This window comes from Mesorhizobium sp. C089B (assembly GCF_030323125.1).
Taxonomy (GTDB): domain Bacteria; phylum Pseudomonadota; class Alphaproteobacteria; order Rhizobiales; family Rhizobiaceae; genus Mesorhizobium.
The window spans coordinates 4236300-4293025 of the sequence record NZ_CP100469.1 but is presented as its reverse complement, the minus strand read 5'-3'; the positions used below and the strand labels follow the sequence as shown (position 1 = coordinate 4293025).

Annotated in this window: 53 protein-coding genes, 1 tRNA gene and 3 pseudogenes (2 of these 57 cut by a window edge); 35 read left to right on the top strand and 22 right to left on the bottom strand. The window is 63.2% G+C overall.

The window, feature by feature from the left end; genetic code table 11:
* Positions 1–58: the beginning of an SDR family NAD(P)-dependent oxidoreductase gene (locus tag NLY44_RS21225; RefSeq protein ID WP_023686096.1), read on the bottom strand. It extends 710 nt beyond the left edge of the window; 58 of the gene's 768 nt are visible here — the first part of the coding sequence; the start codon lies at positions 56–58; its stop codon lies off the left edge, out of view.
* Between the two features lie 232 nt (positions 59–290).
* Here NLY44_RS21225 and NLY44_RS21220 point away from each other — a divergent pair, with 232 nt between their 5' ends.
* Positions 291–446: a hypothetical protein gene (locus tag NLY44_RS21220; RefSeq protein WP_023670454.1), complete on the top strand. Its 156-nt coding sequence runs from the start codon at positions 291–293 to the stop codon at positions 444–446.
* 170 nt (positions 447–616) lie between these two features.
* A complete protein-coding gene (locus NLY44_RS21215; RefSeq protein ID WP_023732922.1) occupies positions 617–1576 on the top strand; it encodes an LLM class flavin-dependent oxidoreductase in 960 nt (319 codons plus the stop codon).
* Positions 1577–1771: 195 nt separating this feature from the next.
* Here NLY44_RS21215 and NLY44_RS21210 read toward each other — a convergent pair whose 3' ends face one another.
* Entirely contained in the window at positions 1772–2440 is a 669-nt protein-coding gene (locus tag NLY44_RS21210; RefSeq protein WP_023686098.1) for a cysteine hydrolase family protein, read from the bottom strand.
* 325 nt (positions 2441–2765) lie between these two features.
* Between NLY44_RS21210 and exbB the strand changes: the two genes are divergently transcribed.
* The 12 genes from exbB (at position 2766) to NLY44_RS21150 (ending at position 15767) form a co-directional block, all read left to right on the top strand.
* Positions 2766–3755 carry a tonB-system energizer ExbB gene (exbB, locus tag NLY44_RS21205; RefSeq protein WP_023806410.1) on the top strand — a complete coding sequence of 330 codons (990 nt, stop codon included), beginning with the start codon at positions 2766–2768 and terminating at the stop codon, positions 3753–3755.
* Positions 3756–3761: 6 nt separating this feature from the next.
* Positions 3762–4220 carry a TonB system transport protein ExbD gene (exbD, locus tag NLY44_RS21200; protein ID WP_023710186.1) on the top strand — a complete coding sequence of 153 codons (459 nt, stop codon included), beginning with the start codon at positions 3762–3764 and terminating at the stop codon, positions 4218–4220.
* Positions 4217–5176: an energy transducer TonB family protein gene (locus NLY44_RS21195; RefSeq protein ID WP_023806409.1), complete on the top strand. Its 960-nt coding sequence runs from the start codon at positions 4217–4219 to the stop codon at positions 5174–5176. Before exbD ends, NLY44_RS21195 begins: the two co-directional genes overlap by 4 nt.
* Before the next feature lie 171 nt (positions 5177–5347).
* Positions 5348–6442, top strand: a complete 1095-nt coding sequence (locus NLY44_RS21190; RefSeq protein ID WP_023693237.1) for a transporter substrate-binding protein — start codon at positions 5348–5350, stop codon at positions 6440–6442.
* Positions 6439–7038 (top strand): ANTAR domain-containing response regulator, encoded by a 600-nt coding sequence (locus NLY44_RS21185; protein WP_023693236.1) that lies wholly within the window; start codon positions 6439–6441, stop codon positions 7036–7038. The genes NLY44_RS21190 and NLY44_RS21185 overlap by 4 nt, the downstream gene beginning before the upstream one ends.
* Positions 7016–7918: an ABC transporter permease gene (locus NLY44_RS21180; protein ID WP_023693235.1), complete on the top strand. Its 903-nt coding sequence runs from the start codon at positions 7016–7018 to the stop codon at positions 7916–7918. The genes NLY44_RS21185 and NLY44_RS21180 overlap by 23 nt, the downstream gene beginning before the upstream one ends.
* 13 nt (positions 7919–7931) lie before the next feature.
* Positions 7932–8852, top strand: a complete 921-nt coding sequence (locus NLY44_RS21175) for an ABC transporter permease (RefSeq protein ID WP_023693234.1) — start codon at positions 7932–7934, stop codon at positions 8850–8852.
* A 76-nt stretch (positions 8853–8928) separates the two neighbouring features.
* The gene (locus NLY44_RS21170) at positions 8929–10524 is read left to right on the top strand and encodes an ABC transporter substrate-binding protein (RefSeq protein WP_460221783.1); all 1596 of its coding nucleotides are present in this window, start codon (positions 8929–8931) and stop codon (positions 10522–10524) included.
* Positions 10514–11458, top strand: a complete 945-nt coding sequence (locus NLY44_RS21165) for an acetamidase/formamidase family protein (RefSeq protein ID WP_023806408.1) — start codon at positions 10514–10516, stop codon at positions 11456–11458. Before NLY44_RS21170 ends, NLY44_RS21165 begins: the two co-directional genes overlap by 11 nt.
* 187 nt (positions 11459–11645) lie before the next feature.
* Positions 11646–13427, top strand: coding sequence for an ABC transporter ATP-binding protein (locus tag NLY44_RS21160; protein WP_023688826.1), 1782 nt, complete (start codon positions 11646–11648; stop codon positions 13425–13427).
* A 128-nt stretch (positions 13428–13555) separates the two neighbouring features.
* On the top strand, positions 13556–14506 hold the full coding sequence (locus NLY44_RS21155) for a hypothetical protein (protein ID WP_031202804.1): 951 nt from the start codon (positions 13556–13558) through the stop codon (positions 14504–14506).
* A 49-nt stretch (positions 14507–14555) separates the two neighbouring features.
* Positions 14556–15767 (top strand): hypothetical protein, encoded by a 1212-nt coding sequence (locus tag NLY44_RS21150; RefSeq protein WP_023688828.1) that lies wholly within the window; start codon positions 14556–14558, stop codon positions 15765–15767.
* 48 nt (positions 15768–15815) lie between these two features.
* Here NLY44_RS21150 and NLY44_RS21145 read toward each other — a convergent pair.
* The 3 genes and pseudogenes from NLY44_RS21145 to NLY44_RS21135 form a co-directional block, all read right to left on the bottom strand.
* Positions 15816–19201: pseudogene (locus NLY44_RS21145) on the bottom strand (acyl-[ACP]--phospholipid O-acyltransferase).
* Between the two features lie 130 nt (positions 19202–19331).
* Positions 19332–19619, bottom strand: a complete 288-nt coding sequence (locus NLY44_RS21140; protein ID WP_023806406.1) for a YiaA/YiaB family inner membrane protein — start codon at positions 19617–19619, stop codon at positions 19332–19334.
* A 65-nt stretch (positions 19620–19684) separates the two neighbouring features.
* Complete coding sequence (locus NLY44_RS21135; RefSeq protein ID WP_023806405.1) at positions 19685–20371, bottom strand: PspA/IM30 family protein; 687 nt, start codon at positions 20369–20371, stop codon at positions 19685–19687.
* A gap of 108 nt (positions 20372–20479) precedes the next feature.
* Between NLY44_RS21135 and NLY44_RS21130 the strand changes: the two genes are divergently transcribed.
* Together NLY44_RS21130 and NLY44_RS21125 are read left to right on the top strand one after the other, a co-directional pair.
* Entirely contained in the window at positions 20480–21088 is a 609-nt protein-coding gene (locus NLY44_RS21130; RefSeq protein ID WP_023806404.1) for a TetR/AcrR family transcriptional regulator, read from the top strand.
* 105 nt (positions 21089–21193) lie between these two features.
* Positions 21194–23158, top strand: coding sequence for an acyltransferase family protein (locus tag NLY44_RS21125; protein WP_032905199.1), 1965 nt, complete (start codon positions 21194–21196; stop codon positions 23156–23158).
* A 101-nt stretch (positions 23159–23259) separates the two neighbouring features.
* Here the strand turns inward: NLY44_RS21125 and NLY44_RS21120 are convergent.
* A tRNA-Ala gene (locus NLY44_RS21120) sits at positions 23260–23335 on the bottom strand.
* Between the two features lie 148 nt (positions 23336–23483).
* On the opposite strand from NLY44_RS21120, the gene NLY44_RS21115 reads away from it, so the two are divergent.
* Both NLY44_RS21115 and NLY44_RS21110 read left to right on the top strand, forming a co-directional pair.
* On the top strand, positions 23484–23774 hold the full coding sequence (locus NLY44_RS21115; RefSeq protein ID WP_023668602.1) for a YggT family protein: 291 nt from the start codon (positions 23484–23486) through the stop codon (positions 23772–23774).
* A 13-nt stretch (positions 23775–23787) separates the two neighbouring features.
* Positions 23788–24099 carry a DUF167 family protein gene (locus NLY44_RS21110; protein ID WP_023715892.1) on the top strand — a complete coding sequence of 104 codons (312 nt, stop codon included), beginning with the start codon at positions 23788–23790 and terminating at the stop codon, positions 24097–24099.
* 110 nt (positions 24100–24209) lie between these two features.
* Here the strand turns inward: NLY44_RS21110 and NLY44_RS21105 are convergent, their stop codons facing one another.
* The 3 genes from NLY44_RS21105 to NLY44_RS21095 are packed head-to-tail and all read right to left on the bottom strand — an operon-like array spanning position 24210 to position 26982.
* Positions 24210–25091: a MurR/RpiR family transcriptional regulator gene (locus NLY44_RS21105; RefSeq protein WP_023668604.1), complete on the bottom strand. Its 882-nt coding sequence runs from the start codon at positions 25089–25091 to the stop codon at positions 24210–24212.
* 50 nt (positions 25092–25141) lie between these two features.
* Positions 25142–26209, bottom strand: a complete 1068-nt coding sequence (locus NLY44_RS21100; RefSeq protein ID WP_023668605.1) for an ABC transporter ATP-binding protein — start codon at positions 26207–26209, stop codon at positions 25142–25144.
* Positions 26210–26211: 2 nt separating this feature from the next.
* A complete protein-coding gene (locus tag NLY44_RS21095; RefSeq protein ID WP_023668606.1) occupies positions 26212–26982 on the bottom strand; it encodes an SDR family oxidoreductase in 771 nt (256 codons plus the stop codon).
* A 176-nt stretch (positions 26983–27158) separates the two neighbouring features.
* On the opposite strand from NLY44_RS21095, the gene NLY44_RS21090 reads away from it, so the two are divergent.
* The 4 genes from NLY44_RS21090 (at position 27159) to NLY44_RS21075 (ending at position 32046) form a co-directional block, all read left to right on the top strand.
* Positions 27159–28391 carry an ABC transporter substrate-binding protein gene (locus NLY44_RS21090; protein ID WP_023668607.1) on the top strand — a complete coding sequence of 411 codons (1233 nt, stop codon included), beginning with the start codon at positions 27159–27161 and terminating at the stop codon, positions 28389–28391.
* Positions 28392–28814: 423 nt separating this feature from the next.
* A complete protein-coding gene (locus NLY44_RS21085; protein ID WP_023726098.1) occupies positions 28815–29684 on the top strand; it encodes a carbohydrate ABC transporter permease in 870 nt (289 codons plus the stop codon).
* Complete coding sequence (locus NLY44_RS21080) at positions 29681–30505, top strand: carbohydrate ABC transporter permease (protein ID WP_023668609.1); 825 nt, start codon at positions 29681–29683, stop codon at positions 30503–30505. Before NLY44_RS21085 ends, NLY44_RS21080 begins: the two co-directional genes overlap by 4 nt.
* Before the next feature lie 65 nt (positions 30506–30570).
* Positions 30571–32046, top strand: coding sequence for a M81 family metallopeptidase (locus NLY44_RS21075; protein ID WP_023688837.1), 1476 nt, complete (start codon positions 30571–30573; stop codon positions 32044–32046).
* A 32-nt stretch (positions 32047–32078) separates the two neighbouring features.
* Here the strand turns inward: NLY44_RS21075 and NLY44_RS21070 are convergent, their stop codons facing one another.
* The 6 genes from NLY44_RS21070 to NLY44_RS21045 form a co-directional block, all read right to left on the bottom strand.
* On the bottom strand, positions 32079–34133 hold the full coding sequence (locus NLY44_RS21070) for a M3 family metallopeptidase (protein WP_023806402.1): 2055 nt from the start codon (positions 34131–34133) through the stop codon (positions 32079–32081).
* Positions 34134–34711: 578 nt separating this feature from the next.
* Entirely contained in the window at positions 34712–35125 is a 414-nt protein-coding gene (locus NLY44_RS21065) for a hypothetical protein (protein ID WP_023732937.1), read from the bottom strand.
* 9 nt (positions 35126–35134) lie between these two features.
* Complete coding sequence (locus NLY44_RS21060; protein ID WP_023732938.1) at positions 35135–35779, bottom strand: carbonic anhydrase; 645 nt, start codon at positions 35777–35779, stop codon at positions 35135–35137.
* A 150-nt stretch (positions 35780–35929) separates the two neighbouring features.
* Positions 35930–36694, bottom strand: a complete 765-nt coding sequence (locus NLY44_RS21055) for a DUF429 domain-containing protein (RefSeq protein WP_023806401.1) — start codon at positions 36692–36694, stop codon at positions 35930–35932.
* Positions 36691–37575, bottom strand: a complete 885-nt coding sequence (gene pdxY, locus NLY44_RS21050; RefSeq protein WP_023688841.1) for a pyridoxal kinase PdxY — start codon at positions 37573–37575, stop codon at positions 36691–36693. Before pdxY ends, NLY44_RS21055 begins: the two co-directional genes overlap by 4 nt.
* Positions 37576–37708: 133 nt before the next feature.
* Entirely contained in the window at positions 37709–37960 is a 252-nt protein-coding gene (locus NLY44_RS21045) for a hypothetical protein (protein WP_023693217.1), read from the bottom strand.
* 163 nt (positions 37961–38123) lie between these two features.
* Here NLY44_RS21045 and NLY44_RS21040 point away from each other — a divergent pair, with 163 nt between their 5' ends.
* The 7 genes and pseudogenes from NLY44_RS21040 to ppa all read left to right on the top strand — a co-directional run bounded on the left by NLY44_RS21040 (position 38124) and on the right by ppa (position 43174).
* Positions 38124–38756 carry a LemA family protein gene (locus NLY44_RS21040; protein ID WP_023681434.1) on the top strand — a complete coding sequence of 211 codons (633 nt, stop codon included), beginning with the start codon at positions 38124–38126 and terminating at the stop codon, positions 38754–38756.
* 239 nt (positions 38757–38995) lie between these two features.
* Positions 38996–39766, top strand: coding sequence for a TPM domain-containing protein (locus NLY44_RS21035; RefSeq protein ID WP_196813610.1), 771 nt, complete (start codon positions 38996–38998; stop codon positions 39764–39766).
* Between the two features lie 49 nt (positions 39767–39815).
* Positions 39816–40271: pseudogene (locus NLY44_RS21030) on the top strand (TPM domain-containing protein); the annotation flags it as partial.
* A 35-nt stretch (positions 40272–40306) separates the two neighbouring features.
* A complete protein-coding gene (locus NLY44_RS21025) occupies positions 40307–41197 on the top strand; it encodes a TPM domain-containing protein (protein ID WP_023806400.1) in 891 nt (296 codons plus the stop codon).
* Positions 41198–41203: 6 nt separating this feature from the next.
* On the top strand, positions 41204–41842 hold the full coding sequence (locus NLY44_RS21020) for a TPM domain-containing protein (protein ID WP_023728709.1): 639 nt from the start codon (positions 41204–41206) through the stop codon (positions 41840–41842).
* 168 nt (positions 41843–42010) lie between these two features.
* Positions 42011–42517, top strand: a complete 507-nt coding sequence (locus tag NLY44_RS21015; RefSeq protein WP_023732945.1) for a GNAT family N-acetyltransferase — start codon at positions 42011–42013, stop codon at positions 42515–42517.
* A 123-nt stretch (positions 42518–42640) separates the two neighbouring features.
* Entirely contained in the window at positions 42641–43174 is a 534-nt protein-coding gene (gene ppa, locus NLY44_RS21010) for an inorganic diphosphatase (RefSeq protein ID WP_023668623.1), read from the top strand.
* A 216-nt stretch (positions 43175–43390) separates the two neighbouring features.
* Here the strand turns inward: ppa and NLY44_RS21005 are convergent, their stop codons facing one another.
* Both NLY44_RS21005 and NLY44_RS21000 read right to left on the bottom strand, forming a co-directional pair.
* The gene (locus NLY44_RS21005) at positions 43391–43987 is read right to left on the bottom strand and encodes a hypothetical protein (RefSeq protein ID WP_023700187.1); all 597 of its coding nucleotides are present in this window, start codon (positions 43985–43987) and stop codon (positions 43391–43393) included.
* 255 nt (positions 43988–44242) lie between these two features.
* Positions 44243–44860: a TetR/AcrR family transcriptional regulator gene (locus NLY44_RS21000; RefSeq protein ID WP_023688845.1), complete on the bottom strand. Its 618-nt coding sequence runs from the start codon at positions 44858–44860 to the stop codon at positions 44243–44245.
* A gap of 73 nt (positions 44861–44933) precedes the next feature.
* Between NLY44_RS21000 and NLY44_RS20995 the strand changes: the two genes are divergently transcribed.
* Positions 44934–46217, top strand: a complete 1284-nt coding sequence (locus NLY44_RS20995; RefSeq protein WP_031202809.1) for an MFS transporter — start codon at positions 44934–44936, stop codon at positions 46215–46217.
* A gap of 100 nt (positions 46218–46317) precedes the next feature.
* Here the strand turns inward: NLY44_RS20995 and NLY44_RS20990 are convergent, their stop codons facing one another.
* Positions 46318–46596, bottom strand: coding sequence for a hypothetical protein (locus NLY44_RS20990; protein ID WP_032905198.1), 279 nt, complete (start codon positions 46594–46596; stop codon positions 46318–46320).
* A gap of 197 nt (positions 46597–46793) precedes the next feature.
* Between NLY44_RS20990 and typA the strand changes: the two genes are divergently transcribed.
* From typA to NLY44_RS20975, 3 genes are all read left to right on the top strand, one after another.
* Positions 46794–48623, top strand: coding sequence for a translational GTPase TypA (gene typA, locus NLY44_RS20985; protein ID WP_023806398.1), 1830 nt, complete (start codon positions 46794–46796; stop codon positions 48621–48623).
* Positions 48624–48866: 243 nt separating this feature from the next.
* Complete coding sequence (locus NLY44_RS20980) at positions 48867–49613, top strand: M48 family metalloprotease (RefSeq protein ID WP_023704967.1); 747 nt, start codon at positions 48867–48869, stop codon at positions 49611–49613.
* A gap of 52 nt (positions 49614–49665) precedes the next feature.
* The gene (locus NLY44_RS20975; RefSeq protein ID WP_023688850.1) at positions 49666–49872 is read left to right on the top strand and encodes a hypothetical protein; all 207 of its coding nucleotides are present in this window, start codon (positions 49666–49668) and stop codon (positions 49870–49872) included.
* A gap of 17 nt (positions 49873–49889) precedes the next feature.
* Here NLY44_RS20975 and NLY44_RS20970 read toward each other — a convergent pair whose 3' ends face one another.
* Positions 49890–50516 (bottom strand): DUF1062 domain-containing protein, encoded by a 627-nt coding sequence (locus tag NLY44_RS20970; protein WP_023806397.1) that lies wholly within the window; start codon positions 50514–50516, stop codon positions 49890–49892.
* A gap of 340 nt (positions 50517–50856) precedes the next feature.
* Positions 50857–51890 (bottom strand): annotated as a pseudogene (locus tag NLY44_RS20965) (L-idonate 5-dehydrogenase).
* Positions 51891–52031: 141 nt separating this feature from the next.
* On the opposite strand from NLY44_RS20965, the gene NLY44_RS20960 reads away from it, so the two are divergent.
* Positions 52032–52646, top strand: coding sequence for a LysE family translocator (locus NLY44_RS20960; protein WP_023712044.1), 615 nt, complete (start codon positions 52032–52034; stop codon positions 52644–52646).
* A gap of 529 nt (positions 52647–53175) precedes the next feature.
* Here NLY44_RS20960 and NLY44_RS20955 read toward each other — a convergent pair.
* Together NLY44_RS20955 and NLY44_RS20950 are read right to left on the bottom strand one after the other, a co-directional pair.
* Positions 53176–54126: a hypothetical protein gene (locus NLY44_RS20955; protein ID WP_156935557.1), complete on the bottom strand. Its 951-nt coding sequence runs from the start codon at positions 54124–54126 to the stop codon at positions 53176–53178.
* A gap of 7 nt (positions 54127–54133) precedes the next feature.
* A complete protein-coding gene (locus NLY44_RS20950) occupies positions 54134–54697 on the bottom strand; it encodes a peroxidase-related enzyme (protein WP_023806396.1) in 564 nt (187 codons plus the stop codon).
* A gap of 130 nt (positions 54698–54827) precedes the next feature.
* On the opposite strand from NLY44_RS20950, the gene NLY44_RS20945 reads away from it, so the two are divergent.
* Positions 54828–56726 carry the start of an NAD-glutamate dehydrogenase gene (locus NLY44_RS20945; protein WP_023806395.1) on the top strand. The gene runs 2892 nt beyond the window's last position, so only the first 1899 of its 4791 coding nucleotides appear in the window; it begins with the start codon at positions 54828–54830; its stop codon lies beyond the right edge, outside the window.

Below are 56726 nucleotides of genomic sequence, written 5' to 3'. Positions count from 1 at the left end.
CCATTCCGGTCGCGCCGCCCGAGATGATTGCAATCTTGCCGGCTAGTCTTGTACCCATGTTCTGTTCCCGTTCCCGATCGAAATGATCCGCATTTATGCCGGAATGGCGATGCTATCGCCTATGCAGACGTCGGCCAAGCTTGTCGCTCGCTTGTCGCCAGCAGGGGTCCCCCAGCAATCCAAAACCAAATAATAAGGCATACTGAGAAAATCGTTCTACATATCGCCAAAAAATAGCACTCGACAAAGTCTACTGATTTTATAGATTAATCCGCAACACGGAGGTCGATATGTCCTATATCCAGAACGCCGAGACGGACCGCACCAGCCAGAGGCTGGCCAATAGCCAGGCTTTCCGCCCGGCCTATGCCGGCGCCTTCGCCTATCTCGTCTTTGCCCTTGCGTTCGTGTTCACCGGGGCAGTCGTGCTCGGCTTGATTCCCTGACCCGTTCAGGCCGAAGGGTGGCGACCTATCGCTTTCAGTGAGTGACCGGAGTTGATGAACCGAATGCGGATGCGCTTTGGCGCTGACCGCTTGTTTTTACGCATGTCGTCGTCTCAAAAACCGGGGCCACTTTTGGGCGACATACATCCAACGTGATGGAGGAGATGGCAATGCCGATCGAGTTCACGCATGTTCCCGGTAAAACGCATGCCGCCGACGCCGGTTCGGCCGTTCCGTTCTTCTATGATTTCGTCGAGACGGCGACAAAGCTGTCGCTGATCGAGGATTCCGGCTTCCAGAACATCGTCGTCGACGACCCGGCCGGGCTGTTGACCAATATGGACATCGCCGCCCAGGCGCTGGACCGCACCTCGTCGCTGGAAGTGGTGCTGACGCACTGGGCCGGCGTGATCGCGCCTGCGGTTGCGGCGCGGCAACTGGCGGCGCTCGACGCCAGGAGCGGCGGCCGGCTGGCGCTGAGGATGCTGAGCGAGCCGCTGGATGACGACGATGCCGAGACGCGTCCGGTCGGCCACACCGTGGTCTGGCAGCGCATCGACGAATATCTGGTGCTGCTGAAGCGGCTGTGGTCGAACGACCGGCCCTTCGACCATGAAGGTGCGTTCTACAGCATCAAGGGTGGCTATGTGCCGCGCAAGGGGCCGCATGGCGTCGATATCACCATCCGCATGGGTGGCCAGTCCGGCACGGCGCTGAAGGTCGCCGGCCGCCATGCCGACGTCTTCGAGCTGGCGCCTGGTTCGCCCGACGAGATCCGCCAGCTGATGGAACGGGCGCGCAGCGCCGCCGCCGAGCATGGCCGCGCCGGCAAGCTGCGTTTTGCGCTTCCGGTCCGGGTCCGCTCGGAGGGTGGCGCCTCTACCGTCGGACACAAGGCGGTCGAACTTTCCGGACCACCGGCGCAGATCGCCCTGTCGCTGCTGTCCTATGCGGCGCTGGGCATCAGCGAGTTCATGATCGTTGGCGTCGACAGGCCGCGCGAGATCGCCGGCGTCGGCCGCGAGACGATCGCGCTCTTGCGTAATTCGCTGGCACGCCGTGAGGCGGAGGTGCCGCAGCCCGGCGCGTTTGCCTCGCGGGGCGGGTCGGATATTCACGCAGCTGGGTAGCGAGATCGCGATCGGGAACGCCGGCGGGGACAGCACCCCCCTCTGTCCTGCCGGACATCTCCCCCTCAAAGGGGAAGATTGGCAGCTTGAGCGCCGGCTCTCAACGTTGGTAATTGGCGAAAGCCGACGTGATGTCTGATCGCCCTCCTTGCGGGGGATGCCCGGCAGGGCAGAGGGGTGCTGTCCCGCCAGCGTCTAATCACCACTCAGCACTGCCAGCGCCTCCAACACCGCGTCAGATTCCGTCAGCGTACCAAATACCCCGTCCTCCACCGTCACCATATGCAGCGCCGCGTCATGCGCGTATTGGTCGCCGCTGGCGCAGGCATCGGCGATGGTCAGGCACTGGAAATTGCGGTCGCAGGCCTCGCGCAGCGTCGTGTGCACGCAGACATCGGTCGTGCAGCCGGAAAAGATCAGATGGGTGATGCCGCGTGCGCGCAGCACAAGTTCCAGGTCGGTGTAGGTGAAGGCGCTGTTGCAGGTCTTGTCGACGATGATGTCGTGCGGCGCGACGTCGATGTCGGCGACGATCTGAAAGCCGGGGCCGGAGCGCAGCAGCACGTCGGTGCCTTCGAGACCCGCCCGCTTGCGGCGCCATCTCTCGTACGGCGTCATGTCGGCCATGTCGCCGCGATATCCCTGCCTGGTGTGAATGATGGTGAGGCCGGCCGCGCGTGCCGCTGATATCAGTCGGTTGACTGTCGGCAGGATGGCGCGCAGCGGCGCGGGGTCATAACCCTTCCTGGCGAAATAGCCGGTCGGCGAGAGGAAATCCTCCTGCAGGTCGATGACCAGCAACGCGGTGTTTGCCGGCACCAGCCGGCCGTCATAGGGGAAATCGAACGGTATCGCCTTGATCATCGCAGCCTGCCTCAATTGCTGCCCGGTATCGTGGCCCAGCAACCCTGCGGCCGTCCATCCCTCAGTGCGACGACACCAGGTAGACCGACGCCAGGACGATGTGCCGCTGAGACATCGCGCCGATAATCGTTGGCCAAAAAAGCCATCTTGTTTGTTGACTAGTAAACTCATGTTTTATAGTCAAGCAGGGCACTCGGCCGCCTGAATTGTTTCCAGCGGCTGTGCCGCGTTTGAGAGAAGCCAGAACCAGTGGCTGGATTTCCGGGGTCGACATTCCGTCACCGACCAGCCGATCGTACGTGCAATGACGAAGCGAGGAAGAAGCGTGTCCAGAAATGGTTTGTTGGCGGCGCTGGCCGCGGTCATGCTGTCGGCCGGCAGCGCTGCTGCGCAAGAGCAGCCAAACACGCAGCCCAGGGTGACGACGGAACCCGCTGCAGCTGCCCGGTCGGCGGCCCAGCCTTCCCCGGTCGCAGTCGAACGGCCCGCACCGGCTGCGCCTGTCGCGCCGGCTTCGCCAACTGCCGGGCAGGCGGCGCCGACCGCGCCACAGCCGGCAACCCAGCCCGGTGCATCCGCGCAGGCCGAGCCTTCGGCAATATCGCTGACGCTGCCGCACGATCTGTCGCCCTGGGGCATGTTCATGGCCGCCGACATCATCGTCAAGGCGGTGATGATCGGGTTGGCCTTCGCCTCGCTGGTCACCTGGACGGTGTGGCTGGCCAAATCGCTGGAGATTCTCTTCGGCAAGCTCGGCGCCCGTCGCGCTGCGCGCGCCATCGGCAATGCCGCCACGCTGCGCCAGGCCGGGCGCGCGCTTGGCAACAGTGGCGGCCCCGGTGCGCTTTTGGTGCGGGCGGCCGAGGAAGAGACTGCCCTTTCGGCCGGTGCGCTCGGCCATGTCACCGGCGACGGGCTGAAGGAACGCGTGACGTCGCGCCTGTCGCGCATCGAAGCGGCGGCGGCGCGGCGCATGTCGCGCGGCACCGGCGTGCTGGCGACGATCGGCTCGACGGCGCCCTTCGTGGGCTTGTTCGGCACCGTCTGGGGCATCATGAAAGCGTTCATCGGCATCTCGCAGGCGCAGACCACCAACCTCGCGGTCGTCGCGCCCGGCATCGCCGAGGCGCTGCTCGCCACGGCGATGGGCCTGGTCGCGGCCATTCCCGCGGTGGTCATCTACAACGTCTTTGCGCGGTCGATAGCCGGCTACCGGCAGCTCCTTGCCGATGCCTCGGCCGGGGTCGAGCGGCTGGTCAGCCGCGATCTCGATTTCCGCACGGTGCCGCAGGCGCCCGCGCTGGCGGCGGAGTGATGGGCTATGGCGGCTAGAATTCGCGAGGCTATCGATGGCGATCTCGAGGAAAACCACGAGATCAATGTCACCCCGTTCATCGATGTCATCCTGGTGCTGCTGATCATCTTCATGGTCGCTGCACCCTTGGCGACAGTCGACGTCAATGTCGATCTGCCGGGTTCGACGGCGACGCCAGCACCCCGGCCGGAAACGCCGCTGTTCCTGACCCTGAAGGACGATCTGACGCTCGCGATCGGCAATGACAGCGTGCCGCGCCAGGCTTTCGCCGCGGTGCTCGACGGCAGAACCAAGGGCGACAAGCAGACCCGCATCTTCCTGCGTGCCGACAAGGCGGTCGGTTATGGCGAGCTGATGGAGGTGATGAACCTGCTGCGCGGCGCTGGTTATCTGAAGATCGCGCTGGTGGGGCTGGAGACGGTGCCGGCGGACGCATCCGCGGCGCACCGGGGCGCCGCCCCGTGACGCAACTGGCCGCCGCCGCACCCGCGGCCGACCCGCCACGCGCCGGCCTGCGCGAAATTGGCTTGTGGGCGGCTGCGGCCATTGTCATTGTCGGCGCGCATGTCGCGATCGCCTATGCCGTCCAGAGCTTCAGCCTGGCCAACATGGCCGATGGCGGCCCGCCGCCGGCTGTGGCTATCGAGCTGTCGCCGCTGATGGTGGCGCCGGCGGTGCAGGAGGACTCGATGGCCGACGTGGTGACGCCTGAGCCGCCGAACCAGATCGAGGAGGCGGTTGCCGAACTGAAGCCCGTCGTGGAGCCCGAGCCCGGTCAGCCGGGGCCGGTCGCCGAGAAGACGGAAGCGGTTCAACCCGCCGCTCCGATCGAGACGGCAGCGGCCGAGCAGCCCGATCAATCGCCGCCGCTGGATGAGGTGGTGCCCGACATCGTCCCGACCATAGCGCCGGATGTGGTCATTCCGCCGCCCCAGACCAAGCCGGCGGAGACCAAGCCGGCGGAGACCAAGCCGATCGAGAAGGCGAAGAAGGCTGCCGAAAAACCCAAGCCGAAAGCAAAGAAAGAGAAGAAGGAAAAGGCCGCGCCGGCGAAAGCGGTCGTGACCGCCAGTGTCGATCAAAAGGCAGCGGCGAAGGCGTCGGCGCCGAAGGCTTCGCAATCGAGTGGATCATCAGTCAGTGCAAGCAAATGGAACTCCCAGCTGATCGGATGGATCAATCGGCACAAGCGCTACCCGAGCGCGGCAAGGTCGCGGCGCGCCGTGGGTACCGCAAATGTGACCTTCGTCGTCAGCGCTTCGGGCAAGGTGACCTCCGTCCGGCTGACCCGATCTTCGGGGGACGCCGATCTCGATCGCGCCGCGCTCGGCATTCTGCAGGGTGCGACGGTGCCCGCGCCACCGCCTGAGAAGGCCGGTACGGCTGTCGTGGCGCCTTTGATGTTCACGCTGCGGAACTAGAAGCAGCCGGACAAGGCCGATCCCATGACCACGTACTTTCCCGCTTGACTGACCCGCCGGACCGAATACGCTAGCGCAAAATACCGGCCTTGGTCGCCGGGCGGCAAATATGCCTCGTATGCCTCGCCCTCCGGCGCTGGCTGCGGGGCATTGTCATTTCTGAGGATCGGTTTGAAACGGCGTATCGAGATCGGCATCCTGTATTCCCGCTCGGGCAGCTACCAGTTGGTCTCCGATGCGTGCCGGATGGGCGCCACGCGCGCCATCGCCGACATCAATGCCGATCGGAGCTATGGCATCGAACTGGTTCCGGTCGAGCGCGATCCGCAAAGTAATGCCGATCGCTACGCGACTTTGTGCGAGGACATTTTCAGGACCAGCAGCGCGCGCCATGTCGTCGGTTGCGTCACCTCGTGGAGCCGCAAGGAAACCATCCCGGTGCTGGAGAAGGCCGGCGGCATGCTCTGGTATGCCTGCCCCTATGAAGGGTTCGAGGCCAACGAGCATGTCGTCTACATGCACGCCTGCCCCAACCAGCATCTGGTTCCGCTGATGGCGCATGTCGTGCCGCGTTTCGGCGCCAACGGCTTCCTGCTCGGCTCGAACTACATTTGGGGCTGGGAGATGAACCGCGTGGCGCGCGACCTGATCGCGGATGCCGGCGGCAAAGTGCTGGGCGAGCGCTATCTGCGCATCGGCGAGACCGACGTGTCGCGGTTGATCGCGGAAATCCGGGCGACGAGGCCGAGCTTCATCCTCAACAATCTGATCGGCACCTCGTCGTATGCCTTCCTGGCGGCTTACCGCGAGTTGGGCGATGAGGATGCGGCATTCAGGCCGGAAAACTGCCCCGTCATCTCCTGCAACCTCACGGAAGGCGAGTTGCCGGCGATCGGCGAGACAGGGAAAGGGCATCTGTCGGTCGGGCCCTATTTCGCGCCCCGGCCGGCTGCCTTCGCTTCGTCCTTCGAGGCCTCCGCCTATGCCTCGGTGCAGGTGATGGCCGACGTGCTGTCGCGCAACACTGATGCCGGCCCGGCGGAATTTTCCAAGGCCTTCGCCGAGCGGCGCTTCTCCACCCGGCTCGGGCCGATCGCCATCGACGCCCACTCCCAGCACGCGACGCTGCCAGTGATCATCGGCCGGATCGCCGATGGCTTCTTCGAGGTCGTCAGCCAGGAGGATGAGGTCGCGCCGGATCCCTATCTGTCGCGCTACGACCCCGCCAAGACATTCGGCCGTCCGCGTCTGAGGGTGGTGTCATGACGCGGACGCGCATCCCCAATCTCGGCGGCGCGCGGGCTTTCATCCTGCATCGCCCGCATCCGACGGTGCAGGCCATCACCAGGCAATTGTCGGCCATCGGCCTGGCTACGATCGACTGCTGGCCGGAATTGCCGCCGGAAGCTCTCGCCGCCGATTTCGTCTTCTTCGATGCCGATCTCGGTTTCGACGAGCAGTTCCCGTGGGAAGCCGGTGAGGCGCCGATGCCGCTGGTGGCGCTGATCGGTTCCGAGGCGCCGGGGCGTATCGAATGGGCGCTGTCGCACAAGGCCGATGCGCAGCTGCTGAAGCCGGTCGGCAATGCCGGTGTGTACAGCGCATTGCTGATCGCAAGGCAGAGCTTCGAGGCACGCAAGCATTTAGCCGGCGAGATAGCGTCGCTGCGCCAGCGCGTCGCCGAGCGCCAGACCATTGTGCGCGCGGTGACGGCGCTGTCGAAAGGCAGCGATGACGAGCGTGCCTATGCACAACTGCGATCGCTGGCGATGAGCTGGCAGATCAGCGTCGAGGATGCCGCGCGCAGGATCGTGGCAATGACGGATGAGGAAGGCGGCGATGACCAGTCCCATCGCGCCTGATCTCCCGGTACGCATGCCGGCAAAACCGCGCGCCGGCGTCTGGCGTCGGCTGGTCAAACGCCGCCTGGCGCTGCTCGGGCTGGTCATCGTCGCCATTGTTGTCGCCGGCGCCGTGCTGGCGCCCCGGCTGACCGGCTACGATCCCAACGAGCAGATGTTCGACGGCCTGACCATCGAGGGCTCGCCGCTGCCGCCCAGCGCCCAGTATTGGCTCGGCACCGACCTGCTCGGACGTGACCTCTTGACCCGCATCCTCTACGGCGCCCGCACCTCGCTGATCATCGGCATCGTCGCCAATGGCGTGGCGCTTTTGATCGGCACTTTGGTGGGCGTCACCGCAGGCTATTTCCGCGGCTGGATCGGCAGTGCGCTGATGCGCTTCACCGATCTGATGATGGCGTTCCCGGCGCTGCTGCTCGCCATCTGCCTGGCGGCAGTGTTTCAGCCGAGTCTGTGGATCGTCGCCATGGTCATCGCGCTGGTCAACTGGGTGCAGACGGCGCGTGTCATCTACACCGAGACCTCATCGCTGGCCGAGCGCGAGTTCATCGATGCCGAGCGCAGCATCGGGGCGAGTGCGCCGCGCATCCTATTTCGCCACATCCTGCCGCATCTGCTGCCGACCATCATCGTCTGGGGCACGCTCGGCATCTCGACCACGGTTCTGCTCGAGGCGACGCTTTCCTTCCTCGGCATCGGTGTGCAGCCGCCGACCGCGTCGTGGGGCAACATCATTTTCGAGAACCAGACCTATTTCCAGGCCGCGCCCTGGCTGGTGTTCTTCCCCGGCGCCGCAATCCTCGCGTTGGCGCTGGCCTTCAATCTGATCGGCGACGCGTTGCGCGACATCCTCGATCCGACGCAAAGGGGCCGGGAATAATGGGGGGCCGGTCATGATCGCCTATCTCGGCCGCCGGCTGATCCAGTCGCTGCTCATCCTGCTTGGCGTCTCGCTGATCACTTTTGCGCTGCTCTACCTCTTGCCGGCCGACCCGGTGCGGCAGATCGCCGGCCGCAGTGCCACGCCGCAGACGGTGGAAAACATCCGCCAGCAACTCGGCCTCGACCAGCCTTTCGTGGTCCAGTACTGGCACTATCTGACGAAGCTACTCAGCGGCGATCTCGGCCGCTCCTACATCCAGCGCTCGGAGGTCACCGAACTCATCGTCTCGCGGCTGCCGGCCAGCCTGCTTTTGATGGTCGGCGCCATCCTTTGCGAATTGCTGATCGGGCTCTCGATGGGGCTGATCGCCGCCGTCAAGCGCGGCTCCGCCACCGACCAGACCCTGATGGTGGCCTCCTTCGTCGGCGTCTCGGCGCCGCAATTCGTCGTCGGCTTGTTGCTGCTCTACGTCTTTGCCGTGCGGCTAAGCTGGTTTCCGATCGGCGGCTACGGCACATGGCGCCATCTGGTGCTGCCGTCGCTGACCATGGGCATACTCGGCGCCGGCTGGTACGCGCGCATGATGCGCTCGTCGATGATTGACGTCCTGCGCCAGGATTATGTCCGCACGGCGCGGGCCAAGGGCCTGGCGCGCAGCGCCATCATATTCCGCCACGCACTGCCGAATGCCATCCTGCCGGTCATCGCCATGATCGGCATCGACATCGGCATCTTCATGGGCGGCATCGTCGTCGTCGAAAGCGTGTTCGGCTGGCCGGGTATCGGTCAGCTGGCGTGGCAGGCGATCCAGCGCGTCGACATTCCGATCATCATGGGCGTCACGCTGGTCTCGGCCTTCGCCATCGTGCTCGGCAATCTGCTCGCCGACATCATCGCGCCGTTCATCGATCCCCGCATCAAGCTCAGATGAAAATGAAACAGAGAAAGGGAACACAACAATGAAAAAGTTTCTCGCATCCACAGTCGCGGCATCGGCCTTGGCCCTCATGCTCGGCATGACAAGCGTCCGCGCCGAAGACACGGTCGATCCCAACGCCAAGCAAGGCGGCGCCATCACCATCACCTACAAGGACGATGTTGCGACCCTCGATCCGGCGATCGGCTATGACTGGCAGAACTGGTCGATGATCAAGAGCCTGTTCGATGGGCTGATGGATTACGAGCCGGGCACCACCAATTTGAAGCCCGATCTGGCAGAAAGCTACGAGATTTCGCCCGACGGCCAGACCTTCACCTTCAAGCTGCGCCATGGCGTGAAATTCCACAATGGCCGCGAGATGACGGCCGACGACGTGAAATATTCGCTCGACCGCGTCACCAATCCGAAGACGCAGAGCCCCGGCGCCGGCTTCTTCGGCTCGATCAAGGGCTATGACGATGTCGCCGCCGGCAAGGCCGAAGGCCTGTCCGGTGTCACCGTCGTCGACCCCTACACGGTCAAGTTCGAACTGACCCGGCCCGACGCCACCTTCCTGCATGTCATGGCCATCAATTTCGCCCATGTCGTGCCGAAGGAAGAGGTCGAGAAATATGGCGCCGATTTCGGCAAGCATCCGGTCGGCACCGGCGCCTTCAAGCTCGCCGAGTGGACGCTGGGACAGCGCATCGTCTTCGAGCGCAATGCGGACTATTGGCACAAGGGCCTGCCGCATCTCGACAAGATCACCTTCGAGATCGGCCAGGAGCCGATCGTGGCGCTGCTGCGCTTGCAGAAGGGCGAGATCGATGTTCCCGGCGACGGCATTCCGCCGGCCAAGTTCCAGGAGGTGATGGCCGATCCCGAGCAGAAGGCGCGTGTCGTCGAAGGCGGTCAGCTGCACACCGGCTACGTCACCATGAACACCACCATGGCGCCGTTCGACAATGTTAAGGTGCGTCAGGCCGTCAACATGGCGCTCAACAAGGCGCGCATCATCCAGATCATCAACGGCCGCGCCGTGCCGGCCAACCAGCCGCTGCCGCCGTCGATGCCGGGCTACGACAAGGACTACAAGGGTTATCCCTATGACGTAGCCAAAGCCAAGGCGCTGCTGGCCGAGGCCGGTCATGCCGATGGTTTCGACACGCAGCTGTTCGCCATGAACACCGATCCCAACCCGCGCATTGCCCAAGCGATCCAGCAGGACCTGGCGGCGATCGGCATCAAGGCCAGCATCCAGTCGCTGGCGCAGGCCAATGTCATCGCCGCCGGCGGTGACAAGGCCGGCGCGCCGATGATCTGGTCGGGCGGCATGGCCTGGATCGCCGACTTCCCCGATCCGTCGAATTTCTACGGCCCGATCCTCGGCTGCGCCGGCGCGGTGCCCGGCGGCTGGAACTGGTCGTGGTATTGCAACAAGGATCTCGACGCCAAGGCGGCCGAGGCGGATTCGGTGGTCGACCCGGCAAAGGCCGGCGAACGCGACAAGATGTGGAGCGCCATCTACGACAAGGTGATGGAAGACGCGCCCTGGGCGCCGGTCTTCAACGAACAGCGCTTCACCATGAAATCCGCGCGCATGGGCGGCGCCGACAACCTCTATGTCGACCCGGTCCATATCCCGATCAACTACGACAATGTGTACGTAAAAGATGTGCAATAACTGCGACTACACCATCCATGGGCGCCACCACCATTTCGGCTGGGACAATTCCTTTGTCCCGGCCGAGCGGGTGGCGCCCGGCGCGACCATCGAGTTCCAGTGCCTCGATGCCGCTGGCGGCCAGCTGAACGCCGACAGCACGGTCGCCGAAATCGTCAAGCTCGACTTCGCCGGGGTCAACCCGGTGACCGGGCCGATCTTCGTCGAGGGCGCCGAGCCGGGTGACGCGCTCAAGGTGACGATCGAGATGTTCAAACCGTCCGGCTTCGGTTGGACGGCGAACATTCCCGGTTTCGGCCTGCTCGCCGATGACTTCACGGAACCGGCGCTGAACATCTGGAAATACGATGCAGCCGCGCTCGAACCGGCGCTGTTCGGGAAAAACGCGCGCGTGCCACTGAAGCCGTTCGCCGGCACCATCGGCAATGCGCCGGCTGAGATGGGGCTTCACTCGGTGGTGCCGCCACGGCGGGTCGGCGGCAATCTCGACATCCGCGATCTCGCTGCCGGCACGACGCTCTATCTGCCGGTTGAGGTGGCCGGCGCGCTGTTCTCGGTCGGCGATACGCACGCCGCACAAGGCGATGGCGAGGTCTGCGGCACGGCGATCGAGAGCCCGATGGACGTCGTGCTCAAGCTCGACCTTGTCAAGGACGCCAGGCTGAAGACGCCGCGCTTCACCACGCCGGGCCCGGTGACGCGCCATCTCGATGCCAAGGGTTACGAGGTGACGACGGGGATTGGGCCGGATCTGATGGCGGGCGCGAAGGAGGCGGTGGCGCAGATGGTCGATCTGCTCGCTGGGCGTTACCAGATCGATCCGGTCGAGGCCTATATGCTGGCCTCGGTGTGTGGTGATCTGCGCATCAGCGAGATCGTCGACATGCCGAACTGGGTGGTGTCGTTCTATTTTCCGCGTTGCGTGTTTGAATGATGTCAGGTCGGCGCTGCACCCCCACCCCGCTGCTTCGCAGCGACCCTCCCCATAAGGGGGAGGGTAAAGCGCTGCCGCCCTACCTCCCCCTTGTGGGGAGGTCGGACCGGACGTCCGGGTGGGGGTCAGCGCCAAGGTTTGTGCGAATGGTGCGACGGAACCAATCCGTCGCAGGGCTCCACCCACAATGACCCTCGCCGACACCCCCGTCCTCTCCATCGCCAACCTCTCCGTCAGCGTGCGCGGCGAGGACGGCGAGCGCGATGTCGTCTCCAACCTGTCGCTGACGCTGGCGCGCGGCGAGACGCTCTGCATTGCCGGCGAATCCGGCTCCGGCAAGTCGATGACCGCGCTGGCGATCATGCAGCTTTTGCCGCAGCCGGCGGCGCGCATATCGTCAGGCATGATCCGTCTTCGGGATGGGAATCGGGGCGACACCGACCTAGCAACCCTCGACGAACGCCAGATGCGGCGCATTCGCGGCGACCGCATCGCCATGATCTTCCAGGAGCCGATGACCTCGCTCAATCCGGTGCTGTCGATCGGCCGGCAACTGACCGAATCCATCGAAGCGCATACCAGCCTGTCGTCGGCGCAAGCCCGCCAGCGCGCGATCGAGGCGTTGAAGGCGGTGCGCATTTCGGAGGCGGAAAGCCGGCTAAAGCAGTTTCCGCACGAACTCTCCGGCGGCATGCGCCAGCGGGTGATGATCGCCATGGCGCTGGCGCTCGAGCCCGACGTGCTGATCGCCGATGAGCCGACGACGGCGCTCGACGTCACCGTGCAAGGCGAAGTGCTGGAGCTGTTGCGCGACCTGCAGCGCCAGCATGGCACCAGCGTCATCCTGATCACCCACGATATGGGCGTGGTTGCCGAAATGGCCGACCGGGTCATCGTCATGCGCGACGGCCGCATGGTCGAAGAAGGCACGACATCGGATATTTTTGCCCGCCCGCAGGCCGACTATACGCGCGAACTGCTGGCTGCCGTGCCGCGCATCGGCAGTGGTGTCGGTCGACAGAAATCCAGGGATGCGATTGACGTCTTGGAGCCGGCCAATGTCGCCGAGGTCAACGACCTGCATGTCCGCTTCGATCTGCGTGGCGGCATCTTTGGCCAGGTCACCCGCCGCGTCCACGCCGTCGAGGGCGTCAGCTTCTCGATCGCGCCCAACGAAACGCTCGCTCTGGTCGGCGAATCCGGCTGCGGCAAGTCGACCACCGCCAAGGCGCTGGCCGGACTGGCGCCGTATAGCGGCGACATCGTCATTGGCGGGCGCAATCTCTCCGGTCTTGGCCGCGACGAACGCAAGGCGGTGCGCCGTGACGTCCAGATGATTTTCCAGGATCCCTTCGCCTCGCTCGATCCGCGCATGCGCGTCGGCGACCTCGTTGCCGAGCCGCTGGTGATCCATGGCATCGCTTCGAAGGACGAGCGCCGGGAACGGGTGGCGGCGCTGTTCGAGCGTGTCGGCCTGTCGGCCGAACAGATGGAGCTTTACCCGCACGAATTCTCCGGTGGCCAGCGCCAGCGCGTCTGCATCGCCCGAGCGCTGGCGCTACGACCAAAACTGATCATCGCTGACGAAAGCGTCTCCGCGCTCGACGTCTCGGTGCAGGCGCGTGTGCTCGATTTGCTGAAGGAATTGCAGCGCGAATTCGGCGTCGCCTATCTCTTCATCTCGCACGACATGGCGGTGGTCGAGAACATTTCCGACCGCGTTGCCGTCATGTATCTCGGCCAGATCGTCGAGATGGGCACGCGCGACCAGGTGTTTTCCAACCCGCGCCATCCCTACACCAGGCGGCTGATCGACGCCGTGCCGGTGCCCGATCCGGCGCAGCGCAGAACGCGCTTCGCGCGCCTCGACCAGGAAATCCCGAGCGCCACCCGCAGGATCGGGGAGGCGCCGCTGAAGCTGGCGCTGAACGATGTCGGCGGCGGCCATCTGGTTGCTGCGGAAAGCTGAGCCCGCACTGGCTGGCAGCTGTTCTTTTACTTTGTTGAGTACAACCAAGAACTGCCGTCTCGGGTTTACCGCGTCTTAGGTGGACGGCGGCCACTATACGGTCGGAGTTCTTGCCAAGGGGAAAAATAGTGCTCAAGGCGGTTCTGCAGCTGCTGCCGGGTCGGTTCATGGATGTGCGCATGCGCGTATCCGCCGACTACGAGACGCGCGTCGTGGAGCGGCCCGGGCGCTGGATGAAGGCTGCCGAACTGGAGCAGCTGAGCAGCGATCTGCGGCTGGTAGCGTCCAAGACACTGAAGTTCGGCAGCCTGACCTATGGCGTGTTTTCCGGCGACCGCAGCCGGCTGGAACATTCCATCATCACCATTGTCTACCGGCGCAGCGACCGGCAGCCGATCGCCTTCAACGCGCTGGCGCTGATGGAGATATCGCTCGCCGGCAAGCCCTATGAAGTCTTGCACCTCGGTCTGGTCATGATCGATCCCGACGAGCGCAGCCGCGGGCTGAGCTGGATCCTTTACGGCCTGACCTGCTTCCTGATGTTTTTGCGCAATCAACTGCGGCCGATCTGGATTTCCAATGTCACCCAGGTACCCGCTGTCGTCGGCATGGTCGCGGAGGCGTTCAGCAATGTGTTCCCAGGACCGCATGCCGGCGCGCGCCGCTCGCTTACCCATGTGCTTCTGGCGCGGCAGATCATGGCGCGCCATCGCCATGTCTTCGGTGTCGGCCCCGAAGCTGGTTTCGACGAAGAGCGCTTCGTCATCACCAACGCCTATACGGGCGGCTCGGACGATCTGAAGAAGACCTTCGACGGGGCGGCCAAGCACCGCGTCGAGACCTTTAACGAGTTCTGCCGCAAGGAACTCGACTACACGCGCGGCGATGATGTGCTGCAGATCGGCCAGATGAGCTTTCAGTCGGCGCGCACCTATCTCGCCGACGCGGTTCCGCGCGGCTCGCTTGCCGCCCTTGCGGTAGCAGGTGCGGCGGCCACGCTGCAGCGGCTGGTTTTGCCGGTGGTACACTGGGCGGATAGCAGCCGCCAATGGAATGTGCTGAGACCATGGACACGCTGATGGCTTCATCCGTGATGATGCCTGGGTGTGAGCTGATGGGCGCTGACCGATGAACCTCGACGACACGCTCGTGGCCGACACCATCACCTCGCTGGCGGCGCTGTTCGGGCTGCTGATCGTGATATCGGTCGTCGGCGGGCGCGACACCGGCGATCCGCTGTCGCGGCGTTTTCTGTTCGGTTTGCGGGTGCTGACGGTTCTGCTCGCCTGCCGCATCCTCGACTGGACTACCGGCCTCGCACTCTTCCGCTTCGTCACCATCGCGGCGGCGGGCCTGCTGCCGCTGGCCGCACTGCTGCTGACCGAAGGCCTGCTACGCCGGCACGCGCCGTTTGCGCTAAAGTTCTTTGCCGCCGGCGGCGCCCTGCTGTTTCTACTGCTGGCGCCGATCCCGGAACGCTTTGCCGAGCCATGGCGGATGGCGGTACTACTTGCCTTCCAGTTCGGAGGTTTTCTCGCCATCGGCTGGCTGGTGATGACGCGCGATCGCGACAGCCTGTCGGCGGCCGAAAACCGCACGGTCGAGCGCATGGCGCTGTCGCTGCTGTTGATCATTCCGTTCATGGTCACCGACTACCGGCCCGGCCTGTTCGAAGTGCCGGTTCGGCTTGGCGGCATCGCCATCCTGTTCCTGTGCTGGCTGACGATCGGCCTTGGACGCGCCAGCCTCGGCCATCGCGACACGATCGGCGCCTTTACCGTGATTACGCTGAGCTCGGTTTTCGCCGGGCTGGCGCTGGGCGGCATCGACGATCTCGGCTGGCGCGGCAGTGTGCAGGGCGTGGTGATCGTGCTGTCGGCGACGCTGCTGGCAGTCATCTACAATGACAGCGTCAGCCTCACCGCGGAGAAGCGCCGCGACTCGTTGCTGAAGCATATGGCCGAGGGCGACCTCACCGATTCGGCGCGCTTCCTGCGCGGCCTGCAGAGCCATATTCTTGTCGACGGTGCGCTGATCCTGCCGGCAGCCGACCTCGGTGATTTCGACCTGAAGGTGCTGGCCCGTGCACTGGAGCAGGAGCCCGTGCGCTCGCTCGCCGATACGCAGCCGGGGGCGCCAGTCGACCAGGATACACGCGAGCAGCTGGCATGGCTGTTCGAGAAATTTGAGGCGACCCATGTGCTGCTGGCGACGCTCGAGCCGTTGACCGTGGTGGCGCTCAACATGCCGGCGCTGGCATCGTCGCCGGGCGTGGAAATGGAGCTGCGGGCAGTCCAGCGCATGGCGATGCTGATCTCGCAGCGGCATGCGAAGGGTTGATCATACTGAACGGGCCGGCTCTTGCGTCGGCCCGTTGCCGTAGCCGGGTCAGGCGGCCTTGGTCTTCAAGGCCTCTTCGTCGCGCACCATTTTTGTCACGGCGGCGAAGTCGAGCTTGCCGGAGCCAAGGACCGGTACCTTTGAGACCACCCGCACTTCGGCCGGGACCATCAGGTCCATGGCGCCGTTGGCCTTGGCGTAGGCGAGGAATTCCGCTCGTGTGGCGCCAGATGCCTCGGTGATGAGGATCAGCTTTTCGCCCTTGCGCGCGTCGGGCACTGTGGCGACCGCCGACAGCGAGCCCTTCCACAATTCGCCGGCCAGCGCTTCGACAGCGGCGAGCGAGATCATCTCGCCGCCGATCTTGGCGAAGCGCTTGGCGCGGCCGCGAATGGTGATGAAGCCGCCTTCGTCGATAGCGACGACGTCGCCCGTATCATGCCAGCCGTCCTCGAGCGGTTCGAGCACGCCGGGCTTCTCGGCCCGGAGATAACCGGCCATGACATTGGGGCCGCGCACGAACAGCCGGCCGCCTTCGTCGACGCCGGGGACCGGATCGAGGCGGTATTCCATGCCGGGCATGATCTTGCCGACGGTTCCAGAGCGATTGTACATCGGCGTGTTGATGGAGATCACCGGCGCCGTCTCGGTGACGCCGTAGCCCTCGAGGATGCGTAGGCCGAACTTCTCCATATACGTCATGCGCGTCGCTGTCTTGACCGGTTCCGCGCCGGCAAAACAGTAGCGTATCGAGCGGAAGTCGTAGGGGTGCGCGGTGCGCGCGTAGCCGGAGAGGAAGGTGTCGGTGCCGAAGATGATCGTCGCGTTCGAGCCGTAGATCAGTTCCGGCACGAGGCGGTAGTGCAGCGGCGAGGGGTAGAAATAGACCGGCACGCCGGAGATCAACGGCAGCACCGTGCCCGCGGTCATGCCGAAGGAGTGGAAGATCGGCAGCACGTTGAACACCTTGTCGCCCGAATGGAAGTCGATACGCGACGCCGCCTGGGCGGCGTTGGCCAGGATGTTGCGGTGCGTCAGAACGACGCCCTTCGGCGTACCTTCCGAACCCGAGGTGAACAGGATCACCGCCGCATCGCCGGGCTTGCGTTTCGCGCGCGGCGTCGACTTGCGCAGCAAGCCGAGCAGCTTATCCTTGAGACTGATGGTCTTTCTGAGATCGTCGAGCCACACGATGTCGACCGAGCGACCGAGTTCCTCGACTACAGCGCCGAGCTTTGCCTGTTCGACGAACGCGCGGGACGTCAGCACGGTGCGGACTTCGGCGGCCTTGCAAGCGGACAGAATATTGGCAGCACCTGCGGTGAAGTTCATCATCGCCGGAACCTTGCCGGCGGACATGACGCCGAGCAGTGTCGCGCAAGAGCCGTTGGCGTTGGGCAGCATGATGCCCAGCGTCTGCTGGTCGGCATAAAGGTTCTGGAACTTCTCACCAAGCACGGCGGCAGCCGTGAGCAGCTTGCTGTAGCTGAGAGAACCGGTGGCCGGATCCTGAACTGCGAGCTGTTTCATGCCGCGTTCGTTCGCCGTCTCGATGATCTTTTCAAGTACGGTCTTGTCGATGTCCTGGGTGCGGAAAACGAGATCCGACATCACCTGGTAGAGCGCGGAACCCGCCGCGGCGCGGCGCTTGCGGCCCTTCAGCTCTTGCGGCACCTCGAGCTTGACCGGTTCCAGAATGGTCACCTTGACCTTCGGGAACAGGCGGCGGCGCACATGCTGCGAGCTCAGCCGCGAGAAGTAGGTCTTCTCCAGCCCGTTGATGCGCACCGGCACAACCATCGAGCCGGTCTTGTCGGCAACCATGGCGGCGCCGTCATAGACCTTCATCAGGCCGCCGGTCACGGTGATGCGTCCCTCCGGGAAGATCACCAGCGGGTCGCCGCCCTGCACGATCTTGATCAGCGTGCGGGTCGACATCGGCTTGGCCGGGTTGAGCGGCAAAGCGCGGGCAAGTTTCATGAACGGCTTCATCCACCAGGCCTGGGCAATGGTGTAGTCGATGGCGAAGACCGGTTCCTCATCGGTCAGCGTCAAGGCGAGCGGACCGTCGAGGAAGCTGACATGGTTGAGCGCCAGGATCGGCGCCTTGCCGGCCGCCTTGAGGTTTTCCATGCCCTCGACTTCGAGGCGCAGGAAAGCGCGGAACAGGATGGAGACGAAGTCACGGAAGGGGTTCGTCGGCAAATATTTCAGCATCAGCCAGGCGGCAATCGCATTGGCCGCGACGAGGCCGAACAGGATGCCGCCGGTCGAGACCTTCGTCTGGATCAGGGCCATGATGATGCCGCCGCCAGTCATGAAGCCGGCATTGACGATACTGACGGCGGCGACGACCCGGGCGCGCCGCGCTTCGGGCGACCAGGCCTGCACGGCGGCGAAGGTCGGCACCACCAGGAAAGCGGCTGCAATGGCCATGCCGGCGAGGTCGATGGCGACGCGGATCGTGTTTGGGCCGGCGAAGAATGCGCCAAGGGTTTCCGCCTGGGGCGACGGCGTCATGCCGGAGATGGTCCAGGCGAGATGCAGGCCGAACAGGGCGAGCAGCGCCGTGCCGACCGGTGCCGGCAACAGCACGATGCGGCCCTGCGACATCCAGGCGGCGATGGCCGAACCGATGGCGATCGAGACGGCGAACACGGCGAGGTAGACGGTGACGGCCATTTCGTTGCCGCCGAGCGAATCCTTGATCAGGACCGGCAGGAGCGAGAGCACGATGGCGCCGATCAGCCAGAACCACGACGTCATCAGGCCGGCGCGCCAGATGCGCGTGTCGGTGCGCAATTCGGCGACCTGGCGCCAGGTCGAGCGGAAGATGTTCTTGTCGATGACAAGGTCGGGCGCCGCCGAACCGGTGGACGGGATGTAGCGGCTGACGAGCCAGCAACCGACGGCGAGCGCCATCATGATCGGTCCGAACACCGCGACGCCGATGCCATCGGCGGAAACGACGCCGCCGGCTATGGTGCCGCCGAGAATCGCGGCAAACGTGGCTGACTCGATCCAGGCGTTGGCCTTGGGCAGTTCCTTGCGTTCGAGGTGATCGGGCAGGATTCCGTATTTGATCGGTCCGAACAGCGCCGAGATAACGCCGAACATCAACAGCGCCGTCATCAGCACGGGAATGGACGACAGGGCGATGCCGACGACGGAGACACCCGCCGCGGCGATCTCGGCGAATTTTAGACGCTTGGCTATGAGAGCCTTGTCGAAGCGGTCGGCGAGCTCGCCGCCGAGCGCCGACAGGAGCAGGAAGGGGCCATGAAGACGGCGCCCGCCAAGGTGACCAGTGATGCCGCCTGGTCCGCCGCCAGCGTGAACAGAATAAGGAACACCAGCGTGTTCTTGAGGAAATTATCGTTGAAGGCGGACAGGAACTGCGTCCAGAACAAGGGCGCAAAGCGCCTGGACGTCATCAGATGAGCTGTCGGTCGGTTGATCGGGGCGATTTCCATAGCGGCGACTTCCATTGGGCATGACCGATTAAAATCCTGGCTGGATTGATCAGCGGTCTTGCGCGTTGAGCCTTGTTTAGCGGGAACCCGGTTACACTTCGTTAGTGCGGCTGACATCCATCAGCAACTTCTCGGTCTTGGCGTCTTCCAGCCGGTTGATGAAGCGGCTTGCCTCTTCCGAGTCGCGCAGCGTCTTGGTGATGGTGATCGAGGTGTGCACGAGCATGATGGCGGCCATCGCATAAAACCCCTTGGCGGCGAAGCTCGCCTCCATGAAGTAGATGCCGCCGGCCATCATTGTGGTGGCAACGGCGAAACTGGCCATGGTGAAGGTCTTCCAGGCGCTTGAGTCCTTGGGGGAATAGGTGTTCGGGGTCATCGATATGGTCCTTTCGTTTCAAGGTTAGGTTGGTTGGGCGTGGGTCTGTTTCAGGCTGGATACAATCAGGCCGGCTTGGTCATGGTCTTCGTGAGCCGTTCGAGCACGGCGTCGGCGCTGCTTCTCAGCGGCGCGCCGCAGCCGGCGGCCGCAAGCTTCTCTGAGACCGCGGCAGGATCGCCCGACTGTTCCATCTCGGCCATGGCGGCCGCGGTGGCGTCGATCTGCTTTTGCCTGGTGCGCAGGCGCAGCAGCGTCTCCTCGGCGTCCCTGAGCGCCGACAGGCTGGAGCCGGGCGCGCTTTCTCGCAGGCGCTGGGTCGAGTCGACCGCGGCAACGATGCGCTGGCCGCGCTGCAATTCGCGCAGGCGCATTTCGGAGACGCGAATGATCCGCTTGAGACGCTCGATCTCGGTGCCGAAGCTCTTCTGCGCCTCGCTGGAGGCGTCGCGTTCGGCTTCCAGCATGGCGATGGTTTCGGCGGCTTCGCGGGCCAGTTCATTCTGTCCCTGCTCGATCGCGGCGATCGTGCGCTTCTCCAAATCGTCGATGCGGACGACCAGTTTCTTGAACTGCACGACTTCCTGTTCGTTCTGGGCGGTGGCAATGGCGACCGCCCGGCGGGCGGCGGCGATAGCGTCGGCGCAATCGCGGATCTGCTGGCGCAGGATCACCAGCGCGTTGCGGTCGACAACCGTCTCGGCGGCTTCATAGCTTCGGCCGCGGACGAGAGCAAAAAACTGTTTCAACATTCTCGTTTCTCCTCTATGAACGTTGTTCACGAATGCAACGTAACACATCGTGAACGGCGTTCAAGACAAAAATGAACGACGTTCATAAATTTCGTATAGGGAAGGTTAATGACCGCAAAACGGGACGCCAAACGCGAGGATCTCAAAGGCAGGCTGATCGAGGCCGCGCACGCGCGCATTCAAGCCTCGGGGCTCGCCGGCCTGCGCGCACGCGACATCACGGCCGATGCCGGCTGCGCGCTCGGCGCGCTCTACACCGCCTTCGCAGACCTCGACGAGCTCATCCTGCACGTCAACTCGATCACGCTGGCAAGACTTGGGGCGGCGTTGGAACAGGAGGCGACCGGCGCGGCCGAGCCAAGGGCCAAGCTGAGGGCTCTGGCCAAAGCCTATCTCTCTTTCGCGCGCGACAATCGCATGGCGTGGAAAGCGCTGTTCGAGCATCGCATGGCGCCAGGCGTGGCGGTGCCCGGATGGCATCTGGCCGAACATGCCGTGCTGATCCAGCATCTGGTCGAGCCGCTGGCCCAGCTGCTCCCGGCGCTGGACACGCCAGAGCTGCTGGCGCGGACCCGCACGCTGTTCTCCGCCGTGCATGGGATCGTCGCCATCTCGCTCGAAGACCGTTTCATTGGCCTGGCGTCCACCGATCTCGAAAGTGAGCTGCTGGGTTTCGTTGGCACGCTGGTGAGCGGACTGGAGACGGAAAGGGAATGAACTGCTGCGATCGGCTCTTGCCTCACGGCACTCTGCCCTTATGAAGATCGTGGCGCGGACTGGCCGGTTGATCCCAGGCCGGCTGAGACTGTTGGGGGATACCCGGTGACAATCGATCAGAACCGTCGGTTTCGACCCGAAATACAAGGGTTGCGCGGACTGGCCGTCGCTCTGGTGGTCGTCTTTCACCTGTGGCCCCATGCTCTTCCCGGCGGATATATCGGCGTCGACGTCTTTTTCGTCATCTCTGGCTATCTGATCACCGGGCTGCTGGCGCAGATGGCGCTGCGCGACGGTCGCGTCTCGCTGATCGAATTCTATTCGCGACGAATCCGCCGGCTCCTGCCAGCAGCGATCCTGGTGCTATTGGTGACGCTGCTCGGTACGCTGCTGTTCATTTCCAAGGCGCGCTGGGAGGAAACGGCCAACCAGATCCTGGCCAGCGCGCTCTATGTCGAGAACTGGCGTCTGGCCCACGAGGCAGTCAGCTATCTCGACGCCGACAATCTGCCGACGCCGGTGCAGCATTACTGGTCGCTTTCCATAGAAGAGCAGTTCTACATCGTCTGGCCGGTGCTCATGATCGGCGTGATCTGGCTGGCGCGGCGATGGCATCTCTCCTTGCGACGATGCTTGGCGACGACATTGTCGCTCGTTTTCCTGGCATCGCTGGCCGCCTCGGTCATCCTGACGAAAACGGATTCGGCACAGGCCTATTTCGTCAGCCATACACGCCTGTGGGAATTGGCGTTGGGCGGCCTGCTGGTGCTTGGCGAGCACCGGTTCCGCCTGGGCGCGGGTGCAAGCCGGGTGATGGCGCTTGCCGGCACCGCCGGCATCCTTGCCTCCGCTCTTCTGTTTTCAGCGGCGACACCGTTCCCTGGCCTCAGTGCGTTGCTGCCAACCTTGGCCACCGTGCTCATCATCCTGGCTGGCGAAGTCCAAGCCGGTCGGTTTCGTGGGCTCGATTTGTGGCCGCTTCGGTTCATCGGCGATAGGTCCTATTCGATCTATCTCTGGCATTGGCCGTTGATCACATTCTTCCTAGGACAGGGCTTTTCGCTGACCTTTGCCAGTGGTGCCGGCCTGATTGCGGTGACCCTGGTCCTGTCGGACCTGTCTTATCGCTATGTCGAACAACCCTACCGACAGGCCCAGGGCGGAGCGTGGTGGAAGCCGCTGGGATATGGCACCATCGCGGTGCTGGCATGCGTGGCGGCATCGGAGGGGCTGCTGCATTTCGTGACGACGCAACGCACCGACATTACGCTGATCGGCACGCCGGCCTATCCCGGGCCTGCCGCCTTGCTGACCGGCGCCGCGGTTCCGGACGATGTTGACCTCCTGCCGCCGCTGGCCAGGCTAAGGCGGGATGTGTCGAGGTTGTTCTCGGCGGGATGTCAGCAGAACCTCAAAGGCGCAAAACCGGTGGGATGCGTGCTGGGCGACCCCGCCGGCCCGAAAACCATCGTCCTCGTTGGCGATTCCCACGCTGCCCAATGGGGTCCAGCCTTGAACAAGATCGCCAGGGACCGCAAATTCAAACTGGTTTCTTTCTCGAAATCCGCCTGCGCATTCGCGCGTGCGCCTACCAAGTCGGACGGCAAACCGTATCCATCTTGCTACGAGTGGAGGGAGAAAGTGCTGGCTGAGGTTTTAAAGCTCAGGCCGCTCGCCGTCATCACCAGCCAGTCCAACGCCGGATCGGTTCCGGATGACCTGATGATCGAGGGGCTGCGCAATGTCTGGAGCGAACTGACCGAGGCAGGTTCGCAGATCATCGTCATCCGCAACACGCCCTTGATGCGATTCGAACCCGGCGATTGCCTGAGCGCCACGCCCGCAAAATGCTTCACCAAAAGAAGCGACGCCGAGCTCAACAACCTGTTGGCGCTTGCCGCGGAGGGTCAGAAAAACGTGCGCGTCGTCGATATGACTGACGCTTTGTGCGGACCGGAACTATGCCCGGCGGTCGTCGGCAATATGATCGTCTGGCGCGACACCGGTCATTTGACGGCCACCTATTCGCTTGCGCTCGCGCCTTATCTCGCCCCCAGGCTCGGCCTGTGACGCGATTCCCAAAGCGAAAGGGCCACGCGCTTTCCCAAGTTGCTCCAGCAGGCACAGAGTCAAGATATTTTTCGGGACGAGCAAGGAAATGGAAATTCCGCTGGTGGAGCTGAGGAGGATCGAACTCCTGACCTCGTCATTGCGAACGACGCGCTCTCCCAGCTGAGCTACAGCCCCGTCCAGCGGATGGCGCATTTATCGAAGGCTGCGGTTTCCTGTCAAGGCGGGGTTTTGCCGAATTCCCTTGTGCCCGGTGCTTGTAGGCGACCGGCCCTTGCCGGTTTCGCGCGCAATGGCTACATGTCGGCAACAATCGGAGACCGGCATGCTCGCCCTCATTCAAACAATCGTCATGGCGCTGGACCTATACTGGTGGGTCATCATCGCCTCGGCGATCTTTTCCTGGCTCTATGCGTTCAACGTCGTCAACTCGCGCAATCAATTTGTCGGCAGCATCGGCAACATGCTCTACCGGCTGACCGAGCCGGCGCTGCGGCCGATCCGTCGGTTCATGCCCGACCTCGGCGGCGTCGACATTTCGCCGATCATCCTGCTTCTGCTCCTGTTCTTTCTCAGGCAGCTCATTCTCACCACGATAGCGCCGCTGGTCCTGTGAGCCTGACGATGGCATGAGCGCGCCATTCCGCTTGCGCGTCGACGGCATCGACCTGTTTATCCGGCTGACACCGAAGTGTTCGGTGGACAGGCTCGAAGGCGTCGAGGTATCGGCCGACGGGCGCAGCCGTTTGAAGGCGCGCGTGCGCGCCGTGCCGGAGAATGGCGCGGCCAATGCGGCGCTGGAACGGCTGGCGGCCAAGGCGCTGGGCGTTCCGGCATCGGCCGTGTCGGTCATTGCAGGCGGCACGGCGCGGCTGAAGACGGTGCGTGTCGCGGGTGATCCGGCGGTGCTGGCGCAGCGTATCGGGGCGCTCAGCCGCTGATCGAAGATCCAGCGTTGCGGCATGCAGCCCCTTGATCTGTCGGCGGAACAGCGCCCCCCTCTGTCCTGCCGGACATCTCCCCCACGAGATTGGCAGCTTCCGCCCCGCTCTCAATCCCCCAGCGGCAATTTCGGATCGTCAACCTTCAGCGTGTTCACGCTCTGCTTGATGCGGCGCAGGTTTTCGAGAACCCTGGGTCCGCGCGTCTCGGCCACGGAGGTGACGATCATGTCGACGATCGAAAGCAGCGCGTAGCGCGACGAGGTCGGCTTGTAGATGTTGCCGTCTTCCAGCGACTGGAACTGGATAACGGTATCGGCGGCCTTGGCGAGCGCTGATTCCGGCGGGGTTACGGCGATGGTGCTGGCGCCATATTGCTGGGCCACCTGCACGGCGTCGATCACCGAGCGCGCATAGCCGGACACCGAGAACGCGATCAGCGTCGTCTCCGATGTGGCGACCGCGGCATACATGCGCTGCAATTGCCCGTCGATCTGCGCCAGCACCGGCACGCCCAGCCGAAACAGCCGGTTCTGCATCTCGGTCGCCATCATCGAGGAAATGCCGCCGGAGCCGATGCACAGCACATTGCCCGAACTGACGATGCGCGCGGCCACGCCCACCAGCGTCTTCATGTCGAGGTTTTCGCTGGCGCGCTGGATGGCGGCGATTGCCGCTTCGGTGATGGCCGACGCAATGCGCTGCTCGCGCGCGTCGCGGTTCAGCGGTTCGGGCGACAGATACTGGCCGCCAATGGCGATCGCCTGCGCCAGGTAGAATTTGAAATCGCGCAGACCCTCGCAGCCGAGATTGCGGCAGAAACGGGTGACCGTCGGCTCGCTGACGCCGACGCGCGCGGCAATTTCCGAGATTGCCGCCTTGGAGGCGAAGTCGAGATCGGTCAGCACGAGGCCGGCCAGGCGGCGGTCCGATTTGGTGCCGTCCTGCGACATCAGCTGCAGGCGCGTGATGATGTCGGCCGGCGTTTTCATTTCTGGGTTGTCGTCTTCATCGTGGTGTTTTCGTTTTCATGCCGGCGCTCTCATAGCGGCAGGCCTGTCGCCGTGTCGAACAGATGGATGTTTGCAGGCGCGACCGAGACCGGCAGCATCTCACCCGGCTTGACCTGTATCCGATCGCGGAACACGGCGCGCACCGTGTCAGCGCCGATGGCGCCATAGACATGGGTTTCCGAGCCGGTCGGCTCGACGACATCGACCTTGATCGCCATCGCGTCGACAGCCTCGCCGATGACGAAGTGTTCGGGCCGTATGCCGGCCTCGACCGTGCTGCCAGCCGGCACCGTCTTGCTGCCGAGCGCCAGTCGCCCTCCGCCGGCCGATTCGAACCAGCTTTTCTCGGGCGTCGTCTTCAGGGCGCCGGAGACAAAACTCATCGACGGCGAGCCGATGAAGGAGGCGACGAATTTGTTGGCGGGACGGTCGTAGAGCTCCAGCGGTGCGCCGACCTGCTGGATCTTGCCGCGGTCCATCACCACGATGCGGTCGGCCATGGTCATGGCCTCGATCTGGTCGTGGGTGACATAGACGATGGTCGATTTCAGCCGCTGGTGCAGCGCCTTGATCTCGGTGCGCATCTGCACGCGCAGTTGCGCGTCGAGATTGCTGAGCGGCTCGTCGAACAGGAACACCGAGGGTTCGCGCACGATGGCGCGGCCCATGGCGACGCGCTGGCGCTGGCCGCCCGACAGCTCCCGGGGATAGCGGTCGAGATAGGAGAACAGGTTGAGGACGCCGGAGGCCTTTTTCACCTTGTCGTCGATTGCCGTGCGGCTTTCGCCGCGGATCTTTGGGCCGAAGCCGATGTTGTCGGCCGCTTTCAGATGCGGAAACAGCGCATAGGACTGAAAGACCATCGCAACATTGCGCTGCTGTGGCGGCAAAGCGTTGGCGCGCACGCCGCCGATCAAGAGGTCGCCTGAGGTGATCGGCTCCAGCCCGGCCAGCATGCGCAGCAAGGTCGACTTGCCGCAGCCGGAAGGGCCGACCAGCACGACGAATTCGCCGCTCTTGATGTCGAGGCTGATGTTTTCGAGAATCTTATGGCGTCCGAAGGATTTCGACAGGTCGCGGAACTCAACGTCGGTCATGGCTACGCTCCCAGTATGTCGTCGATGAAGGGCAGGAAGCCGGCGGTCAGTCCGGCGTCGACCGGCACCACCGCGCCGGTTATCCCCGATGCGCGATCCGAAACAAGGAAGGCCACCGCTTCGGCCACTTCCGTGGCGTCGACGATGCGGCCGAGCGGATAGAGCCGCTTGAGCTTGCCGAGAACATCCGGGTTCTTGGCCAGGCGATGGTCCCAGGCGGCAGTGCGGATCGAGCCGGGGCAGACGACATTCGCGCGCAGCCCGCTGCGGCCGAGTTCCACAGCGATCGCTTTGGCATAGGCATTGATGCCGGCCTTGGCCGCGGCATAGGCCGGGTTGCCGAAATGGGCGATGGCGTTGACGGAAGAGATGAAGACGACGCTGCCCGAACCGCGCGCGGCCATTGCCTTGATCAGCGGATCGGCGAACAGCATCACCCCGGTCAGATTGAGGTCGAGCTCATGCGTGATCTTGTCGGGGGTCAGCGCTGCAAGAGTCTCGGCGCGCGTCCAGCCGGCATTGTTGATCAGGATGTCGGGCACGCCGTCTTTCCCGAGGATCGCCGTGATCGCGGCATCGGTGGAGATCCGGTCGAGAAGGTCGAAGACGTGGCCCGACGCCAGATGCGGACTGCCGAGCTGGTCTTGCGACTGGTCGCAGCCGACGACGCGCGCGCCTCGTTCGGCCAGCAGCGCCACAATAGCCGAGCCGAGCCCGCCGCCGGCGCCGGTCACCAGCACGGTCTTGCCTGCGAATTCGGCCTTTGAAACCACGCTGCGCGCCTCCCTGGGATACGATAATCGGAAAACGCTATTTTAAGAAATGTAATTAAGCAACAGGATAATCCGCTTGCACGAGGTCAAATGATGGATAATGTAGGAAAGTCACATTAAGCCTTGGTCGCCTGGAAGCCGCAAGAGCGCAGGCGCAGTCAAATGGGAGAGATCGAATGAAGCTTGCAAAATGGACTGTCGGCCTGATGGCCGGAATGAGCCTGCTCGCCCTGGCCGCGCAGGCAGATGCCGGCGAGGTGCGCGTAACCGTCGCCGAATACAGCGCCAAGACCGGCCCGTATTTCGAAGCGGTGAAAAAGGAATTCGAGGCAGCCAACCCGGGTATCACCGTCAAGTTCGAAGTTGTGCCGTGGGACGTGCTGCTGCAGAAGCTGACCACCGACATCACGGCCGGTACCAATGCCGACCTGTCGATCATCGGCACCCGCTGGCTGATCGATTTCGTCCAGCAGGATGTCGCCGAGCCGCTCGACGCCTACATCAAGCCAGACTTCAAGGACCGCTTCATCGACACCTTCCTGTCGCCGTCGATCATGGAGGGCAAGACCTATGGCCTGCCGATCGCGGCTTCGGCGCGCGCCATGTACTACAACAAGGAATTGTTCGAGAAGGCCGGAATCGCCAACCCGCCGGCAACCTGGACCGAGTTGCAGGAGGATGCGCGCAAGATCAAGGCGCTGGGCACCGGCACGTTCGGCTTCGGCCTGCAGGGCAAGGAGATCGAGACCGACGTCTATTACTACTATGCGATGTGGTCGCAAGGCACCGAGATTCTCAACAAGGATGGCACGTCGGGCCTCGGCACGCCGGGCGCGCTCGAAGCCGCCAAGCTCTACAAGTCGATGATCGACGAAGGCCTGACGGAACCCGGCGTCACCTCCAACAACCGCGAGGACGTCCAGAACCTGTTCAAGCAGGGCAAGGTCGGCATGATGATCACCGCACCCTTCCTGTCCAACCAGATCAAGGACGAGGCGCCGAACCTGAAATATGGCGTGGCCGCTATCCCCGCCGGACCGACCGGCGCGCGCGGCACGTACGGCGTCACCGATTCCATCATCATGTTCAAGAATTCCAAGAACAAGGATGAGGCCTGGAAGCTGCTCGACTTCCTGTTCACCACCGAACAGCGCGCCAAGTTCACGCAAGGGGAAGGCTTCCTGCCGGTGAACAAGGAAGAGGCCAAGATGGACTATTACGTCAACAATGCCGACCTCGCCGCGTTCACCGCACTGCTGCCCGACGCTCGCTTTGCACCGGTCATCCCCGGCTGGGAAGAAGTCGCCCAGATCACCTCGGATGCCATGCAGAAAATCTATCTCGGCGGCGACCCCGAGGCAGGCTTGAAGGAAGCGGCTGCCAAGGCCAACGCCGTGATTAAGAAATAGGGCGTATCTCCCTGCGCCCGGCGCGGCCCAGAGATCGGGGCGCGCCACACTTTCCTCTCCCTCCGGAGGGGGGAGAGGTGGCTCGGCGAAGCCGAGACGGAGTGGGGGAACCACCTGGCAACCGCCGCGACGGACATAGGAAGGGCAATAGGGGCAAACATCACCTCGCCTTGCGCCCCAAGGGTCGACATCCACTCCGTCGACCCCACTCCGTCGAGCTCCGCTCGACACCTCTCCCCCGATCGACGGGGGAGAGGAAAGGCCCCTTCCGCAACCGTTGCGGAGGATGGGCAGGCAGGTGAGGGGCAGCGCAAACGTCGCAGGAAATTCAAACCCTGAAGCGCTGCCTTAGACCGATATGCGAGATTGATCCGAGCTGGCGCGCCAGCGCCACTTATGTCCAACACGGTACGAATCCGGCCGATGCAAAATCGTTACCTGCCCTATTTATTGACCTTGCCCAGCCTGTTTCTGGCCGCAGTCGTCATCTTCTGGCCGGTCTGGGACCTGATCCAGATATCAACGCATGATGTCAGCCGTTTTGGGCAGCTGCGGGACTTCAACGATTTCGCCAATTATTCCGCCTTCCTCGCCGATCCCGATTTTCTGGCGGCACTCTGGCGCACCGGCCTGTGGACCGTGCTGGTGGTCGGCGGCGCGCTGCTGTTGTCCGTCCCCGTGGCGATGATCCTCAACACCGATTTCTACGGCCGCGGCATTGCCCGCGTCATCATCATGCTGCCCTGGGCGGTGTCGCTGACGATGACGGCAGTGGTCTGGCGCTGGGCGCTCAACGGCGAAAGCGGGATGCTGAACTCGGCGCTGATCGGGCTTGGCCTGATCCATGAAAACATCCAGTGGCTGGCGCGCGCCGAGACGGCATTCCCGATGCAGGTGCTGATCGGCATATTGGTGACGGTACCGTTCACCACGACCATCTTCCTCGGCGGCCTGTCGTCGATCCCCGACGACCTCTACGAGGCGGCGGCCCTGGAGGGGGCGACGCCGCTGCAGCAGTTCCGCGAGATCACCTTTCCGCTGCTGAAGCCGTTCATCAACATCGCCATCGTGCTCAACACCATCTACGTCTTCAATTCCTTCCCGATCATCTGGGTGATGACGCAGGGCGGGCCGGCCAACTCGACCGACATATTGGTCACCCATCTCTACAAGCTGGCCTTCCGCATCGGCAAACTGGGGGAAGCATCGGCAGTGTCGCTGCTGATGTTCGCCATCCTTTTGATCTTCACCATGATCTATGTGCGCCTCGCCATGCGGGAGCAACGCGCATGACGCCCAAGCTGAAGCGCACGATCATTGCCTGGCTGCTGCTTTCGCCGCTGCTCGTGGTGACCATCTTCCCCTTCGCGGTAATGTTTTTGACCGCGGTCAAACCGCGGCAGGAGGTGCTGTCGCCGACCTGGTGGCCAAGCGAATTCCACTGGTCGAATTTTGCCGACATGTGGGTGGCGACCGGCTTTGGCCAGGCGCTAGCCAATTCGCTCTATGTCTCTGTTATCGCCACCGTCGGCGCCATCCTGATCTCGGTGCCGGCCGCCTATGCCATGTCGCGGTTTCGCTTTGCCGGCTATGGCGCCTTCCGCCAGTTCCTGCTGATCTCGCAGATGATCTCGCCGATCGTGCTGGTGCTCGGCCTGTTCCGGCTGATGGCGGCCTGGGGTCTGATCGAATCCACGACGGCGCTCGGCGTCATCTACATGGCTTTCAACGTCGCCTTCACCGTGTGGATGCTGCAAAGCTATTTCGACACCATCCCGCGCGATCTCGAGGAAGCAGCGTGGATGGAGGGCGCCGGCCGCTGGCTGACCTTGCGAAAAGTGTTTCTGCCGCTTTGCCTGCCGGCAATCGCGGTGACCGCCATCTTCACCTTCATCAACGCATGGAATGAGTTCGTCGTTGCGCTCACAATGCTGCGCAGCCAGGAAAGTTACACGCTGCCGATCCAGGTGTTCTCGCTGGTCGCCGGCCGCTACACGATCGAATGGCACCATGTAATGGCGGCGACGCTGCTGGCGACGCTGCCGGTGGCGATCCTGTTCATCTGGCTGCAGCGCTATCTCGTCCGCGGGCTGGCGCTCGGGGCCGTAAAATAGCAATTCCAGTGTGGAGCGGTTTTCCGTCCGGGATTGCGAAAAACAAATAGCCGTACGGAGTTTTCATGCGCATCTTCACCGCCTCGCTGGCGACCGAAACCAACACCTTCTCGCCGGTGCCGACCGACCGGGCGTCGTTCGAGATGGCGTTCTATGCCGGGCCGGGCAAGCATCCAGACACGCCGACCTTGTGCTCCTCGCCGATGGTCGCGCTGCGCCGGCGTGCGGCTGCCGAAGGGCTGACCGTCATCGAAGGCACCGCCACCTGGGCGGAGCCGGGCGGGCTGGTGCAGCGGCAGACCTATGAGTCGTTGCGCGACGAGATTCTCGGCCAGTTGAAGGCAGCCTTGCCGGTCGACGCCGTCATCCTCGGCCTGCACGGCGCCATGGTGGCGCAAGGCTATGACGATTGCGAAGGCGATCTGCTGGAACGGGTTCGCGCAATCGTCGGGCCCGACGTGGTGATCGCGGTCGAGCTCGACCCGCACAGTCATCTGACCCCAAAGCGCGTCGCGGCATGCAATGTCATGGCCTATTTCCTCGAATTCCCGCACACCGACTTCTATGAGCGCGGCGAACATGTCGTCGAGCTTGGATTGGCGGCGGCGCGCGACGAGATCAAGCCGGTGATCTCGACGTTCGACTGCCGCATGATCCAGGTGCTGCCGACCAGCCGCGAGCCGATGCGCTCCTTCGTCGACCGCATCAAGGCGCTGCACGGCAAGGACGGCGTGCTGTCGGTCTCGGTCATCCATGGCTTCATGGCCGCGGACGTGCCGGAAATGGGCACGCGCATCCTGGTCGTCACTGACAATGACAAGGCCAAGGGCGATGCGCTGGCGGAGAGGCTAGGGCACGAGCTTTACGCCATCCGCGAAAGGACGGCGATGACGATGCTGAACACCGAGGACGGCATCGCGCGGGCACTGGCCGTGCGCAAGGAAAATCCCGGCAAGCCGGTTGTGATTGCCGACATCTGGGACAATCCCGGCGGTGGCGTCGCCGGCGACGGTACGGTCGTGCTGCGCGCCATGCTGGAACAGGGCGTGGACAATTTTGGCGTGGCGACGATCTGGGACCCGATCGCTGTCACCTTTTGCCAGGCGGCAGGCGAAGGCGCCGTCATCGACCTGCGCTTCGGCGGCAAGGCCGGGCCGCTGGCCGGCGAACCGATCGATGCGCGCGTCAAGGTGTTGAAAGCCGTCCCCGAGGGCTGGCAGAGCTTCGGGCCGAGCCGGGTGACGCTCGGACCGACGGCGCTGGTGCGGCTCGAAGGCACCGAAATCGACATCATCCTCAACACCAACCGCACGCAGACCTTCGAGCCGGATGTCTTCTCCAACATCGGTGTCGATCCGTTGTCGAAGGACATATTGCTGATCAAGTCAACCAACCATTTCTACGCCGGCTTTGAACCGATCGCGGCGGAGATCATCTATGTCTCGGCGCCGAGCTCGTATCCGAGCAATCCGGCGGTGACGGATTACAGGAAGCTGACGCGGCCGGTGTGGCCACGGGTGGCGGATCCTTGGCGCTGGTGATCTCCCCCTCGAGGGGGGGAGATAAGGCGGCGCTATAGCAATCCCCGCTTCACCATCATCGCTTCCGGCGAAGGCATCTTGCCGCGGAACGCCGTGTACAGCTCCTCCGGATCCTTCGACCCGCCAGCGGCATAGATATTCTTCCGAAGCCGTTCCGCCAGCGCCGGGTTGAAGGGATCGCCGGTCTCCTCGAAGGCGGCGAAGGCGTCGGCGTCGAGCACTTCCGACCACATGTAGGAATAGTAGCCGGCTGAATAACCGTCGCCGGAGAAGATATGGCCGAAATGCGGGGTGCGATGACGCATGGCGATGGTGTCGGGCATATCAAGCTTTTCCAGCGTTTCGGCTTCGAAACGCAGCGGTTCCGCCGGCGCATCCGGCCGCGCGTGATACGCCATGTCGATCAGCGCCGACGCTGTGAACTCGACCGTGGCGAAACCGGCGCCGAACGTGCGGGCGGCCAGCATCTTGTCGAGCAGCGACTTCGGCATCGGCTTGCCGGTCTTGACATGCAGCGCATGCTTTTCCAGCACTGCGGGCACCGTCAGCCAGTGCTCGTAGAGCTGCGAAGGCAGTTCGACGAAATCGCGGGAAACCGAGGTGCCCGCCACCGACGGCCAGGTGACGTCGGTCAGCATGCCGTGCAAAGCATGGCCGAACTCGTGGAACAGGGTCTTGGCCTCATCGACCGACAACAGCGCCGCTTCCCCCGCCGGCGGCTTGGCGAAGTTCATGATGTTGTAGATCACCGGCTTGGAGCCATCCCCAAGCTTGTAGCCAGACTTCAGCGCGCTCATCCAGGCGCCAGAACGCTTCGAGGATCGGGCGAAATAGTCGGCGAGGAACAGGCCGCGCTCGCTGCCATCGGCGTTCTTCACCACGAAGACGCGCGCGTCGGGATGCCAGGCGGCGATGCCCTTCTTCTCCTCGAAAGTGATGCCGAACAGTTTTGTGGCGACGTCGAAGCAGGCGTCGATGACCCGGTCGAGTTGCAGATAGGGTTTCAGTTCCGCCTCGTCGAAGTCGAATTTTTCGGCGCGCAATTTCTCCTGGTAGAAGCGCCAGTCCCAGGCGGCGAATTTTTCGTTGCTGCCTGCCTTGGTCGCAAGCCGCTCCAGCTCCTTCTGGTCGGCGGCGGCCTTCTCCAGCGCTTTCTCCCAGACCGGGTCGAGGAGGTCGTGCACAGCCTTCGGCGTCTTGGCCATGGTGTCGTCGAGTTTCAGCGCGGCGAACGAGGCATAGCCGAGCAGCCTGGCCTTTTCGGCGCGCAGTTTCAGCATGTCGCGCACCACTGCGGTGTTGTCGCTGGCGCCGCCATTCTGGCCGCGCATGGTGAAGGCGCGGAAAGCGGTCTCGCGCAGATCGCGGCGTTCAGAAAAGGTCGTGAACGGCTCATAGATTGAGCGCGACAAAGTGACGGCGTAGCGGCCCTTCTGGCCGCGCGTCTCGGCGGCTTCGGCCATCGAACTCTTCACGAAGTCCGGAAGGCCGGCAAGATCAGCCTCGTCGAGGAACAGCGCCCAGTCGCGCTCGTCGGCCAGCACGTTCTGGCCGAAAGTGGTGCCGAGCGAGGACAGCTCCTCGCTGATGTTGGCCAGCCGCTTCTTGCCGTCGGCGTCGAGTTTTGCGCCCGATCGCACAAAGCCTTTCCAGGTCTTCTCCAGCACCCGCAGCGTCTCGGCGTCGAGTTTTAGCGTCTCCCGGCGCTGGTAGAGGTCGTCGATGCGGGCAAACAGTTTCTCGTTCATCGAGATCGCCGAGAAATGCCGCGACATCTTCGGCGAGATATCGCGTTCCAGCGCCTGGATCGCATCGTTGGTGTGGGCGCCGGCCCGGCACCAGAAGATCGACGAGACATGGTCGAGCGGCTCACCGGCGAGCTCGAGGGCTGCCAGCGTATTCTCGACGGTCGGCGCATCCTTGTTGCCGGCGATCGCATCGATTTCGGCCTCATGTGCCTTCAGCGCCGCGTCGAACACCGAGGAGAAATCGTCGTCGCCGATGCTGGCAAAATCCGGCAGGCCGAGCGGCCCTTGCCATTTGGTCAGCGGATGGGCGGCGAGATCGACGGTCTTCGTGGACGGCATGGAGGATCTTTCGATGGTCGGACTGAGCGATAGGTACTCTTGGATGTAAGGTGATGCAGCCGGCTAGGCAACCTTGCTTGCGGTGAGGAGATCCCACTCGCTTGCATCTCGTTCCTACCCTCCTTATGTATTTGTAAGTGTATTTCTTAGGAGGTATTTATGGCGGCGCTTTTTATAACCACCGAAGCTCAGAAGCTTCTCAATAATTTCGACGCAAGAATCGCGCAAAAAGAGCAAAAAGGAAGATAGCTACTTGGGAAAAGAGTGACGATGGAAAGTTTTACACTCACAAATCGCAAGGATGGGCAAAGAAAGCATGGTTTAAGCCTGTGATTTCGAGTGATCGCCTGACGTTTAACATAAGAAAACCCCAAAATGCTAATGTTGAATTAGAAACCTATGCCTATTATCACGGCCACTTAATTGAGACTTTTTTGAACCATTTTAATAAAGACTTCAGCAGCGCACAAGCGACTCCCAAACCCACAGCAGCTGATCTTTGTAATTCTTGAATAGCGATCGAAGCCAGATAGCTGTCATTGGTCGTTCACCGACATTGGTACTAGTCCGGCGCTGCGTCAGAAGCCGTCGCAATTTTCGGCGATCGCGGCTTGCGAACTTGCGGTGATGCGGTTGCCGGCGACGGCAAAGGTCTCCTGGATCAGCATGTCATTGTTGGGGAAATCGTAGCAGGCGATGACGGTGGTGACGCCGGCCTCGCTCTTTTCGATGCGATGGCGGATCGCGGCGCCGGCGACAGCACCCTCCCACTCGTCGATCGACGCGATGAATTCCTGCTTCGACTGCACGATGCCGAGATCGTCGAGCTTTATGCGGACATCGTCGGCCAGCAGGTCCGACAATTCGGTGCGGTCGGCGACCAGCAGCGCCGAATACCAGCGGTCGATGATGGCGCCGTCATCGGCGCGGGCAGGGGTGAGCGAGAAGAGCAGCGCCGCCACGGCGAAAACAATCGAATGGCGATCTTGCACTGCTCCCTCCTACGTCAAATCCGGCCGCTCGAAATCGCCGGTGTCCTTGTTCATCACCCAAAGCTCGCCGGTCGAGATGTCGAACCAGACGCCATGCAGCGACAGCCGCCCCTTGCCTTCGAGGATCGAGACGCAAGGGAAGGTCCGGAGATTGGCGATCGAATAGCGGATGGAGATGCGCTCCAGCGCCGTCTGCCGTTCCGTCGCCGTCATGAAAGTGCTGGACGATACGGTTTCGGCCGCCGGCGCGATCAGGCTCATCCATTTGCCGATGAAGTCGCCGGGCGACAGCGGCGCCGAATTGGTGTCGAGGGCGGCGCGGATGCCGCCGCAGCGGCCATGGCCCATCACAACGATGTTTTTCACCTTCAGGCTCTGCACGGCGAATTCAAGCGCGGCCGAGGTCGAGTGGAATTCGCCGTCCGGCGCGTAGGGCGGCACCAGATTGCCGACATTGCGCAGCACGAACAGTTCGCCCGGGCCGGCGTCGAAGATCGCTTCGGGGGCAGAGCGCGAATCGCAGCAGGCAACGATCATGGTCTCGGGCGCCTGCCCCTCGCGGGCGAGCTCACGATAGCGTCCGCTTTCGGTGAGATAGCGGCCGTTCATGAAGTTGCGGTAGCCGGTCCAAAGATGTTCGGGGAGATGGGGCATGGGCTAGGGATGAAGCCTTTCCGGGTTGGTGGCGGCAACTCGTTCTCAGGTCAGGAAGGCTCTAACGGCAAAAGGCCATCCCGGGCAATGCCGAATTGCGGATGGCTCCGTCGCAAATCGCCATGCGGCATGCATGGCTCGAGGCATGCTTCACGCCCAGATGGCGACGGGAATGCCGAAACGGTCGGCAAGCGGCGGGTCGGGAAACGGCTTTGCTTCGCCGCCGGCGATGCGCCCGGCAATCAGCATCATCACGGCGGCGTCGAGGAAATCGTCGGCGGCAGCACCGCGTTGCGGCGGCTGGTCAAGGAAAGCTCTGGTATAGCCGTGCCGGCAGAGCAGTGCCTTGCGCTCTTCCATCCCGGCAGGATTGACTGCGCCCTTGATCTTCTTCGGCAGCGTCATCGGTTTTTCGCCGTTCAGCCGGCAGAAGGCCACTTCGGGGTGCGATTCGAAGACGCGGCGGCGCAGTTGCGGACGTGCGATCAGCAGCGCGTCGATCTCGCGTATCTTGGCAAAGATGCCGAAGGCCTGGTTCGAGACGCCGCGTGGCGGATCGGAGGTCGCCCTGGCCACCTCGCTGGCGCGCCGATGCGCCTCATACCAGGCCTCGACCGTGGTGAAGTCGCTGATGTCGGCGTAGAGGGCCGCGCGGGACGAGATAGAGAAGACGCTGGATTGCCGTGCTCCGAGCATTGGCCGTACCAAGGTCTCCGGCCCGCGCCCGCCTCTTTGCGAGACGTCCGGCAGGCCGATCGGCATGTCGACGGCCACTGTCGCATCGGCGGGCAAGGCGTCGAGCAGGGTCGCAAAGCTGGGAAAGACGCGGACTGACGGCGCGACATCCAGATCGCGGCGGACGGCGATCCAGCCGGCCTTGCAGCCGTCGACCCCGACGACCACGGTCGAGGTCACGCCCGGCGGTCCCGCCCCGGATGCGTGAGGTGGCGCAGTTGCACCATCGCCATCGGATGCGACAGGCTCTGGGCATCGGTTTCAAGCTGCAACTCGTCGCCGCCACGCTTGGCGGTTCGCGCCAGGATTTCGTAGACGGCGGCGGTGGTCGATTGCAGCGCCTTGATCGGCGGCTGCCCCGACAGGATGCGGGCGAGGTAGACGGCCGCAGTCAGGTCACCGAGGCCATTCGGCGGCTTGTCGATGAGGCGGTGTTCGGCCAGCAGCGCCTGGGTGCCGTCAAGCAGCAGATTGCCGGTGCCGCCGGTCATCATCGACTGTGCCGACGTCACCAGCATTGTTGACGGTCCGGCATGGAGGGCGGCCGAGATCACCGATTTCAGATCGGGCAAAGGCGCGCCGGCCATCCACTCCAGCTCATAACGGTTGGGGGTGGCGATGTCGGCGATCGGCATCAGCCGGTCGCGCATCGCGGCGGCCGTCGGCTCGGGCACATAGAGCCCGCCGGAATCGCCCATCACCGGATCGCATATATAAATCGCGTCCGGCGTCTTGGCCTTGACCGCCGCAACCAGCGAGGCGACGGCCTCGGCCTGGCCGGCCTCGCCAAGATAGCCCGACAGCACCGCGCCGACCTCACCCAGCCAGGGCGCGCGCTCGAGATCGGCCATCAGCGCCTTGAACTGGTCGAGCGGCGGCACGATGCGCGTGGCGCGGCCATGGCCCGGATGCCAGGGCAAGATGACCGTCGGTACCGCCCACACGGGAAAGCCCAGCGTCTCCAGCGCAAACACGGCGGCGCGGTTGCCGACCGAGCCGCGGGCGACATGGCTGGAAATGACGATGACCGCGCGCGGCGCGTCGGCTTTTTCGCGGTTCATGGAAAATCCTAGATACGGATAATTTTTCGTTGAATCGTCATCCTGATCTATCTCTTTGGTTGGAGGATGATCTCCGGACAAAACGGTTCCCGTTTGTCCGAGAAAACCGGTTCCCACTTTTCAGGATCATGCTCTAGCTGCCCCGGGAGACGTAGTACACGAGCCAGATCAAAAGGCCGAGGGCGACGATGAGCCCAAGTGCGCGACCGATGCGGGTGCCCCAGACCTCGATCGGATCGGATCGGTCGGCCTCCGCTGCGGTAACATGATCGCGCGCGCCTTTCGCTGCCCGTGACACCAGCGATGCGCCGCCAAGGCCGCCCTCGTTCGCCACGCGCTCGATAATGCGGCGCGATTCGCTGTCATCGTCGTGGCGTTCCGCCATGATCCTGTCCTGTTTGCCGGCAACCATACCGTGTTCGCGCGATCAATCACAGGGCCTCGCCGGCGCATGAATGCGCGCCAGGAATGCGCGCCAGCGGCAGACATTTTCTTGAGCGCGGATTGTGCTAATGCTTCACATGCAACTTCTGTCGAGGGACCTCACCATGTTTGCCCAGCGCCTTGCCTTCCCTTTCCGCAGTCTGCCGGCCGTGCTGATGATGGCCGTCGTGCTGCCTCTGCTCGCCGGCTGCGGCTTCAACACCATCCCGACGGCGGAGGAAAACGCCAAGGCGGCATGGAGCGAGGTGCTGAACCAGTATCAGCGTCGGTCCGACCTCATTCCCAATTTGGTCGAGACGGTGAAGGGCTATGCCTCGCATGAAAAGGACACGCTCGATGCGGTGGTCGAAGCGCGCGCCAAGGCGACGCAGATCACGGTGACGCCGGAAACGCTGAAGGACCCCGAAGCGCTCAAGAAGTTCCAGGATGCGCAATCAGGGCTGACCAGCGCGCTGTCGCGGCTGATCGCGGTGTCGGAGGCCTATCCCGACCTCAAGGCCAACCAGAATTTCCTGGCGCTGCAGGCGCAACTCGAAGGCACCGAGAACCGTATCGCCGTGGCGCGGCGCGACTACATCCTGGCGGTCAAGGATTACAATCTGACGCTGAGGACCTTTCCGTCGGTGCTATGGGCAACCTTCTGGTTCCGCAGCAACGAGCCCTTCGCCAACTTCACCGTCGAAGAAGACAAGATGCAGCCGCCGAAGGTCGATTTCGGCACGAAGCAGGGCGGGTGATGACGTCTGGGTGAGCTTGGCCTTTGCCAGCCTTGCGTTCCTTCACACCCCCCTCTGTCCTGCCGGACATCTCCCCCTCAAGGGGGGAGATCAGCTGTCTTCTGTCCTTGCGCCAAATATCAGCGTTGCCGGCTGAGCGTCGGCAGCGAGATTGCCAATCTCCCCCCTCGAGGGGGAGATGTCCGGCAGGACAGAGGGGGACGCGAAGGAACGCCAACCTTGGTGTTCTTCTCGCCTTTCTGGCCGTCTTCCTGCCCCTCACCGCCTTCGCCGCCGACCTCCCCGCGCTGACCGGCCGCGTCGTCGATAACGCCGGCATTATCGACGCGGGAACCAAAGCCGCGCTCACCCAGAAACTCGCCGACTTCGAGACAAAAGGCTCCGACCAGATCGTCGTCGCCACCATCCCCAGCCTCGACGGCGAGGAGATCGAGCCTTACGCCAACCGGCTGTTTCGCTTCTGGAAGCTCGGCCAGGCCAAGGAAAATAACGGCGTGCTGCTGCTGGTGGCGCCGAACGACCGCAAGATGCGCATCGAGGTCGGCTATGGGCTGGAAGGCACGCTGACCGATTTGCACACCAAGCTGATCATCGAAAACGACATGGTGCCGGCGTTCCGCGCCGGCGATTTCTCCGGGGGCATTTCCAAGGCCGTCGACGACATGGTGATGGTGCTGGAAGGCAATCCGGAGGAATTGGAGGCGCGCGGCGAGCGCAACCAGAAGCCGCCCATCAATACCGACAATCTGTTCTTCGGCGTCTTCATCAGCATCTGGGCAATCATCTTCTTCGGCAGCATGGCCGCCTCCATCCTGCCGCCGATCTTCGGCCAAAAACTCGGTCCCGGCCGCTATCGCTGGCTCGGCATGACATTCGAGCCGGGCCGGCGGTCGTCCAGCGGCGGCTGGTCTTCGGGCGGGGGCGGCTGGTCGTCGGGTTCAAGCGGTGGTGGCGGCTTTTCCGGCGGCGGCGGTTCGTCCGGCGGCGGCGGCTCCTCGGGAAGCTGGTGACGAGATGACAACACGCATCGCCAATCCCTGGCATGGCCGCTTCGCCACGATGACCGGCGCTGCCTTGCTGGTCTTGCTCGTCAGCTTCGCGGCGCTGGCGGCGGAACTGCCCGCCCTCACCGGTCGTGTCGTCGACAATGCAGGCATCATCGATGCCGCGACCGAGGCGGCGCTCACCCAAAGACTGGCCGATTTCGAGACCAAAGGCTCCGACCAGATCGTCGTCGCGACGGTTCCCAGCCTCGACGGCGAGGAGATCGAGCCTTACGCCACCCGGCTGTTCAACGCTTGGAAGCTCGGCCAGAAGGCCAAGAACAATGGCGTGCTTCTGCTGGTGGCCGTGAACGACCGCAAGATGCGCATCGAGGTCGGCTACGGGCTGGAAGCCACGCTCACCAACCAGCACGCCACACGGATCATTGAAGGCATGGTGCCGGCCTTCCGCGCCGGGGATTTCTCCGGCGGTATTTCCAAAGCGGTCGACGACATGATCATGGTGATTGAGGACAGTCATGGTGGTTGAGGGGAACTGGTGACGGCATGACAGTACGCGTCTTCAATCCGCCAAGACCTGGCCGCGCAGCCGCGACGATCGGCATCGCGCTGTTGACGATGCTCACCATGCTGTTTGTAGCTTTGGCGGCAGACCTGCCGGCACTCACCGGGCGGGTGGTCGACAATGCCGGTATTATCGACGCCGCGACCAAGGCGGCACTGACGCAGAAGCTCGCGGATTTCGAGACCAAAGGCTCCGACCAGATCGTCGTCGCCACGATCAACAGCCTCGACGGCGAGGAGATCGAACCCTACGCCAACCGGCTGTTCCGCTTTTGGAAACTCGGCCAGGCCGGCGAAAACAACGGCGTGCTTCTGCTAGTGGCCAAGAACGACCACAAGATGCGCATCGAGGTCGGCTACGGGCTGGAAGGCACGCTGACCGATTTGCACACCAAACTGGTCATCGAAAACGACATGGTGCCGGCGTTCCGCGCCGGTGATTTCTCCGGCGGCATTTCCAAGGCCGTCGACGACATGGTCATGGTGCTGGAAGGCAACCCGGAAGAGCTGGAGGCGCGCGGCAAGCGCAACCCGGCCGACCGCAGCACGCCCATCGATCCCGTCGTCGCGGTCTTCCTGATCCTGTGGGCGGCGATGTTCTTCGGCGGCCTGGCGATGGCCTTCCTGCCGCCGATCTTCGGCACCAAGCTGTCGCCGGGCGTGTATAAATGGCTGGGCATGACCTTTCGCTACGGCCAGGGGCCGAGCGGATCGTCCTCGGGCTCCAGCAGCTGGACAACAAGTTCGTCGTCGGGCAGCGGATGGTCATCGGGAAGTTCGGGCAGCAGCTGGTCTTCGGGCTCAAGCAGCGGCGGCGGGTTTTCAGGCGGCGGCGGTTCGTCTGGCGGTGGCGGGTCTTCAGGGAGCTGGTGAGAGAAGATGGCAACACGACCGATCAGCCCACAGGACCATGAGCGCATCGCCACCGCGATCCGCGCGGCCGAGGCCAAAACCGACGGCGAGATCTACTGCGTCGTTGCGCATGCCAGCGACGGCTATTTCTTTCCCGCCGCCTTCATGGCGACATCAGGCATGCTGATTGCCAGCCTCGCCGTCGCTTATGGGCTGGAAGCCTGGTGGCTGTCGATCCGGCTGCCGCATTTCGTCATTGTCCAACTGCTGGCACTGGCCTCGGTGTTGGTGCTTTTGTGGGCGCTGCCGGGCTTGCGCATCCATCTGGTGCCGCGCCGGCAGCGTTATCAGGCGGCACATCACAATGCGCTCAGGCAGTTCCTCGCCCGCAATGTCCACCGCACCACGGCGCGCACCGGCGTGTTGGTCTTCGTGTCGATCGCCGAGCGTTATGCCGAAGTGGTCGCCGATTCGGGCATCGACAGCAAGGTCGGCCAGCATGTCTGGGACGGCGTGGTGCGCGATCTCCTGCAGCATGCCGGTCACGACCGGCTCGCCGACGGCTTCGTCAAGGCGATCGGGCAGGTCGGCGCGGTGCTGGCCGAGCATTTCCCGGTGACGTCGGGCGATGCCAATGAACTGGACGATCATCTCGTCGAGATCTGAAAAGCCAGCACGCGCTACCCGGACGGACGCCTGACCGCGCCGGCTGGGTGCGTTTTCCAGGCAGGCTTTGCCCATTGTCAGCAGTGTCGCGATCGGCTGTGAGAAAGCGGTCGGCGGGCTGACCTCGACTCTTGCAAATGGCCGATGCGGGTTTATGGTTAACAAATCATGAATACGCTGAGCATCGACATCAGGAAAGCCGAACCGCGCGACGCCGGCGCCATTGCCGACGTGCACCAGCTGGCCTGGGAGGGCGCCTATTCCGGCATCATCCCGCATCGCTCGCTGACCTCGATGATCAACCGCCGCGGCGCCGACTGGTGGGCCAACGCCATCCGCCGCGCTGCCACCGTTCTGGTGGTCGAGATCGGCGGCACCATCGCCGGCTATGCCACGATCGGCAAGAACCGCGCCCGCGAGCTGAAGCAGCAGGGTGAAATCTACGAACTTTATTTGCGTCCGGAATATCAGGGCATCGGGCTCGGCAGCCGGCTGTTCAAGGCGGCGCGGGCGCGGCTTGCCGACCACGGGCTGAAGGGAATGGTGGTGTGGGCGCTGGAAGACAACCAGAATGCGCTTTCCTTCTATGCCGGCGCGGGTGGCCGCGATGTTGCCGAAGGCGTCGAGGTTTTCGAGCAGAGGGCGCTGAAGAAGGTCGCCTTCGTCTGGGAATGACCGGTCTCGGTTACAAATCATCACAAACCGTGCGCTTCCATTAGCGCTCCGTACCAATCGCCGCATTGCACCATGCCGCGCCGCCCGCTATCGATCGTGGACATCGAGAGAGGGATTTAAGCCATGCGTATCGAAGCCATTGCCATCGGAAAGAACCCGCCCGAGGACATCAACGTCATCATCGAGGTGCCGATCGGCGGCGAGCCGATCAAGTACGAGATGGACAAGGAGGCCGGCACGCTGTTCGTCGACCGTTTCCTGCATACGTCGATGCGCTACCCCGGCAATTACGGTTTCGTGCCGCACACGCTCTCGGGCGACGGCGACCCGATTGACGTTCTGGTCTGCAACACCCGCGCGCTGGTGCCGGGCTGCGTCATCAATGTGCGGCCGATCGGCGTGCTGGTGATGGAAGACAATGCCGGCCAGGACGAGAAGGTCATTGCCGTGCCGTCGCCGAAGCTGACGCTGCGCTACGAAAACGTCACCGAATACACGCAGCTGCCCGAGATCACCCGCGACCAGGTCCAGCACTTCTTCGAGCACTACAAGGATCTCGAGCCCGGCAAATGGGTCAAGATCGAAGGCTGGCACGATTCCAAATACGCCAAGAAGATGATTGTCGACGCGATCGCACGGGCGAAGGCGGCAAAGTAGCGCCGAGAGAGGCCTGCGTCTCGTTCAAGTAAGCGGCAAACGCCAGCGCGAGGCACCCCCTCTGGCCTGCCGGCCATCTCCCCCTCAAGGGGGGAGTCGCAACGGCTTTCGTCAATTTTCAGCGCCGAAAGAAAAGCGCCGCCAGCGAAGCTGCCAATCTCCCCCTTGAGGGGGAGATGCCCGGCAGGGCAGAGGGGGTGCCTTGCACCCACGTGACTAGTTATCCACCCGACCAAACGCCGGCACGTTGCCGATGACGGTGTGCTTGTCCTTGCCACAGGCGAAACTCTTCGCCTTTTCGTCGGCCAGCTTGCGCGCCTGGTCATTGGCCTGCGGGTTGCCGGTGGCCAGCACGAGGCCGATGGTGCAGCCGTCGCGGGCTTCCATCTGGGCGACCTTGGCGACGAGCAGCACTTCGGTCGGCTTGTTCTCGTCCTCGGGATTGCTGATCGAGCGGCGGTGGATGACGGCAAAGGGAACGGCAACGTCGCCCTTGGTCTCGATGCGCCACTCGACCTTGGCGCCGGACGAGTTGAAGCCGGAAAAGCTCTCCCAGACCGAGGTCATGTCGCCGCCGGGCGGAAATCCGTAGAACAGCGATTCACGGGCGTCGTCATAGGCGATCAGCACGGGATAGCCACGATAGCCGGAGCAGGCGAGTTCGGCCCATTCGCCGTCGCCTTCCTGCGCCTGCGCATAGGTGACGCAGTCCTTTTGCGAGTCGAGGTCGGTGTAGACGCTTGATATGCCGTCGGCATGGGCGGTTTGGGATAGGGCGGCGAGGGCGAATGGAACAAGCAGCAGGGTTCGCATGCGGACGTCTCCCGTGAAGTTCGCCCCAGCCTATCGCCAAATCTGCGGCCGGCCTAGCGTGCCAATCTCAACGTTGGCGCCGCCCAAATCGCCCTGCCGGGCAATTCTCCCCCTGAACGGGAGAAAGTGGCCGGCTGCGCCGCTGGCGACAACCTTGCAACGCTGGCAATTGGCGAAATCGTGATGAGAGCGTTCCTCGCCCCATTTCCGGGAAAGGATGCCGGCAGGTGAGGGGCGGCGCCAACGTTCGAAATGTTATTTCTTCAAGCTCGCCTCGATCAGCAGGTCGGCGTTGTGGGCGACCGCCGCCGCCGGGCCTCCGAGGCCGAAGAGCTGGCCACTGATATAGGCGCCTTCGATCAACAGCAGCAGGCCGTCGCCGAGCGTGTCAGGGTCTTTAGCGCCCATCGCTGCGGCCATGGCGCGCAGGCGGTGGCGCAACTCCTGCTTGTTGGCCTCGCTGACGACACGCGCCGGATGGCCATGTTCGGGATATTCCACCGCCGCGTTGGTCATGCCGCAGCCGCGATAGTCCGGCCTTTGCGTGCGCTTGCCGACGCGAGTCAGAAAAGCCCTGAGCTGTGCCCGCGGGTCGCCGGGATGGGCAGCCACGGCTTCGTCGAAACGCTCCCAATACTCACGGTCATATTGCCTGAGATAGGAAGCGGCGAGCTCGTCCTTGGAGGGAAAGCTGCGGTAGAGGCTGGGCTTGGTGACGCCGGCGCGCTTGACGATTTCGTCGACGCCGATCGCCCGGATGCCGCGGCGGTAGAACAGGTCGTAGGCCACGTCGAGGATTTTCTTGGCAGCCTTGGGCGGTGCGGCTGCATGACCGTCCTTGATGGTCAGTTCATTATTTTTGTCCGTTGGCATGGTATGACTCGATTGACGTGTTACCGATCGGTACGTATACATGTCCTCACCCTGCAACGTACCGGTCAGTAACATGATAGCTCAATCCCGTCCCTTTGGCCAGCGCTACGCTTTCGTCGTGGTTGGCGTCATCTTCCTTTGCCTGTTGATCGCGGCCGGGCTTCGTTCCGCACCCTCGGTGATGATGCTGCCGTTGGATAAAAGCTTCGGCTGGGGGCGCGATACGGTTTCGATTGCCGCTGCGATCGGCATCTTCCTTTACGGCCTGACCGGGCCGTTTGCCGCCGCATTGATGGAGCGTATCGGCTTGCGCCGCACGCTGCTTGCCTCGCTTGTGATCATGTCGGGCTCGACCGCGCTCAGCCTGCTGATGACCGAGCCCTGGCACCTGTTCCTCACCTGGGGCGTGTTTTCCGGCATCGGCTCCGGCGCGGTCGCCACCGTGCTCGGCGCCACCATCGTCAACCGCTGGTTCAAGACCAATCGCGGCTTGGTGATGGGGCTGATGTCGGCCTCCAGCGCCACCGGCCTGTTGGTGTTCCTGCCGCTGCTGGCATCGCTCGCCCAGTCGGGCGGCTGGCAGCCCGTCGCTACCGCCGTCTCGATCGCCACCGCCTGTCTTCTGCCGCTGGTCTGGCTGTTGGTTCCGGAGCGTCCCGCTTCGATCGGCATGGTGCGCTATGGCGCCGGGGCGGATGACGTGCCGCCGGTGTCGCCGGCATCGCAAGGCAATTTCCTGGCGCATACGCTGAACACGCTACGCCGCGCCGCCGGCACCCGCGTCTTCTGGTATCTGTTCGCCACCTTCTTCATCTGCGGCTTCACCACCAACGGGCTGGTCGGCACGCATCTGATCTCCTTCTGCGGCGACATGGGCATCCCCGAGGTACGGGCCGCGGGCCTGCTGTCACTGATGGGGATTTTCGACCTGATCGGCACGACTTTGTCGGGCTGGCTCACCGACCGTTTCGACCCGCGCAAGCTGCTCGGCGTCTACTACGGCATTCGCGGCCTGGCGCTGATCTATCTGCCCTATTCCGGCTTCTCGGCGACCAGCCTGATCATCTTCGCCGTGCTCTACGGTCTCGACTGGATCGCCACCGTGCCGCCGACGCTCAGGCTCGCCAACGAGGCCTTCGGCGACCGCAGCGGCCCGATCGTGTTCGGCTGGATCGTAGCCGGCCACCAGGTGGGCGCCGCCACCGCCGCCGCCTTCGGCGGCACCATGCGCGAACTGCAGGGCAATTACGAGCTGGCTTTCCTGATCGCCGGCATGACGGCGATCGTGGCTGCGTGTCTGTCGCTGCTGATCAATACGAGCAGGCCGGCTTTCGATCCGGAGCCGCAAGCGGCGTAAGGCGCGGTACTAATCACCCCCTGGTGACGCTCGATCCGGTGCGGTCGGCGTAAGCCTATGGGTCGGTGCGAAGGATCGCTACGCCTGGAATGGGCAGCCGTCAGTCCGGATAGCAAACCGTCGGAATCTTCGGCCAAACGGCGCTGTCGCAGCCGGCAACCTGCTGCTTCTGCTTGAAAGAGGCGCTCACCGGGCCGGTGACCACGGGGTCGACGCCATCAGGGGCGTCGGCAAACATCTGCTCGGCCGTCCGGTCGGACGACGAGGCGGGATTGGCTTCCTTCACCGTCGCGGCCGATTGGGCGGCATTGGCCGCCAGCAGGGCAGCAAATGCGACCGAAGCGATGAGTGGCCAAAATCGATTGAGTTTGTCGGTCATGAATTTCGAACTACCCGGGCCCAGAAAGGTTCCCGCCTTGGTTAACAAAACCACCTCACACCGAGATGCTTAAGATTTGATGAGTATTTGGTGATGCGCCTCCTCTTTCGCAATTGCGAAAAACCCTGTATGAGCCGCGCAACCGAAAGAGGCGGCGCCTTTTGGCCTGCTGCCTGCAACGCTCCCGAGACCACAAAATGAAAATTCGTAATATCGCGATCATCGCGCACGTCGACCATGGAAAAACCACCCTCGTCGACCAATTGCTGCGGCAATCCGGCTCCTTCCGCGACAATCAGCGCGTCGCCGAGCGCGCCATGGATTCCAACGACCTCGAAAAGGAACGCGGCATCACCATCCTGGCCAAGGCGACCTCGGTCGACTGGAAGGACACCCGCATCAACATCGTCGACACCCCCGGCCACGCCGATTTCGGCGGTGAGGTCGAGCGCATCCTGTCGATGGTGGATTCGGCCATCGTGCTGGTCGACGCCGCCGAAGGCCCGATGCCGCAGACCAAGTTCGTCGTTGGCAAGGCGCTCAAGGTCGGCCTGAAGCCGATTGTCGTCATCAACAAGATCGACCGTCCGGACACCCGCCACGTCGAAGTGGTCAACGAGGTGTTCGACCTGTTTGCCGCCCTCGACGCCACCGACGACCAGCTCGACTTCCCGATTCTCTATGGTTCTGGCCGCGATGGCTGGGTCTCGGAAAATCCGGAAGGCCCGAAGGACCAGGGCCTGGCGCCGCTGTTCGACCTCGTCATCAAGCATGTGCCGGAGCCGACCGTTCATCCCGGCCCGTTCCGCATGATTGGCACCATCCTGGAAGCCAATCCCTTCCTCGGCCGCATCATTACCGGCCGTATCGAGAGCGGCACGCTGAAGTCCAACCAGGCGGTCAAGGTGCTCCACCATGACGGCACGCAGATAGAAACCGGGCGCATCTCCAAGATCCTCGCGTTCCGTGGCCTTGAGCGCCAGCCGATCGAAGAGGCGCAGGCGGGTGACATCGTCGCCATTGCCGGCCTGTCCAAAGGCACCGTCGCCGACACGTTCTGCGACCTGGCGGTGACCGAGGCGTTGCATGCGCAACCGATCGATCCGCCGACCGTGACCATGTCTTTCCTGGTCAATGATTCGCCGCTCGCCGGCACCGAAGGCGACAAGGTGACCAGCCGCGTCATCCGCGACCGCCTGCTGCGAGAAGCCGAAGGCAATGTCGCGCTCAAGATCGAGGAATCGCCCGACAAGGATTCGTTCTTCGTTTCCGGCCGCGGCGAATTGCAGCTGGCCGTGCTGATCGAGACGATGCGCCGCGAAGGCTTTGAAATCGCCGTGTCGCGTCCGCGCGTCGTCATGCAGAAGGGCGAGAACGGTGAATTGCTGGAGCCGGTCGAGGAAGTCGTCATCGACGTCGACGAGGAGCACGCCGGCATCGTCGTGCAGAAGATGTCGGAGCGCAAGGCCGAGATGGTCGAGCTGCGGCCTTCGGGCGGCAACCGTCAGCGCATCGTCTTCCACGCGCCGACGCGCGGACTGATCGGCTACCAGTCGGAACTGTTGACCGACACGCGCGGCACCGCCGTGATGAACCGGCTGTTCCACGCCTACCAGCCCTACAAGGGCGAACTGCCGGGCCGCACCAACGGCGTGCTGATCTCCAACGAACAGGGCGAGGCAGTGGCCTATGCCATGTGGAACCTCGAAGACCGCGGCCCGATGGTCATCGACCCGGGCGTCAAGGTCTATCAGGGCATGATCATCGGCATCCATAGCCGTGACAACGACCTCGAAGTGAACGTGCTGAAGGGCAAGAAGCTGACCAACATCCGCGCCGCCGGCAAGGACGAGGCGGTGAAGCTGACGCCGCCGATCCGCATGACGCTGGAGCGCGCGCTGGCCTGGATCCAGGACGACGAGCTGGTCGAGGTGACGCCGAAGACCATCCGCCTGCGCAAGCTCTATCTCGACCCGAACGAGCGCAAGCGCTTCGAGAAGTCGGCCAAAGTGGTCGGCGCGGCGTAACGGTTTTTGTTTTGGCGAGATGGGGACGACCCAACCCATCGTCTCGCCGAATGGGACAGGCTTCCCACTGGGAGCAGCCTGGCGCCCAGCCAGCCCAGCGGTGTCTCTTCAAAGGACCACAGCGGAAGCTCATAGTGTCATGATATTCTCGTTCCTCTCACTCCTCCGCACGGTATGCTAGCTGTGGGTGGAGGCGAGGAAACGGGTGTGCGAAATGCCGTTCGGGATTTCGTGCGGAGTCTTATGCAAGACGACACGCGGCGAAGGCTCGCAGCCCACAAAAAGCTTGTTGGATTTGGCAACGCGGCACTGCCGGCGATCGAGTATGAGCTGGCAAAGATCGATCTGGGTAAGGTTTCCCATCGCGAAGTTTCAACGGTTGTGGCGGGCCTCGCTACTGCCCTGCACGATATTAACGAAGATGCATCTCGACGATATATTTCGGATTCGCTTGCAGGACCGATAACTCCCCTTATGCGCGCTGCGCTCCGCAGCATCGTTCGCTTTGCGATGGACGACTGGCTGCGGTCTTCAGTTGGCGACATCACTGTTCTGGAGCATGGCAAGCTCGACAGTGGTTTGGAGGCGGCGCGGCACATTGGCCACTGGCTTGCAAATGTACCTGCAGCCGATCTGATTGGCATTTCGCGAATCTATATAATCCCGGAAATCCCCGAACCCGAGTTCGCCGGCACTTACCTCCAGACAGTATCGGTCATCGAGATTGTCTGGCGACGCCCATCCAAACATTGGATTGGCAACGCATTTCGCAGATTCATGATCGAGAAAACGCTCTATCACGAAATAGGCCACCATGCGCTGCAGCATGTCGAAATGGGACAAGACCCCGATCAGGAAAAGCAGGCAGACCGCTACGCATGGAAAATGATGCGCAGGGCACATCCCAATCTATGGATGCTTACTTTTCCTCTGCGGTTCCTTGGCGCGTCTGAACGACGGAAAAATGCCAAGGAGTTGGAAGCCGTATAGGATGCGTTTCGAAAGGTCGGCCAAGGTGGTCGGTGCAGCTTAAGGGCGCGCAATGAGCGACAAACTGGTCACGGCTGCGGTATTCGACAATCGGCCCGAGGCCGCGGTCTGCATATCGATGCTTCAAGCCTACGGGATTTATGCATTTTCGGCGCATCTCGATACGAGCGGGCAAAGCCTGACCCATGTGCAGGTCGCCGACAGCGATCTCGAAGCGGCCAAGGGTTTGATCGCTTCGACCTCTGAAGAGAGCGATTAACCCCTGGCCGCAGCGGCTCATCCTCCGGCCGCCGAGATGATGACTTCGCGATCCGCTTCGCCGGCTAGGTCGATGCGGATGGTCGTCCCCTCGCGAGCCGGCTTGCGCAAAGCCTTGGCTCCCTCCGGAAAGACGGTCAACACCAGCTTCTCCTCCAGTGCCTGAAGCCGCGACCGCGAGATGCCGAGTTCGCCGGCGAGCAGACGGTCGAGCCGCAGCGATGTCGGCATTTCCAGCCCAAGCCTGATTTCAAGCGCGGCTGCGGGTTCGCCTTCGCCGCCGAGCCGGTGTTTGTGAACGGCGACATCGGGAAACTCCTCGACGCGGCCGACCCGGTTTCGCAAAGCCACGACATCGAAGGCATGGCGGCGGGCGAGGGCCGGATCGTTGCTTTCGAGCGCTGCCAGCAGCGCGGGTTCGATGTCGCGGCGGTTGCAGCGTTCGAAAATGCCGAAATTCCACGAATTGTCGCAGTCGATGCAGCGATAGATCAGCCAGACATCAATGCGTTTGCCATTGGCGTTGACGCGGAATTTGTCGCTGCAGCGATAGGCTTTCACGGCGCTGCAGCGGTTGCAGTGGACCAGGGGTCGAGGCGCGATTTCGGGCGTGATTGCCCAGTGGATAGCGAGATGTTGGGACAAGCCGGAAGACCTTCCAGTGTGGAAGTTCTTCAGGTCGGCAATGGCGAGATGCCCATGCGGGCACGGCGTGGCGAGAGCTAGCTATGTCGGAAATCAGCTGTCACGGGCGGCAAAGCGCGCGACAACGGTTCAGCAGTGCCAAACCGGTCTCGAACCGCCGCCTGAGGAACACGTGAAATGGAGCAGGCACCGCTTAGTGCGGCGCCCTGCCAAGTGTGATCAGGGGAGTTGGCGAGACCGGCGGTTACTGAGGCAAAATGAAGCTCGAAATGAATGTCGGGACGGTTCTTCTAGCGGCAAGATGCCGAGCGGGCAAGGTTCATAGGGTGTCTCGCCCTGCTCAGGCGAAGGCGATCTGTACCTTCATCGATTTGTTGCGGTCGCCGGCGATCTCGAAAGCCGCAACCGCCTCGTCCATTGGATAGATGCCGGTCAGCAGCGGCTTAACGTCGACGCGACGGTTGTTGATCAGATCGACGGCCAGCGCGAACTCGTCGTGGAAACGGAAGGAGCCGCGCATTTCGATCTCCTTGGCGACGATGAGATTCTGAGGCAGCGACATGTCGCCGCCTAGGCCGAGCTGCACGAGCACCCCGCGCGGCTTCAGCACATCGAGCCCGGCTCGCACCGCGCGCTCATTGCCGGAGCATTCGAACATGACGTCGAAACTGCCCTTCTCGACATTGTAGCCAGCGAGCTTGTCGGCATCTGTGGCGACATTGATGGTGCGGTCGGCGCCGATCTCGTTGGCCTTGGCCAGAACCGCGTCCATGACATCGGTGACGACGATCTCACGCGCGCCGTGGACACGTGCGGCAAGGATGCTGAGCGCACCGATCGGCCCGCAGCCGGTGACCAAGACCCGCTTGCCGAGCAGCGAGCCGGCGCGGTTGACGGCATGCAGCGTTACCGCGAACGGCTCGGCAAAGGCGGCTTCGTTGATGGAGACATAATCGGCGATCTTGTGGCACTGCCAAGCCTCGGCGACGAGGCGCTGGCGGAAGGCCCCTGTATGTGCGGCATCGGCATGGCGCTGCCGTAGAATCGCATGTCGAGGCATTGGTTCTGCACGCCCTGCAGGCAGTATCGGCACGCATTGCAGGGCCGGCTGGGCGAAATAGCGACGCGGTCGCCGACGGCGAGGCTGGAGACGCCGGCGCCAAGCGCCTTCACCGTGCCGGCGACCTCATGTCCGAGGATCATAGGCTCGCGCAGGCGCACCACGCCGAAGCCGCCATGATTGTAGTAGTGCAGGTCCGAGCCGCAGATGCCGCCGGCCTCGACCGATATTTCGACCTGTCCGGCGCCAGGCGCGCCCGAATCGGTCTCTTCGATGCGCAGGTCTTTTGCGGCGTGGATGACGATTGATTTCACGGCCGCGATCCTTTCTCAAACCGCTGGCACGGGCAAGTCCGATCTCCGAAATGTGTCGCGTTCGTTGGCCCATCAGGCAGAGGGGTGCCAAATTGACGCCGATCGGATATTCTTCGCCATCCAACGCTCGAAGGCTCCGTCATGCACCTCACCTCGCTCCTGATCTTCGCCGCCGCTTTGTTCGTCGCCGCCGGTTCGCCCGGACCGTCGATCGCAGCCCTTGTCGCCCGCGTCATCTCGAAGGGCTTTCGCGACGTGTTCCCGTTCCTGCTTGCCATGTGGATCGGCGAGGGCATCTGGTTGTCGCTGGCGGTGTTCGGGCTGGCGGTCGTGGCGCAGACGTTTCATTTCGCCTTCGTCGTCGTGAAATGGGTGGGCGTCGCCTACCTCGCTTACCTCGCCTGGAAGATGTGGACGGCGCCGGTCGAGGCCAGGGAAGGCGAGATGCCGCGTGAGGATTCGCCGCTCAAGCTCTTCTTTGCCGGCATGGCGGTGACGCTCGGCAACCCCAAGATCATGATGTTTTATCTGGCCCTGCTGCCGACGATCATCGACCTTGCTTCGGTCAGCGTCATCGGCTGGGTCGAACTGACGGCGACGATGGCGGTTGTGCTCATCGCCATCGATCTCGCCTGGGTGATCGCGGCGTCACAGGCGCGCAAGCTGTTGAAAAGCAAGCGCGCCATGAAGATCGCCAACCGCGTCAGCGCCACGACGATGGCCGGCGCCGCCGCGGCCATCGCGGCGCGATCCTGATCGCCTTTCTATGGCACCTCAAAACTAGACTTTGTCCAACAGGTCCATGCTGTCGCCGGTGCCCACTTTCCAGCCGGCGAAGCATCCCAAAACGCCACAGGCGCGCATCGTTCGCCAACATAAAGCCAGCGAACGCCGCCACGTCCCGGGTAGATGGAAAACCCGACGCCGATGTTTGCAGCTTCGGAGCCGCACTCGGTGCACGCCCATCGTTCCGGCTGGGCTTCGTCCCAAAATTCCTCGCTGTCGCAGATAAGATGCTCGGAGCCACAGGCTGTGCATGTTCGTCGCGCTACACCCTCGTCATCGTCGGCATCGAGGAGAAACGAGATGGAACCGCACTTGCAGCGGGCGAGCCTGAAGTCGTGAACCTCATATCCTTCGGAGGCATACCCCTCCAGGTATTCTGCGATGTCCGTGGTTCCCTCCAACCCACCATTTGCCTGAGGTGTCTATGGTCATGAGTTATCTCGTCTATGGCGTGATATCGTTCGTTCGGCCGCATATCGATGGCCGCCGTTACGACTCTCTATTTAGCTGTCGGCGTAACAGTTATGTTCCATATGTCGCCGAACACCTTTGTCCTGTTCTGCCCAATTGCCTCAAGCTTTTCCTCGTACAAAACATGTCTGGTCACGCCGCTATCGATGTCGACCGTGCAGTCAGCTGTGTTTGATTTGTGAACCGCAGCATCGGTACGGACGATCTGCTTCTCCGTTTTACCCGTTTCTGGATTCAGTTTCTCGACCGTGTCGACAAGAACCCCGGAGAGTTTCTCGGCATCCGAGGTCATGTGGAATTTCAACGTTGCCGTCCGCGCAATCTGATCGACGCCAACGAGCAGACTCGAGCGCGAATTGGCGAAGGGGTCACCGGCTTCATTTAGCGTCGTGTCGGTCGACGCTGTTTCCCTGCCTATGGGTAAATCGCTGTTCTGGCAGGCCGCTATGATATCAAGTTCCTGTAGGAAGTAAGGAACAGCCGTCTCGGGAGTTAGACCCGCGAAAAACTTACGAATCGTATTTTGAGCTGCTTCGTGATTGGCGTATTTGGGCAGTGCGAACAGCTCCTTCTCGACGACGTCTCGAAAAGCTGGCCAACTCTTCAGGGCAACAGGCGCTCCCCGAATGTCGGTATCGAACTCGATGCGCATTCCGCGAAGCGCCGAGACGGTAGCCCAATTGTAAAGCGGGACTGGCCCGCTGCTAAGTTCTGTAGTGGTCCAGGCAGAGGAATAGCCGCCTTCGCGGCTTTCTATCACTTCATATCGACCGCTGATCCTGCCTCTTTCCGTTGAGGTGACGCCGCGATCGGCAATCGTCTTCGTCCGCTCTATTTCGACAAGCCAGACTTGTCCCGCGGTTGGTTGGTAGGGAAGGGAAATGGATGCGCCGGCGGGGGCGGTTGTCTCACCATGCGTTTCATGGCCTACCAGCAAAACCGATACGATGGCGGCTGCAAAGATAGAAGCTCGAACCACTTAACCCTCACCTCGCCATGGCGTGGTATTCGTCGTTCGGCTGCATGTCGATGGCCGCCGCCACGCGGTTCGACATGTTGAAGAAGGCGGCGGTCGAGGCGATGTCCCAGATGTCGCGGTTGGTGAAGCCGGAGTTGCGCAGTGCTTCCCTGTCCCCCTCGACGATCTTTGCCGGCTGTTCCGTCAGCTTGACGGCGAATTCGAGCATCGCCGTCTGTTTCGGTGAAAGATTGGCAGCGCGGAAGTTCATCACCATCATCTCGCCGAGAGCCGGATCGCCGGAGAGCTGGCGCACCGCCGCGCCATGCGCGGTCAGGCAATAATAGCAATGGTTGATCGAGGAGACGACGACCGCGATCATCTCCCGCTCCAGCTTCGACAGGCCGGATTCACTCAGCATCAGATCATTGTAGGTGTCGGTAAAGGCGCGCAGCTTCTTCTCGTCGAAGGCATAGGCAAGAAGCACGTTGGGAACCAGGCCGAGCTTTTCCTCGCATTTGGCGAAATAGGCTTTTGTCGCCTCGCTCAGCTCCGCGATACCGAGGTCAAGTGCGCTGATTTTGCCGGACATGGGGTCTCCTCCTGGTTCACCGCCGCCTGACCGTCGAATTCCTGTAATTCTTATCGAGCCGTCAAACCTTTGTCGCCAAACAGCGGTCATCTGCTACCATAGTCGTAAAAGCATGTGACGGGAGGACAACATGGCGAGCGTGAAATCCGCAGCTAAGCCGAAGAAAACAGCCACTGCCGGGGTGAAACCCGACGGGAAGCCGGCCAGGCTCGCCGACTATCTGCTGGCCCGCGCGCCGGCCGAAGACATTGCCGCCTATGACGCCGCCGACCTGGAGCGCGCCGCCGACCTGGCAGGACGTGCGGTCGCCGCCCACAAGAAGGGCCAAAGTGTCGTCGCCGTCGATGCCGGGTCGGGCGTCTCCCGCGAGGGCCGCCCGATGACGATCATCACCGTCGTCAACGACAACATGCCGTTCCTGTTCGATTCGATCCTCGGCGAGATCACAGAAACTGCCGGCGAACCGACTTTGGTCACCCATCCGGTCATCGTCGTGCGTCACGGCAAGGCCGGCGTCGACGAGATCCTCGGCGACGGCAGCGCCCTCAAGGACGATGGCAATCACGACCGGCTGAGCGTCGTCCATGTCCATATTCCGCGCCTGACGGCGGAGCAGGCCGACGCGCTGGCCGACCGCCTGCGCAAGATGCTCAACCAGGTGCGCGCCGCCGTCAGCGACTGGAAGCCGATGCTCGCCCGTCTCGACCAGGCGATTTCCGAATTCCGCTATTCCGCCGTGCCGCTCGACAAGAAGAGCGTTGCCGAGGCCATCGCCTTCCTTGAATGGCTGCGCGACGACAATTTCACTTTCCTTGGCATGCGCGAGTTCAAATATTCCGGTGGCGCGGAGAGCGGCAATCTAGAGCGCGCCGACAAACCCGGTCTCGGCATCCTCGCCGACCCGGATGTGCTGGTGCTCCGGCGCGGCACCGAGGCGGTGACGACGACGCCCGAAATCCGCGCCTTCCTGCATGGGCCGGAGCCGCTGATCGTCACCAAGGCCAACGCCAAGTCGCTGGTGCACCGCCGCATTTATCTCGATTATATCGGCGTCAAAACCTACACCGCCAAGGGCACGCTTGCCGGCGAGTTGCGCATGGTCGGCCTGTTCACCTCGACTGCCTACACGCGCTCGGTGATGAAAATCCCGTATCTGAGGTCAAAGGCCGAGACCATCATCGCCAAGTCCGGCTTTGACCGGCACGACCATTCCGGCAAGGCACTGATCAACGTTCTGGAGAGCTATCCGCGCGACGAACTGTTCCAGGTGCCGGTGCCGATCCTGAAGAAGCACGCCGCGGCCATTCTCGGCCTGGTCGAGCGGCCGCGGGTGCGGGCGCTGGTGCGCGCCGACCAGTTCGACCGCTTCGTCTCGATCCTCGTCTTCGTGCCGCGCGACCGCTATGACAGCGTCGTGCGCGAGAAGATCGGCACCTATCTCAAGACCGTCTTCGAGGGCCGTTTGTCGGCTTACTATCCGGCTTTCCCCGAGGGCGGGCTGGCGCGTGTGCATTTCATCATCGGCCGCTCCGGCGGCAAGACGCCGAAGGTCGAGCAGGCGGTGATCGAAGCGGCGATCCGCGACATCGTGCGAACCTGGGACGACGCGCTGGCCGAAGCCGCGGAAGCCGTCGGCGGCGATCCATCGCTGAAGGCGATCGCCGCGCGTCTGCCTGAGAGCTATCGCGATTCCTTCAGCGCGGCCGTCGCGCTGAAGGATGCGGGGCGCATCGCCGGCATCAGCACCGCCAACCCGATCGCCATCGACTATTACCGCCATGCCGAGCAGAAACCGCATCAGGCAGCGCTGAAGATCTACCACCACGGCAGCCCGGTAGCGCTGTCGCGTCGCGTGCCGGTGCTGGAAAACATCGGCTTCCGCGTCATCAGCGAGCGCACCTTCGAAGTTGGCGAGGACGGCGGCGACACCGTCTTCGTCCACGACATGGAACTGGAGAACAGCTACGGCAAGCCGATCGACCTCAGCGATGGCGGCGCGCTGTTCGAGGACGCGTTCCTGTCGGTCTGG

Coding starts and splice junctions, on each gene's coding strand:
- NLY44_RS21220 (WP_023670454.1), top strand. CDS start 291: ATGTCCTATATCCAGAACGCCGAGACGGACCGCACCAGCCAGAGGCTG.
- NLY44_RS21215 (WP_023732922.1), top strand. CDS start 617: ATGCCGATCGAGTTCACGCATGTTCCCGGTAAAACGCATGCCGCCGAC.
- NLY44_RS21210 (WP_023686098.1), bottom strand. CDS start 2,440: ATGATCAAGGCGATACCGTTCGATTTCCCCTATGACGGCCGGCTGGTG.
- exbD (WP_023710186.1), top strand. CDS start 3,762: ATGGCGGCTAGAATTCGCGAGGCTATCGATGGCGATCTCGAGGAAAAC.
- NLY44_RS21185 (WP_023693236.1), top strand. CDS start 6,439: ATGACGCGGACGCGCATCCCCAATCTCGGCGGCGCGCGGGCTTTCATC.
- NLY44_RS21180 (WP_023693235.1), top strand. CDS start 7,016: ATGACCAGTCCCATCGCGCCTGATCTCCCGGTACGCATGCCGGCAAAA.
- NLY44_RS21175 (WP_023693234.1), top strand. CDS start 7,932: ATGATCGCCTATCTCGGCCGCCGGCTGATCCAGTCGCTGCTCATCCTG.
- NLY44_RS21170 (WP_460221783.1), top strand. CDS start 8,929: ATGCTCGGCATGACAAGCGTCCGCGCCGAAGACACGGTCGATCCCAAC.
- NLY44_RS21165 (WP_023806408.1), top strand. CDS start 10,514: ATGTGCAATAACTGCGACTACACCATCCATGGGCGCCACCACCATTTC.
- NLY44_RS21160 (WP_023688826.1), top strand. CDS start 11,646: ATGACCCTCGCCGACACCCCCGTCCTCTCCATCGCCAACCTCTCCGTC.
- NLY44_RS21150 (WP_023688828.1), top strand. CDS start 14,556: ATGAACCTCGACGACACGCTCGTGGCCGACACCATCACCTCGCTGGCG.
- NLY44_RS21140 (WP_023806406.1), bottom strand. CDS start 19,619: ATGACCCCGAACACCTATTCCCCCAAGGACTCAAGCGCCTGGAAGACC.
- NLY44_RS21135 (WP_023806405.1), bottom strand. CDS start 20,371: ATGTTGAAACAGTTTTTTGCTCTCGTCCGCGGCCGAAGCTATGAAGCC.
- NLY44_RS21130 (WP_023806404.1), top strand. CDS start 20,480: ATGACCGCAAAACGGGACGCCAAACGCGAGGATCTCAAAGGCAGGCTG.
- NLY44_RS21115 (WP_023668602.1), top strand. CDS start 23,484: ATGCTCGCCCTCATTCAAACAATCGTCATGGCGCTGGACCTATACTGG.
- NLY44_RS21110 (WP_023715892.1), top strand. CDS start 23,788: ATGAGCGCGCCATTCCGCTTGCGCGTCGACGGCATCGACCTGTTTATC.
- NLY44_RS21105 (WP_023668604.1), bottom strand. CDS start 25,091: ATGAAAACGCCGGCCGACATCATCACGCGCCTGCAGCTGATGTCGCAG.
- NLY44_RS21100 (WP_023668605.1), bottom strand. CDS start 26,209: ATGACCGACGTTGAGTTCCGCGACCTGTCGAAATCCTTCGGACGCCAT.
- NLY44_RS21090 (WP_023668607.1), top strand. CDS start 27,159: ATGAAGCTTGCAAAATGGACTGTCGGCCTGATGGCCGGAATGAGCCTG.
- NLY44_RS21085 (WP_023726098.1), top strand. CDS start 28,815: ATGCAAAATCGTTACCTGCCCTATTTATTGACCTTGCCCAGCCTGTTT.
- NLY44_RS21080 (WP_023668609.1), top strand. CDS start 29,681: ATGACGCCCAAGCTGAAGCGCACGATCATTGCCTGGCTGCTGCTTTCG.
- NLY44_RS21075 (WP_023688837.1), top strand. CDS start 30,571: ATGCGCATCTTCACCGCCTCGCTGGCGACCGAAACCAACACCTTCTCG.
- NLY44_RS21070 (WP_023806402.1), bottom strand. CDS start 34,133: ATGCCGTCCACGAAGACCGTCGATCTCGCCGCCCATCCGCTGACCAAA.
- NLY44_RS21060 (WP_023732938.1), bottom strand. CDS start 35,779: ATGCCCCATCTCCCCGAACATCTTTGGACCGGCTACCGCAACTTCATG.
- pdxY (WP_023688841.1), bottom strand. CDS start 37,575: ATGAACCGCGAAAAAGCCGACGCGCCGCGCGCGGTCATCGTCATTTCC.
- NLY44_RS21045 (WP_023693217.1), bottom strand. CDS start 37,960: ATGGCGGAACGCCACGACGATGACAGCGAATCGCGCCGCATTATCGAG.
- NLY44_RS21040 (WP_023681434.1), top strand. CDS start 38,124: ATGTTTGCCCAGCGCCTTGCCTTCCCTTTCCGCAGTCTGCCGGCCGTG.
- NLY44_RS21025 (WP_023806400.1), top strand. CDS start 40,307: ATGACAGTACGCGTCTTCAATCCGCCAAGACCTGGCCGCGCAGCCGCG.
- NLY44_RS21020 (WP_023728709.1), top strand. CDS start 41,204: ATGGCAACACGACCGATCAGCCCACAGGACCATGAGCGCATCGCCACC.
- NLY44_RS21015 (WP_023732945.1), top strand. CDS start 42,011: ATGAATACGCTGAGCATCGACATCAGGAAAGCCGAACCGCGCGACGCC.
- ppa (WP_023668623.1), top strand. CDS start 42,641: ATGCGTATCGAAGCCATTGCCATCGGAAAGAACCCGCCCGAGGACATC.
- NLY44_RS21005 (WP_023700187.1), bottom strand. CDS start 43,987: ATGCGAACCCTGCTGCTTGTTCCATTCGCCCTCGCCGCCCTATCCCAA.
- NLY44_RS21000 (WP_023688845.1), bottom strand. CDS start 44,860: ATGCCAACGGACAAAAATAATGAACTGACCATCAAGGACGGTCATGCA.
- NLY44_RS20995 (WP_031202809.1), top strand. CDS start 44,934: ATGATAGCTCAATCCCGTCCCTTTGGCCAGCGCTACGCTTTCGTCGTG.
- NLY44_RS20990 (WP_032905198.1), bottom strand. CDS start 46,596: ATGACCGACAAACTCAATCGATTTTGGCCACTCATCGCTTCGGTCGCA.
- typA (WP_023806398.1), top strand. CDS start 46,794: ATGAAAATTCGTAATATCGCGATCATCGCGCACGTCGACCATGGAAAA.
- NLY44_RS20980 (WP_023704967.1), top strand. CDS start 48,867: ATGCAAGACGACACGCGGCGAAGGCTCGCAGCCCACAAAAAGCTTGTT.
- NLY44_RS20975 (WP_023688850.1), top strand. CDS start 49,666: ATGAGCGACAAACTGGTCACGGCTGCGGTATTCGACAATCGGCCCGAG.
- NLY44_RS20960 (WP_023712044.1), top strand. CDS start 52,032: ATGCACCTCACCTCGCTCCTGATCTTCGCCGCCGCTTTGTTCGTCGCC.
- NLY44_RS20950 (WP_023806396.1), bottom strand. CDS start 54,697: ATGTCCGGCAAAATCAGCGCACTTGACCTCGGTATCGCGGAGCTGAGC.